At 39.0% G+C, this 57,671-nt stretch carries 49 protein-coding genes (1 of these 49 running past the window's edge); 24 read left to right on the top strand and 25 right to left on the bottom strand.

Annotation, left to right across the window (positions count from 1 at the left end; all coding sequences use genetic code 11):
- From ACTS4L_RS06310 to ACTS4L_RS06300, 3 genes are all read left to right on the top strand, one after another.
- Positions 1 to 1,190, top strand: partial view of a pyridoxal phosphate-dependent aminotransferase gene (locus ACTS4L_RS06310; protein WP_440617089.1) — the 3' portion only. It extends 49 nt beyond the left edge of the window; the window shows 1,190 of its 1,239 coding nt (coding positions 50-1,239); its start codon lies beyond the left edge, outside the window; the stop codon is at positions 1,188 to 1,190.
- 172 nt (positions 1,191 to 1,362) lie between these two features.
- Positions 1,363 to 1,602: an antitoxin gene (locus tag ACTS4L_RS06305; protein ID WP_440617087.1), complete on the top strand. Its 240-nt coding sequence runs from the start codon at positions 1,363 to 1,365 to the stop codon at positions 1,600 to 1,602.
- On the top strand, positions 1,602 to 2,021 hold the full coding sequence (locus ACTS4L_RS06300; protein WP_440617085.1) for a type II toxin-antitoxin system VapC family toxin: 420 nt from the start codon (positions 1,602 to 1,604) through the stop codon (positions 2,019 to 2,021). The genes ACTS4L_RS06305 and ACTS4L_RS06300 overlap by 1 nt, the downstream gene beginning before the upstream one ends.
- Before the next feature lie 125 nt (positions 2,022 to 2,146).
- On the opposite strand, the gene ettA is transcribed toward ACTS4L_RS06300, so the two are convergent.
- A complete protein-coding gene (ettA, locus tag ACTS4L_RS06295; RefSeq protein ID WP_440617083.1) occupies positions 2,147 to 3,823 on the bottom strand; it encodes an energy-dependent translational throttle protein EttA in 1,677 nt (558 codons plus the stop codon).
- A gap of 612 nt (positions 3,824 to 4,435) precedes the next feature.
- Between ettA and ACTS4L_RS06290 the strand changes: the two genes are divergently transcribed.
- Together ACTS4L_RS06290 and ACTS4L_RS06285 are read left to right on the top strand one after the other, a co-directional pair.
- Positions 4,436 to 5,071, top strand: coding sequence for a phosphotransferase-like protein (locus ACTS4L_RS06290; protein WP_440617082.1), 636 nt, complete (start codon positions 4,436 to 4,438; stop codon positions 5,069 to 5,071).
- 231 nt (positions 5,072 to 5,302) lie between these two features.
- Positions 5,303 to 5,686, top strand: a complete 384-nt coding sequence (locus ACTS4L_RS06285) for a hypothetical protein (RefSeq protein ID WP_440617081.1) — start codon at positions 5,303 to 5,305, stop codon at positions 5,684 to 5,686.
- A gap of 69 nt (positions 5,687 to 5,755) precedes the next feature.
- Here ACTS4L_RS06285 and ACTS4L_RS06280 read toward each other — a convergent pair whose 3' ends face one another.
- The 7 genes from ACTS4L_RS06280 to ACTS4L_RS06250 all read right to left on the bottom strand — a co-directional run bounded on the left by ACTS4L_RS06280 (position 5,756) and on the right by ACTS4L_RS06250 (position 14,657).
- Positions 5,756 to 6,004 (bottom strand): hypothetical protein, encoded by a 249-nt coding sequence (locus tag ACTS4L_RS06280; protein WP_440617079.1) that lies wholly within the window; start codon positions 6,002 to 6,004, stop codon positions 5,756 to 5,758.
- A gap of 103 nt (positions 6,005 to 6,107) precedes the next feature.
- A complete protein-coding gene (locus ACTS4L_RS06275; RefSeq protein ID WP_440617078.1) occupies positions 6,108 to 6,923 on the bottom strand; it encodes a response regulator transcription factor in 816 nt (271 codons plus the stop codon).
- The gene (locus ACTS4L_RS06270) at positions 6,913 to 8,184 is read right to left on the bottom strand and encodes an MFS transporter (protein ID WP_440617077.1); all 1,272 of its coding nucleotides are present in this window, start codon (positions 8,182 to 8,184) and stop codon (positions 6,913 to 6,915) included. The genes ACTS4L_RS06275 and ACTS4L_RS06270 overlap by 11 nt, the downstream gene beginning before the upstream one ends.
- A gap of 515 nt (positions 8,185 to 8,699) precedes the next feature.
- On the bottom strand, positions 8,700 to 9,869 hold the full coding sequence (locus ACTS4L_RS06265) for a M20 metallopeptidase family protein (RefSeq protein WP_440617076.1): 1,170 nt from the start codon (positions 9,867 to 9,869) through the stop codon (positions 8,700 to 8,702).
- Positions 9,862 to 11,076, bottom strand: coding sequence for a cation:proton antiporter (locus ACTS4L_RS06260; RefSeq protein ID WP_440617075.1), 1,215 nt, complete (start codon positions 11,074 to 11,076; stop codon positions 9,862 to 9,864). The genes ACTS4L_RS06265 and ACTS4L_RS06260 overlap by 8 nt, the downstream gene beginning before the upstream one ends.
- Before the next feature lie 156 nt (positions 11,077 to 11,232).
- A complete protein-coding gene (gene lolA / locus ACTS4L_RS06255) occupies positions 11,233 to 11,979 on the bottom strand; it encodes an outer membrane lipoprotein chaperone LolA (protein ID WP_440617074.1) in 747 nt (248 codons plus the stop codon).
- A gap of 5 nt (positions 11,980 to 11,984) precedes the next feature.
- Positions 11,985 to 14,657, bottom strand: a complete 2,673-nt coding sequence (locus ACTS4L_RS06250; protein ID WP_440617072.1) for a DNA translocase FtsK 4TM domain-containing protein — start codon at positions 14,655 to 14,657, stop codon at positions 11,985 to 11,987.
- 93 nt (positions 14,658 to 14,750) lie between these two features.
- On the opposite strand from ACTS4L_RS06250, the gene ACTS4L_RS06245 reads away from it, so the two are divergent.
- The 3 genes from ACTS4L_RS06245 to ACTS4L_RS06235 are packed head-to-tail and all read left to right on the top strand — an operon-like array spanning position 14,751 to position 17,981.
- Positions 14,751 to 15,944: a glycine C-acetyltransferase gene (locus ACTS4L_RS06245; protein ID WP_440617071.1), complete on the top strand. Its 1,194-nt coding sequence runs from the start codon at positions 14,751 to 14,753 to the stop codon at positions 15,942 to 15,944.
- A 23-nt stretch (positions 15,945 to 15,967) separates the two neighbouring features.
- Positions 15,968 to 17,017: an L-threonine 3-dehydrogenase gene (tdh, locus tag ACTS4L_RS06240; RefSeq protein WP_440617101.1), complete on the top strand. Its 1,050-nt coding sequence runs from the start codon at positions 15,968 to 15,970 to the stop codon at positions 17,015 to 17,017.
- Between the two features lie 19 nt (positions 17,018 to 17,036).
- Positions 17,037 to 17,981, top strand: a complete 945-nt coding sequence (locus ACTS4L_RS06235; protein WP_440617100.1) for a POT-type proton-dependent oligopeptide transporter — start codon at positions 17,037 to 17,039, stop codon at positions 17,979 to 17,981.
- A 128-nt stretch (positions 17,982 to 18,109) separates the two neighbouring features.
- Here ACTS4L_RS06235 and ACTS4L_RS06230 read toward each other — a convergent pair whose 3' ends face one another.
- The gene (locus tag ACTS4L_RS06230; RefSeq protein ID WP_440617070.1) at positions 18,110 to 18,997 is read right to left on the bottom strand and encodes a DMT family transporter; all 888 of its coding nucleotides are present in this window, start codon (positions 18,995 to 18,997) and stop codon (positions 18,110 to 18,112) included.
- A 172-nt stretch (positions 18,998 to 19,169) separates the two neighbouring features.
- A complete protein-coding gene (locus ACTS4L_RS06225) occupies positions 19,170 to 20,027 on the bottom strand; it encodes an SDR family NAD(P)-dependent oxidoreductase (protein WP_440651830.1) in 858 nt (285 codons plus the stop codon).
- Between the two features lie 65 nt (positions 20,028 to 20,092).
- Here ACTS4L_RS06225 and ACTS4L_RS06220 point away from each other — a divergent pair, with 65 nt between their 5' ends.
- Positions 20,093 to 21,916, top strand: coding sequence for an RNB domain-containing ribonuclease (locus ACTS4L_RS06220; protein ID WP_440617068.1), 1,824 nt, complete (start codon positions 20,093 to 20,095; stop codon positions 21,914 to 21,916).
- On the opposite strand, the gene ACTS4L_RS06215 is transcribed toward ACTS4L_RS06220, so the two are convergent.
- Together ACTS4L_RS06215 and ACTS4L_RS06210 are read right to left on the bottom strand one after the other, a co-directional pair.
- Positions 21,913 to 22,224 (bottom strand): helix-turn-helix domain-containing protein, encoded by a 312-nt coding sequence (locus ACTS4L_RS06215; protein WP_151193415.1) that lies wholly within the window; start codon positions 22,222 to 22,224, stop codon positions 21,913 to 21,915. The two genes, ACTS4L_RS06220 and ACTS4L_RS06215, sit on opposite strands and share 4 nt — an antisense overlap.
- Before the next feature lies 1 nt (position 22,225).
- Positions 22,226 to 22,543: a type II toxin-antitoxin system RelE/ParE family toxin gene (locus ACTS4L_RS06210; protein WP_440617067.1), complete on the bottom strand. Its 318-nt coding sequence runs from the start codon at positions 22,541 to 22,543 to the stop codon at positions 22,226 to 22,228.
- Between the two features lie 138 nt (positions 22,544 to 22,681).
- On the opposite strand from ACTS4L_RS06210, the gene hrpA reads away from it, so the two are divergent.
- From hrpA to coaD, 4 genes are all read left to right on the top strand, one after another.
- A complete protein-coding gene (hrpA, locus tag ACTS4L_RS06205; RefSeq protein WP_440617065.1) occupies positions 22,682 to 26,539 on the top strand; it encodes an ATP-dependent RNA helicase HrpA in 3,858 nt (1,285 codons plus the stop codon).
- Between the two features lie 116 nt (positions 26,540 to 26,655).
- Entirely contained in the window at positions 26,656 to 27,066 is a 411-nt protein-coding gene (locus tag ACTS4L_RS06200) for a HesB/IscA family protein (RefSeq protein WP_440617063.1), read from the top strand.
- Positions 27,066 to 27,617: a putative Fe-S cluster assembly protein SufT gene (gene sufT, locus ACTS4L_RS06195; protein WP_440617061.1), complete on the top strand. Its 552-nt coding sequence runs from the start codon at positions 27,066 to 27,068 to the stop codon at positions 27,615 to 27,617. The genes ACTS4L_RS06200 and sufT overlap by 1 nt, the downstream gene beginning before the upstream one ends.
- 21 nt (positions 27,618 to 27,638) lie before the next feature.
- Positions 27,639 to 28,127, top strand: a complete 489-nt coding sequence (gene coaD / locus ACTS4L_RS06190) for a pantetheine-phosphate adenylyltransferase (protein WP_440617060.1) — start codon at positions 27,639 to 27,641, stop codon at positions 28,125 to 28,127.
- A gap of 14 nt (positions 28,128 to 28,141) precedes the next feature.
- Here the strand turns inward: coaD and ACTS4L_RS06185 are convergent, their stop codons facing one another.
- Entirely contained in the window at positions 28,142 to 29,014 is an 873-nt protein-coding gene (locus ACTS4L_RS06185; RefSeq protein WP_440617059.1) for a LysR family transcriptional regulator, read from the bottom strand.
- Between the two features lie 94 nt (positions 29,015 to 29,108).
- Between ACTS4L_RS06185 and ACTS4L_RS06180 the strand changes: the two genes are divergently transcribed.
- The 4 genes from ACTS4L_RS06180 to ACTS4L_RS06165 all read left to right on the top strand — a co-directional run bounded on the left by ACTS4L_RS06180 (position 29,109) and on the right by ACTS4L_RS06165 (position 34,078).
- Positions 29,109 to 29,897, top strand: a complete 789-nt coding sequence (locus tag ACTS4L_RS06180) for a sulfite exporter TauE/SafE family protein (protein WP_440617058.1) — start codon at positions 29,109 to 29,111, stop codon at positions 29,895 to 29,897.
- 190 nt (positions 29,898 to 30,087) lie between these two features.
- The gene (locus ACTS4L_RS06175) at positions 30,088 to 31,533 is read left to right on the top strand and encodes a S41 family peptidase (RefSeq protein WP_440651828.1); all 1,446 of its coding nucleotides are present in this window, start codon (positions 30,088 to 30,090) and stop codon (positions 31,531 to 31,533) included.
- A gap of 119 nt (positions 31,534 to 31,652) precedes the next feature.
- Positions 31,653 to 32,909: an FAD-dependent monooxygenase gene (locus ACTS4L_RS06170; protein ID WP_440615324.1), complete on the top strand. Its 1,257-nt coding sequence runs from the start codon at positions 31,653 to 31,655 to the stop codon at positions 32,907 to 32,909.
- Positions 32,906 to 34,078 carry a UbiH/UbiF/VisC/COQ6 family ubiquinone biosynthesis hydroxylase gene (locus ACTS4L_RS06165; RefSeq protein ID WP_440615323.1) on the top strand — a complete coding sequence of 391 codons (1,173 nt, stop codon included), beginning with the start codon at positions 32,906 to 32,908 and terminating at the stop codon, positions 34,076 to 34,078. The genes ACTS4L_RS06170 and ACTS4L_RS06165 overlap by 4 nt, the downstream gene beginning before the upstream one ends.
- 117 nt (positions 34,079 to 34,195) lie before the next feature.
- Here the strand turns inward: ACTS4L_RS06165 and ACTS4L_RS06160 are convergent, their stop codons facing one another.
- The 4 genes from ACTS4L_RS06160 to ACTS4L_RS06145 form a co-directional block, all read right to left on the bottom strand.
- Positions 34,196 to 35,887 (bottom strand): DUF262 domain-containing protein, encoded by a 1,692-nt coding sequence (locus tag ACTS4L_RS06160; RefSeq protein WP_440615322.1) that lies wholly within the window; start codon positions 35,885 to 35,887, stop codon positions 34,196 to 34,198.
- A gap of 177 nt (positions 35,888 to 36,064) precedes the next feature.
- Positions 36,065 to 36,814: a 3-oxoacyl-ACP reductase FabG gene (fabG, locus tag ACTS4L_RS06155; protein WP_440615321.1), complete on the bottom strand. Its 750-nt coding sequence runs from the start codon at positions 36,812 to 36,814 to the stop codon at positions 36,065 to 36,067.
- 261 nt (positions 36,815 to 37,075) lie between these two features.
- A complete protein-coding gene (fabD, locus tag ACTS4L_RS06150) occupies positions 37,076 to 38,011 on the bottom strand; it encodes an ACP S-malonyltransferase (RefSeq protein WP_440615320.1) in 936 nt (311 codons plus the stop codon).
- A gap of 213 nt (positions 38,012 to 38,224) precedes the next feature.
- Positions 38,225 to 39,082: a universal stress protein gene (locus tag ACTS4L_RS06145; RefSeq protein ID WP_440615319.1), complete on the bottom strand. Its 858-nt coding sequence runs from the start codon at positions 39,080 to 39,082 to the stop codon at positions 38,225 to 38,227.
- Positions 39,083 to 39,452: 370 nt separating this feature from the next.
- Between ACTS4L_RS06145 and ACTS4L_RS06140 the strand changes: the two genes are divergently transcribed.
- The 7 genes from ACTS4L_RS06140 (at position 39,453) to ACTS4L_RS06110 (ending at position 46,979) form a co-directional block, all read left to right on the top strand.
- The gene (locus ACTS4L_RS06140) at positions 39,453 to 39,587 is read left to right on the top strand and encodes a hypothetical protein (protein WP_440615318.1); all 135 of its coding nucleotides are present in this window, start codon (positions 39,453 to 39,455) and stop codon (positions 39,585 to 39,587) included.
- A gap of 294 nt (positions 39,588 to 39,881) precedes the next feature.
- Positions 39,882 to 41,006 carry a 23S rRNA (adenine(2503)-C(2))-methyltransferase RlmN gene (gene rlmN / locus ACTS4L_RS06135; RefSeq protein WP_440615317.1) on the top strand — a complete coding sequence of 375 codons (1,125 nt, stop codon included), beginning with the start codon at positions 39,882 to 39,884 and terminating at the stop codon, positions 41,004 to 41,006.
- Positions 41,006 to 41,758, top strand: coding sequence for a tetratricopeptide repeat protein (locus ACTS4L_RS06130; protein WP_440615316.1), 753 nt, complete (start codon positions 41,006 to 41,008; stop codon positions 41,756 to 41,758). Before rlmN ends, ACTS4L_RS06130 begins: the two co-directional genes overlap by 1 nt.
- 9 nt (positions 41,759 to 41,767) lie before the next feature.
- Positions 41,768 to 43,519, top strand: coding sequence for an alpha/beta fold hydrolase (locus ACTS4L_RS06125; RefSeq protein ID WP_440615315.1), 1,752 nt, complete (start codon positions 41,768 to 41,770; stop codon positions 43,517 to 43,519).
- A 28-nt stretch (positions 43,520 to 43,547) separates the two neighbouring features.
- Positions 43,548 to 44,384: a 23S rRNA pseudouridine(2605) synthase RluB gene (gene rluB, locus ACTS4L_RS06120; protein ID WP_440615314.1), complete on the top strand. Its 837-nt coding sequence runs from the start codon at positions 43,548 to 43,550 to the stop codon at positions 44,382 to 44,384.
- 2 nt (positions 44,385 to 44,386) lie between these two features.
- A complete protein-coding gene (locus ACTS4L_RS06115) occupies positions 44,387 to 45,568 on the top strand; it encodes a class I SAM-dependent methyltransferase (protein ID WP_440615313.1) in 1,182 nt (393 codons plus the stop codon).
- Positions 45,569 to 45,587: 19 nt separating this feature from the next.
- Positions 45,588 to 46,979: a phosphomannomutase/phosphoglucomutase gene (locus ACTS4L_RS06110; RefSeq protein WP_440615312.1), complete on the top strand. Its 1,392-nt coding sequence runs from the start codon at positions 45,588 to 45,590 to the stop codon at positions 46,977 to 46,979.
- Here the strand turns inward: ACTS4L_RS06110 and ACTS4L_RS06105 are convergent.
- The 8 genes from ACTS4L_RS06105 to ACTS4L_RS06070 form a co-directional block, all read right to left on the bottom strand.
- Positions 46,976 to 47,443, bottom strand: coding sequence for a type II toxin-antitoxin system death-on-curing family toxin (locus ACTS4L_RS06105; protein ID WP_440615311.1), 468 nt, complete (start codon positions 47,441 to 47,443; stop codon positions 46,976 to 46,978). The genes ACTS4L_RS06110 and ACTS4L_RS06105 overlap by 4 nt on opposite strands.
- Before the next feature lie 3 nt (positions 47,444 to 47,446).
- On the bottom strand, positions 47,447 to 48,460 hold the full coding sequence (locus tag ACTS4L_RS06100; RefSeq protein ID WP_440651826.1) for a hypothetical protein: 1,014 nt from the start codon (positions 48,458 to 48,460) through the stop codon (positions 47,447 to 47,449).
- The gene (locus ACTS4L_RS06095; protein WP_440615309.1) at positions 48,441 to 49,778 is read right to left on the bottom strand and encodes a restriction endonuclease subunit S; all 1,338 of its coding nucleotides are present in this window, start codon (positions 49,776 to 49,778) and stop codon (positions 48,441 to 48,443) included. Before ACTS4L_RS06095 ends, ACTS4L_RS06100 begins: the two co-directional genes overlap by 20 nt.
- Positions 49,771 to 51,420, bottom strand: coding sequence for an HsdM family class I SAM-dependent methyltransferase (locus ACTS4L_RS06090; RefSeq protein WP_440615308.1), 1,650 nt, complete (start codon positions 51,418 to 51,420; stop codon positions 49,771 to 49,773). The genes ACTS4L_RS06095 and ACTS4L_RS06090 overlap by 8 nt, the downstream gene beginning before the upstream one ends.
- A complete protein-coding gene (locus ACTS4L_RS06085; RefSeq protein ID WP_440615307.1) occupies positions 51,392 to 54,481 on the bottom strand; it encodes a type I restriction endonuclease subunit R in 3,090 nt (1,029 codons plus the stop codon). The genes ACTS4L_RS06090 and ACTS4L_RS06085 overlap by 29 nt, the downstream gene beginning before the upstream one ends.
- Positions 54,482 to 54,620: 139 nt before the next feature.
- Positions 54,621 to 55,448: an ABC transporter permease gene (locus ACTS4L_RS06080; RefSeq protein WP_440615306.1), complete on the bottom strand. Its 828-nt coding sequence runs from the start codon at positions 55,446 to 55,448 to the stop codon at positions 54,621 to 54,623.
- A complete protein-coding gene (locus ACTS4L_RS06075; protein ID WP_440615305.1) occupies positions 55,448 to 56,365 on the bottom strand; it encodes an ABC transporter permease in 918 nt (305 codons plus the stop codon). Before ACTS4L_RS06075 ends, ACTS4L_RS06080 begins: the two co-directional genes overlap by 1 nt.
- Complete coding sequence (locus ACTS4L_RS06070; RefSeq protein ID WP_440651824.1) at positions 56,362 to 57,504, bottom strand: ABC transporter ATP-binding protein; 1,143 nt, start codon at positions 57,502 to 57,504, stop codon at positions 56,362 to 56,364. Before ACTS4L_RS06070 ends, ACTS4L_RS06075 begins: the two co-directional genes overlap by 4 nt.
- Positions 57,505 to 57,671 lie beyond the last annotated feature (167 nt).

Below are 57,671 nucleotides of genomic sequence, written 5' to 3'. Positions count from 1 at the left end.
TGTCTAAAGCGCAAGCGCATGGGTTTTATTATGGTAATCCTGAATGGTCAAATCTCGGGCAAGGTGCACCTGAAACAGGAGATATGCCTCAAAGTCCAGCACGCTTGAAAGATATCTCATTAGATCAAATCTCAGCTGAGTACAGCCCCGTCGCGGGAGATGTTGAGTTGAGAAAGGCAGTGGCTGAGCTATATAATCAACGTTATCGTTTTGACAAAAAATCGCAATATACCTATGAAAATGTCTCGATTTCCTCTGGGGGGCGCTCGGCACTGTGCCGAATTGCAGCAACAATGAGTAATATTAATTTAGGACATTTTTTACCGGATTATACCGCTTATGAAGAGCTGTTAAATGTCTTTGGCGGCTTTGTCTCTATGCCGATTTCTTATCGTACTGCCGAAGGTTTTAAACCGAATGTTGCTGAGATGGAAAAAGCAATGATTAATATGGGTTTGGGGGCAATGCTTTTATCTAATCCATGTAATCCAACAGGGCAAATTATTATTGGTGATGCATTAAAACAATTGATTAATTCAGCGAAAAATATCGGTTGCTCGATGATATTTGATGAGTTTTATTCTCACTATTTATATGAGCAAAACCAAAAAACATTAAGTGCTGCCGCGTATATCAAAGATGTCGATAAAGATAATATCTTGATTGTTGATGGGTTGACCAAAAACTGGCGTTATCCAGGGCTGCGTATCTCATGGACATTGGGACCAAAAGATGTCATTGAAGGCATTGCTTCAGCGGGGTCATTTTTAGATGGTGGCGCGGTGCACGCGATACAAAAGGCAGTTGTGCCATTATTAGATCTCAAACATGCTGATCAAGAAGCAGATTCAATTCAACAAGAGTTTGTCAAAAAACGTGATTACATGATGTCACGATTGAAAGAAATGGGCTTTGTGCTATCCAAAGTGCCAGAAGGGGGCTTTTATTGTTTTGCTTCTTTGGAAAACCTGCCAGAGAGTCTTGCTGATGGTATGAAGTTTTTTAAAGCCTTATTGCAGTATAAAGTGATTTGCGTGCCAGGTGAGTTCTTTGATGTGAATCCTGGTCAGCGTCGCAAAGTGGTTAATACACGTTTAAAGAAATATGTGCGCTTAAGCTTTGGACCAAGCTTTGAGGAGATCAAGTTGGGCTTGGATAGAATACAAGAGATGCTGAATGAAGCATTGTAGCTATTATTGCTTTGACTATGATTACATGTTGACTAAATTTTCACTATGCAATGGTTGGCTGAGCATTAGTAATGAATCAATAATAAGTTACGATAAACAATGTGATATATCTTGATATATGTCAATCTCTGCTCTATGCTTTAGATAGGTTAGTCATTAGAGGTATTTTGTGATGATTCATACAGCAAAATTATTTATGAATGGGCGCAGTCAGGCGGTAAGATTACCGAGTAGTTATCGTTTTGACTGCAAAGAGGTTTATATCAGACGGCATCCTGAAACGGGTGATATTATTATTTCTAAAAAGCCAGGTTCGTGGGCGGATTTTTTTGAGATGAAAGAGGGGAATATCCCTAAAGACTTTATGACTGATAGAGATGATGAAGTGCCATCACAGAGAGATTTATTCTGATGGTAAATACAAAGCTCTACATGCTTGATACCAATACGGCAAGTTATATTATTAAAGGTGATTACCCTGCACTTAAGGCGCAGCTTATTAATGTCCCTATGTCGAGTATTTGCATCTCAGCGATTACTGAAGCTGAATTGTTATTAGGCGTCGCTAAAAAGCCGCATGCAAAGCATTTGCCTATGATTGTTAATGAGTTTCTACTGCGCGTTGAGATATTGCCGTGGACATCACAAGCGGCAAAAATTTACGCAAAGTTACGCGCAACCTGTGAAAAAGAAGGCAAGACATTATCGTGCATGGATATGCTTATTGCAGCGCATGCTAAGGCTGAAAATGCGATTTTGGTCACAAAAGATAGTGCCTTTTATCACTTGTCAAAGCATCTTGAGCTAGAGGATTGGACAAACGATGAGTGAAAAAAATAGAGAAAGCATTAAGTTGAGTTTTAATTATTCCCCTCACCCGCGCAGCATAAGCTGCGCGACCTCTCCCGCAAGGGGAGAGGTAAGAAACAATGTAACTTATTTCTGAATCATTAAAGTTACGCTGTGATTTTCTTATATTTAATACGATGTGGGTCGACTGAGTCATCACCTAGTCGTTTTTTCTTATCTTCGATATAGGCTTCATAGTTGCCCTCAAACCATACGACATTACTTTCACCTTCAAAAGCTAAGATATGTGTTGCTACACGATCCAAGAACCAGCGATCATGCGAGATGATCATCACGGAACCTGGGAAGGCAAGAATGGCTTCCTCAAGTGCGCGCAATGTTTCAACATCAAGGTCATTCGTTGGTTCATCAAGCAATATGACATTACCACCTTTGCGTAATAATTTTGCTAAATGCACGCGATTGCGCTCACCACCGGAAAGCTGATGGATGAATTTCTGTTGATCAGAACCTTTAAAGTTAAAGCGCCCAACGTATTGACGTGATGGAATCGTGTACTTGCCAACAGCGATGACATCTAAACCATCAGAGATCTCTTCCCATACAGTCTTGTTATCATCTAAAGTATCACGTGATTGGTTGACGTAAGCAAGCTCAACCGTTTCACCGAACTCAACATTGCCCGCATCAGGCGTTTCAATGCCTGATACCATTTTAAAGAATGTCGATTTACCTGCGCCATTGGGGCCAATAATGCCAACGATAGAGCCAGCAGGAACCTCAAAACCAAGCTGATCAATCAATAAACGATCACCAAAGCCTTTGCTGATACCATCAATATTAATGACTTTATTCCCTAAACGAGGACCTGGTGGGATGTATAGATCTTGTGTGGCATTACGCTCTTGGAATTCTTGTGAGCTTAGCTCATCAAAGCGCGATAAACGTGCTTTTGATTTGGCTTGACGACCTTTGGCGTTTTGACGCACCCACTCAAGTTCTTGTTGTAATGCTTTTCTATGTGCGGTTTGCTTTTTCTCTTCTTGAGCTAGACGCGCTTCTTTTTGCTCTAACCAACTAGAGTAATTACCTTTAAAAGGAATGCCTTCACCGCGATCAAGCTCAAGAATCCATTCAGCTACATTGTCTAAGAAATAGCGATCATGGGTAATGGCAACAACGGTGCCTTTATACTCTTGTAAGAAACGCTCAAGCCACGCAACACTTTCAGCGTCTAAATGGTTTGTCGGTTCATCCAAAAGTAAAATATCAGGAGAAGATAACAGTAATTTGCACAATGCAACACGGCGTACTTCACCACCTGAAAGCTTAGATACATCAGCATCCCAAGCAGGTAAACGAAGCGCATCAGAAGCAATCTCAAGCTTGCGATCAATCTCCCACGCACCTGCTGCATCAATCTTGTTTTGTAGCTCACCTTGTTCAGCAAGCAGCTTGTTCATCTCATCATCGGACATCGGTTCGCAAAACTTCATGCTGATTTCATCAAAGTGCGTGAGCAGTGCTTTAAGATCGGCTAATGCTTCTTCAACATTGCCTTTAACATCTTTTGTTGGATCAAGTTGTGGTTCTTGTGGTAAATAACCAATTTTAACACCCTTGCGAGGTGCGGCTTCACCGACAATCTCAGTATCAAGACCTGCCATAATACGCAAAAGTGTTGATTTACCTGAGCCGTTAAGACCTAAGACACCAATCTTGGCACCATCAAAAAAAGATAGCGAAATATCCTTTAGAATATAGCGATTGGGTGGCACAACCTTACCAACGCGATGCATTGAATAAATATATTGTTCAGACATTTAAGAATCCTTAGTTTGTTTTGTAAGATGGATATAAGTACGTATGCAAATATTATCAGGTATTTTTTGGATTCTCAGATCAAGTCTGAGAATGACCACAAATCGTCATATTCGGGCTTGACCCGAATATCCATTATTACCAAAAAACTATTGTTTAGGTACTTAGGCATAAACGCAGGCGATTGTAGCAAAAAATAGAGAATCTTGGTATAGCACTTGCAAAATGATTTATACCGCCCGCAAACCATTTTACAGAATTTCTATCATTGAATTTCTCGTACTTCTGAATGATTGGGTTTTGCCAATAGTCCCAGCTATTACCTGCAAACCAATCATTCAGGAGCATCAAAAACTTCTTCGACATTAAACACCGCAAAATGATTCACGAGCGGTATACAAGCGGTATAGATAATAAATTTCTGAAATAACCTTGGGTTACTAGTGCCACATATTCAAGATACGCGAATATTTTAGAAATGGGGTAATGCGCCATAAAATATGGGATTTACAAGTAAACTCAAGTAGCCGGGTGTTTAAAAGTTGTAACACTAGCTATATATATGCTTCAATTTGTATAATCAACAATTAACAACAGAGTGAAAAGGATTCAAAATGGCGCGATTAATATTGCTTGTAGGTGCTTGTAGTGCGGGAAAAAGCTCTACAGCAAAAGCATTACAGAACTTAATGAATGAGCCCAATGTTCATCTAGGGATTGATACGTTTCATTTGGCCATTCCCAGTGCAAAACTAGAGTTGTCAAAGCCGGATAAAAATTACTTGTATCCCAAGCAATATCAGGAAAATGGGCAGGCGATGACAGAGATTGTGCACGGTGAGATCATTCAGCGCATAAATCTGGCGCGTTATGAATCAGTCTGTTGCTTTTTAGATCATGGTATAAGTGTTGTTGCAGATGAAATTTTTTGGCGCTTTGATGATTTTAAAGTATTTTTGGATAAGCTTAAAAACCATGAAGTGGTGATGGTTGGCTTACAGGTTTCTGATGAAGTTGGCGAGAAACGTGCACAAAAACGCATGGAGCAATCCCAAAATTACCAAGATGATTTTCGCCCAATCGGCATGAGTCGTGCCTCAAATCATATGACGCATAAATATACGCGTTATGACATAGATATCAGTACCGATAATAAAACACCGGATGAGTGTGCGCAATCGATTTATCATGAGCTACAAGCCATGACACACTTTGCGGCATTTAAGTCACTTTGTCAGCAGTATTTATAACCATGAAATTATTTGAGGTGTTGACACTAAAGTGATATGACGTGCTTATTAAAAGATCATAACCATTTCAAAATGCACATTGCCTTGGCAGTGTTAAGCCGATCATTGCAAAAAATCCCAGATATTAACACAAACCAACTAGCCAAAGATCAGGTTTTTAGGCTACACTTTGGAGGGAATTAAATTACAAAGATATTCCACTAATCAACATTTAAAAGGAGTTTACAGTTTATGAATAAAGTAATTAGACCAAAACGTGTGTATGCCGCTATTTGGATGCTCTATGGTGTGAGCATCTTGGGGCTTTTGGATTTACTGACGTCATCAACTTTGGTGATGGTACCAATGGAGCATGTCTGGCTTGATGTGGTTGCCTATATTGTACTGATTGCAGTTGCCTTTGTGATTAGCCTAGGGGTGAAAGCCGCGAAATGGATTTATATTATCCTTGCGGTCATTTGGTATGCTTTTTTAATCTTTTACTTGCCAGAGCACGCCAGTCACCCGCTTAACTTCTGGTTGGTGTTTATTGAAATCATTCTAATCATTGCTGCATTTTATATTTTGTATCAACCTAAAGCTGTGCGTTGGTTTAATAAAGCGCAGAAAATATAGCCAATATTAAGGTTCATAATGAATCAAAAACCTAGGCGATAACCGACTTGATACTTATTTATCGAGTTTTCATTCTTCTATTGCTTCCAGACGTAAATACCCTTTGCCAATCACCAATATTGATTCGCCAAAAAGAAGTTTTTGTTCGGCGTAATGCGCTTGATCACCATAGTGTTGAGTGCAGATTTCGTTAATTTCTGTTAAATTGACACAACGCGAATTTGAGTCCTCAAATAAAATATAACAACGGCTTTCCCTGTCTATTTGATAGCAACTTTGATTATTGTTACCTAAAGTACGGCTTGATGAATTAAACATGTCTCATCCTCCAATAGTTTGTATTTGACCATGAAGATGATAAATCTTTTTCAAGATGAAATTAATCTCTGAAAAGGGTGAAAATAAGCTTTGTACTGAATAATTAATGTCTAATATAGGGAAAAAAAAACTGTTCTAAGCCATCGTAACCATGTTCAACAACGTATTTATGTAGCGATCTTTTATCATGACATCCTGTTTTTTCTCGAATGTTCCTCAGGTAGGTAGATACGGTGTTTTGAGAGCGATTTAACATTTTGGCTATTTGACTGTCGGTGCAACCATTTGCATAAAGAAGCATAATCTCAAATTCGCGATCCTTTAGCTCATTGCTTGCGTTTTCCTGTAGCAATTCGCTCGCATAGTCTCGTTTTGGTTGTTGTATAGTGGGTGGTAAGTAATTTGGTATCTGGATTCTATTTTCAGGCAAGTCTGCTTCACGAATTAAATGCGCTGCTTTTTTATTGAAATAGCTGATGAATTTTAATAATTTTGCACGATGTAAATCATAAAATCGATATGCTTTGTCTGCGTTTTTTTTGTTTGAATGGAAAGAATACATGTGAAAGCAGTTTTGCGATTTATCTTCCACGACAAACTCTATTCTGGCATCAATGTCAAAATTTTCACGTGCATCTTCAGCAATTTCAGAAATATGCTCGTTTTTATTTCTGCGCCAATAATTAATACCTCCAGTAAATCTATGCACAGAATTTTCAGGTTTAAGATGATTGTTTAGATAATGCATAGCCCACTCGCGAGGAGTTCCTAAGTCACTAAATTCCCCATGAGTGTAATGTTTACAATAAGTTAAGAAATGTATACCGCTGTCTTCATAAAGGGGTTGAGCAATTTCAATCACCTCTGGCATCACTTTAAAAACGTGCATTGATTCAAAATCTTTTTGTTTATGTTCCATGTTTGTACTCCTGACTATTTTTCATGTAGGCTAACGTAATCACTGAGATCAATGCACATATAACAATGTAAAGGGCAGGTGCCATTTTGATATCAGTAAAGTCCGTTAGAAACGTGTTAATACTTGGTGTAAATGAGCCAAAAATTACAGCAATGCTGTGACCAATTCCGACGGAAGTCACACGGCTGTTTTCTGGTGCCTGTCTGACAATAATAGCAACAAAAGTGCTAACCGAGATTGCCGTAAAAATGGCAAATATAACGTAAGCTATGATCACGATCATAGTGTTGCTGCTAAACAGCGACTGATACAAGGGGATGGCGACTATTATTAATACAATGTAACTGTACTTTAGCAGTTTACTACGGTTAATTTTGTCGGAAAAAAAACCGACAGTTGGTAGCAAGGCGACAAATAAAATCACTATTAGCATATGGATGATAGATATTTGTATGTTTGATAAATTGTTATTTGCTCCGATTACGGCGTGTATGTAAAAAACAAAATTAAAAAATAGACATGACGGGGCAAACATGTACAAAAATATTTTGCCAATACTTGCAATATTTTGTGTATTCTCTCGTAGAATGTCTGTTAGTGAAAAAATACTTTGTTGACTTGGGATCGTTTCACTTAAATTCCTTCTAATCCAGCCAACAATAAATACAAATACTACTGATAAGCCGAACATTAGACGCCATCCCCATTGATGCAGTTGAGATTCAGTTAGCATCGCTTTAAGTGCAATTAAAATGATAATTCCAGCCAAATATCCAATAATAGCAATTCCATCTGCAAAACTACCATAAAATCCCTTTTTATCGTCAGGTGCTAATTCATAAAGAGTTACAATGACCGTTGGAAATTCACCACCAAATGCAATTCCTTGTAATATTCTTAATATGATAACAAGAATGCAAATTAAACTACCAGCATAAGCATAACTTGGCATTATTGCCATGCCAACAGCACATATAGCCATAAGGCTAATAGTTCCAAGTAAAACAGACTTTCTCCCATATCTATCGGCAACGATTCCCCAGAAAATTGCTCCAAAAGGCCGAGCAATGTAAGCCATAGAAAATACTAAGAATGTAGCAAGTAAAGAGTGTTTAAAATTCTCTGGGAAAAAAATTTTAGCAAAAACAGGCGCCAAAAGACCATAAAGGCAAAAGTCATAAGTCTCAAGGATGTTGCCGCATAAAACCGGTAGAACCTTTCTAAATTGATCATTCATAACATTCACACCATAGGTTGCCATAAATACCGATAAATCCTATTGTTACTACTAAGTTTCGCTTTACAAGACACCAACAAAATAGCATCAACATGTATTTGTTTAATCGGGTATTTAAACTGAACAACAATGCCTAAACTATAGCATATTAGGCAAGAGATAACTTGCGCATAAATGTATCAAATTGTTTTAGTATGTATACAGTGCAAATCGTTGTTAGACCAATGGCACTACCTTTAGCAGGACCACTAACCATCCATGGCAGCTTCGCACTGGATCCTCACGCCATTTTGCCTTACGGATGACAAGTCATAGGATGTCATTGCGAGCATGGATGCGTGGCAATCCATTTTGTCAGGGATGGTAGATCTAAGTTCGTTGCAAAGCCTATATTTACAGGCTACTTCTTAAGGTAGTGCCATTAGTTGTTAGGCTTTAAGGCTGCTTAGCTAATCTAAGCTATTGATTTTTGGAGAATTTTCGAGGCTTTGGGGAATTAGGTAGCTGTATAGCTGTGCTTATCGTTGTGCGCAAGTTAACTAACGATAGTCTAAGCACAGTGTTAAATAGTATTTGACACCATAAACCATGGCATTAACCGATAGATCAAAGGTTGGTTCATGCACCATTGAGGTAAAGCCTGAAGCTTCATTGCGGACGCCTAAAAAGGCATAGCATGCTGGAATTTCTTTGGCAAAATAGGAGAAGTCTTCTGATGCCATCCATGGAATGTGAGATAATAAGGTATTTTCCTTGCCCACAACTTGTTGCGCGGCAGAAATGGATTTCTGTGCACATTCTGCGTCATTTTGCGTTTCAGGATACCCCGGTAGGTAATCGATTTTAACAGAACCGGCATAAGTATTGGCAATGCCATTAGCAATTTCATATAAGCGCTTTTTAACGAGCTCTCGTACGGATTGACTTAGATAGCGAATACAGCCCTTGAGTTTAGCGTTATCAGCAATCACATTATAAGCGCTACCAATATTAAGTGCAGTAATCGAAACAACCGCGGGATCAAAGCTCGATAGATTTCTTGAGGCAATCGTTTGCACGGCATTGACAAATTGCGTTGCCATAATCATCGGATCATTGGTTGTGCATGGTGTGCTGGCATGCCCGCCTTTGCCGATAAAGGTAATATCAAATAGATCAACACCTGCTAAGGCGACTGGTTGGCAAATTTGCATTTGTCCTTCATTAATTGATGGTAATACATGAATACCATAAATAGCACTAATACCCGCTAATGCGCCATCTTTGATCATCGCCGGTGCGCCACCTGGTAACACTTCTTCAGAAGGCTGAAATAAAAAGCGGATGTTAACATTCAGCTGATCTTTAATTTGAATCAACGTGTGCGCAGTAGTTAATACCATTGCACAATGGGCATCATGCCCGCACATATGTGCCTTGCCATCAATGGTTGACTTATAATCACATGTATTTTGCTCGTGTATCGGTAATGCATCCATATCAGCACGCAATGCAATCATTGGATAGTCAGGGTTGGCAATCAAATCAGCGATAAGTCCTGTTTTGCCAATATTACGCTTAATGTTCAAGCCAAGCATTTGTAGTTTATTAGCAATAAAGTCTGCAGTATTTACAACATCAAAGCCAAGTTCAGGATGGCGGTGAATATGCTCACGCACTTCGCGTAAATAGTTTTGATCAATCGTTAAGTCATCAATGATATTAGGCATCGTGAATCTCCTTTTTTGACAAATGTTTGAGTGTGTTTGCCGTAACTAATGAGGCTGTTAAGCAGCTGATTAAAATCAGTAAAATGGTACTGTTTAAAATAGCGTTACTTAGAATGCCATTTTTATAACCAACGAGGATGATGGCTAAGGTTGCGGCAGCGTGAGCGCTACTTAAGCCAAAGATTAAACGCCCATCAAGTGGCGATAGTTTAAGTGCATATTGGGTGAATTTTGCGGCAAGCCATTTACTGACAAGAGCGACGATAATCAAAGTAATCGCAATCGTTAAGATATGATGCATATCAACAAGTACCTCTAGGTTAACAATCATGCCAACGCTAATCAGGAAAACTGGAATAAACAAGGTATCACCAATAAAATGGATTTCTGCTTTGAGTTTTTTCTTTTTGGCAACAAAACGATTTAAGGATAGACCTGCAAAAAACGCACCGATAATCGCATCAACACCAATGATTTCAGCAAGTAATGCCAACAGAAAAACAACGAATAATACAAAGGTGTAATGCAAGCTTTTTTTGCGCGCAAAAAGATAGAAAAAGCCTTTGGCAATATAAGGGATAACAATGAAAGCGATCAGGCTAAAAAGGATAAAACCAATCACAAGTGTGATAAGCATCACAATGCTACTACCTTCTTGATGAAGCCCCGTAACTAACGCTAGAATAAGTAGCACCACCGTATCGGTAATAATCGTCCCGCCCACGGCAATGGCAACTGCTTGGCGTCTGGCGTAGCCTTTTTTACTGACCATCGGATAAGCAATCAAGGTATGGGTTGAAAACATAATCGCCACTAAAATTGCTGCACTGGCTTGAAGATCAAATCCGTAATAAAACACGGGGAAGCCTATGGCAAAAGGGATAATAAACGTCAATACGCCAAAGAGCAGGCTTTTATGTTGATGTAGTTTAAACTCTTTCATCTCAAGCTCAAGCCCTGCAAGAAACATAATATAAAGCAGTCCAGTCGTTGCAAAAATGGTTACCGCAAGGTTTTGATCTAAGATATTTAAGGCATGAGGACCTACGATAATGCCCGTGATAATCAGTCCGATAATGCTCGGTATTTTGCTGTAATGGCAGATCACCTTAGCCGCAAGAATGAGTGCTAAAACAACGGTAAAAATACTCACAGGATTATCTAGCGGTAGGGTAAATAGGTGTTTAAGCGTCTCAAGCGTATGCATGAATAATCCTTGTTTATTATGTTTTGAAGATTTCAACCATATGCAGTTTATTTATTTGTAAAGGTTTGACAGGGTCTTTGCTTATGCTTAAAGGGCGTATGCAATACGCCCCTACATAGCTTGTTATTATGGATAAAGATATTGTCAAAATCATTTTTAACCTAACACATCAACATCTTTAGGTGGTGTGAAGTCGTAGGTTTTAGCGGGGATCTTTGCAGTGGAAATATCATAAAACTCAATATGCGTGGACTGCCCAACTTCTGTTTGGATAAGCATTGATTTTGGTGTGTTGCCCGCGAACGTAATATCGATATATTTAATCAAAGACTGATCATTCACTTTAGGTGTTAAGCGATAAGTATGCTCGCCATTTTGGGTTATGCTAAAGAGTTTTTGCAATACTTTACTGTCACCGGTCAATAACAGTAAATAGGGCGCTTGAGAGATGTTTTTAGGCACCTCACTAATGGTCACTTGCTCTAGATCTTCGTCATAGTTCCAAAGTTTCTGGCCATTAGATAACAGCATTTGCTTTTGTGGCGACTCAACCTGCCATTTAAAAAAGCTAGGTTTACTCACCCATAATTCACCCATGCTCGTTTCTTTAATGCCTTGCTGTGGATTAATTAAACTTTGATGAAATTTGGCATGCATGTTTTTAAGATTGGTTAATAACGTAAACAATGTACTATCAGCGTCATTATTTTTGATACTTTCGATATTTTGAGTATTCTTAGTATTTTTAGAGCTCTGAAGGGTGGCAGCTTTAGTTGCTATTGGTGTGCTGCTTTCACCCTGTGCAAACGCAGGCTTTAGTAGTGCGCTAGAGAGTAGTCCAATGGCGGTGAAACCTAAAAGACTATATTTAATCAACGGCTGTATTTTTTGTATATTGTTCATTGTTGTCACCTTTTTACCAGTACTTCGCGCATACCATTGCTTTGCATTTCACTCACAAGACCAGCTGCTTCCATTTCCTCAATTAAACGTGCTGAGCGGTTATAGCCAATGCGCAGACGACGTTGAATGTTTGAAATCGATGCGCGTTGTGTTTCAAGTACGATTTTTACGGCTTCATCATAGAGTGGATCGGTGCTATCTGTTCCACCCTCGCCATCACTGCCTTCTTCATCTTCGCTTGCAGTGATGCTATCGATATACTCAGGTTCGCCCATTTCTTTCCATGCGGCAACCACGCGATGCACTTCATCATCATCGACAAAGGCGCCATGTACGCGCGCTGGCACACCTGAACCAGGCGGCAGATAAAGCATATCACCATGACCTAAAAGCTGTTCAGCACCTTGCTGATCTAAAATAGTGCGTGAGTCAATCTTCGATGACACTTGAAACGCAATGCGTGTTGGAATGTTGGCTTTAATCAATCCTGTGACGACATCAACTGATGGACGCTGTGTTGCAAGGATTAAGTGGATGCCTGCGGCACGTGCTTTTTGCGCTAAGCGCGCAATGAGCTCTTCGACTTTTTTACCAACGACCATCATCATATCGGCAAACTCATCGGCAATGACAACGATGTAAGGCAGCTTCTCTAGCAAAGGCGCATCTTCATCGTGTCCAGGGCGCAGTTTAAGCCATAGGGGGTCTTTCATTGGCTCGCCTGCTTTTTCAGCTTCAAGGATTTTCTCATTTAATCCAGAAATATTTCGCACACCCGCGGCTGCCATAAGCTCATAACGTCGATCCATTTCTTTAACACACCAACGTAAGGCGTTAGCCGCCTCGTTCATGTCGGTAACAACCGGTGTTAATAGATGTGGTATGCCTTCATAGATCGATAACTCAAGCATTTTGGGGTCAATCATAATAAGGCGTAGATCATCCGGTGCTGATTTATACAGCATACTGATGATCATGGCATTAACACCAACTGATTTACCAGAACCCGTCGTTCCTGCAACCAATAAATGTGGCATTTTAGCAAGATTAGCTGTTTCAGGTGTCCCTGCAATGTCAACACCAAGCCCCATGGTCAGAGGTGAGCTTGATTCGATAAACTTTTTATGTGCCAAAACTTCTTTTAAACGCACCATTTCACGCTTTTGATTCGGTAGCTCAAGACCCACATAGGGTTTGCCTGGAATCACTTCAACAACACGCACACGAGCCGCTGACAGAGAACGCGCCAAATCCTGAGCTAAACCACTTAATTTACTGACTTTAACCCCTGGCGCAAGCTCAACTTCAAAGCGCGTGATCACAGGGCCTGGATAACTGCCAACAACTTTAACTTGCACGCCAAAATCAGCCAGTTTCTCTTCCACCAATAACGCCATTTTTTGTAAGAACTCTTTAGAGATGAGCTCTTTTTTTGCTTCTGGGTCATCAAGTAAATCTAATGATGGTAGACCGGTAATTTTATCGGTTTTATTTTTAGGTTTTTTAGGTTTTGATGACTTACTTATAGGGGCAGGTAAAGGGATGTCATCGATCTCAGTTAACACCTCATCGTCGAGCGCTTTTGTCAGTGATTTTGGTGTAAATTCATCATCAAAAGGCTCAAAGGAGATATCGCGATCATCTATGCGTTGATTGATGCCTGGATCATTGTAGTTTAAGTGATCAAGTGTATCATGCTCAGCAATAAAATTATCTTGCTGTTGTTGATGTGCTTGCTCTTTTTCAGCATTTTTTGCTCGTAATTTTTGCTCTTTTAACTGTGCCTTTTCATCTTTTCTCTGCTCTTTGAGCGCTTCTTTTTGTGCTTTGCGTTCAGCGCGTTGTAGTGCCTTTTGCTCTTTTTCTTCGTCAGAGCTTGTGAAAAAGGCTTTTATCGTCATTACAATAAAACGAATAAGTGCGGCAAGTGAGCGAATCCAAAAACCACCTGAGAACAAGGTTAATCCTAAAGCAAAAGCAACGATAAGCACCAAAATGCTACCGGCAGTGCTAAGGTATAAAATGGCATATTTAGCGACTTCTTGTCCTAGAATGCCGCCAGCGCCTTCAGGCATGTAGACACTAAAAACAGACAATGCAATTTGTGCAAGTCCACTGCCTGCAAAGATGAGTAAAATAGCACCGGCAAAGCGCATAAGCATCAGCAGAATACTACTTTCAGCAAATGTTTTACGCTCCAGGAAAAGCTGCCAGATGCCATAGACTAATAAAAAAGGGATTAAAAAACCAAAGACGCCACAGATGCTTAAGATGATGTTGGCAGTATAAGCACCGACAATACCTGCGTAGTTATAGACCCTATCTTGTGATTGAGCAATCGTCCAGCCTGGATCATTACTGTTATATGAAAAAAGCGATAACAATAAAAACAAGGCAATCGCACCCATCAATACAAGCCAAGTAATCCGTAAGCGATCAACCAATAGTGGATGAAGCTCCCTTTTAACGGTTGCTTGATTGGCAGATTGTTTTGCTGTTTTAGTTGTTTTGTCGGCTCTAGTTCTCCTAGAACCCGCTTTTTGTGATGTGTTTTTCTTACTTTTACGCAGCAGCGCCACTCTTGATTCCTCATATTCATTGAGATTAAACATTCTTATCATACCAAGGGCAAAACCAAGCAGGCAACTCGTTTTGCCAGAATGTTCATAGATTAACATTGTTCGCCCTTATCTGCTTGTCGCTTGTGTCTTTTCTCAGGTAGAATGGCGCAAGTTCATTTGCTATTAAAAACTAACATAAGGAAACTTAAGATGAATAACGCATTTTATGACCATTTACGCCAAGGGATTAATGAAATCAAAGAAGCAGGCACTTACAAAGGTGAGCGTATTATCAACTCACCGCAATCCTCAGATATTACCCTTAAAAATGGCGCACATGTTATTAATTTCTGTGCGAATAATTATCTGGGACTTGCCGATAATAAGGATTTAGTGGAAACGGCTAAAAAAGCATTGGATCAATATGGCTATGGTGCGGCGTCTGTACGCTTTATTTGTGGTACACAAACACCGCATAGAGAGCTTGAAGATCTGATCAGTCAGTATCTAAAAATGGAAGAAACCATTGTTTTCCCATCATGCTTTGACGCCAATGGGGGGGTGTTTGAATCTATCTTGACTGCTGAGGATGCAGTGATTAGTGATGCATTGAATCACGCCAGTATTATCGATGGTGTGCGCTTATGTAAAGCGATGCGTTTTCGCTATAAAAATAATGATATGAGGGATCTTGAAGCACAATTGCAAGCAGCCGATGAGAAAGGTGCGCGTTTTAAGCTCATCGTTACAGACGGTGTTTTCTCAATGGATGGCATTATTGCCAACTTACAAGGCGTGTGTGATCTAGCGGATAAGTACAATGCCATCGTGATGGTTGATGATTCACATGCCACAGGATTTATTGGTGAAAAAGGGCGTGGTACACCAAGTTATTGTGGTGTTGAAGGGCGTGTTGATATCATCACTAGCACTTTGGGTAAAGCGCTCGGTGGTGCCTCAGGTGGTTTTGTATCAGCGCGTGCGCCAATTGCTGAGATGTTAAAACAAAAAGCACGTCCTTATTTATTTTCAAATGCCTTAGCACCGATGATTGCAGCAACGTCAATGGCAGCGATTAAATTGGCGATGAGCTCAGATGAGAGACGTGATGTATTGCAGCGCAACCAAAAGCACTTCAGACAAAAAATGACGGCAGCAGGTTTTGATCTGATTCCTGGTGAGCATCCGATTATTCCGGTGATGTTATATGAAGAGAAAAAAGCCGCTGAAATGGCAGAGAAATTACTACAAAAAGGCATTTATGTTATTGCTTTTTCCTATCCAGTGGTACCAAAAGGCTTAGCACGTATCCGTACACAGATGTCAGCAGCACATACGATTGAGCAAATTGATAGAACCGTTCAGGCATTTACTGAGGTTGGTAAGGAAATGGGGATTATTTAAGAATGCAAGAAATGAAAAAAACCATGAAGGCATTATCTAAGCTCAAAGCTGAGCCTGGTATTTGGATGACTGAGCTACCTATTCCTGAGGTTGGGCATAATGATGTTTTGATCAAAGTCAAAAAAACAGCAATTTGTGGCACAGACTTGCATATTTATCTATGGGATGAATGGTCGCAAAAAACGATTCCGGTACCGATGGCGGTTGGACATGAATTTGTTGGTGAGATTGTGGCTTTAGGTTGTGAGGTGAAAGGATTTAAAATTGGTGATCGCGTTTCAGGTGAAGGGCATATTACCTGTGGATTTTGTCGCAATTGCCGTGCAGGCAAGCGTCATCTATGTCGCAATACTGTCGGTGTTGGTGTTAATCGCCAAGGTGCATTTGCTGAGTATTTAGCGATTCCTGCGGAGAATACGTTTAAAGTACCTGATTATGTCAGCGATGATATTGCCAGTATGTTTGATCCTTTTGGTAATGCCGTGCATACTGCGCTGTCTTTTGATCTTATCGGTGAAGATGTACTGATTACTGGTGCCGGTCCCATTGGTATTATGGCAGTGGCGATTGCGCGTCACGTCGGTGCTAAGCATATTGTGATTACTGATATTAATGATTATCGCCTAGAACTTGCAAGACAAATGGGCGCAAGTGTTGCCTTAAATGTCAAAGACTACAAAACAGCCGCTGAACAAGCTAATGCGTTACAAGAGACAATGAATAAGCTTGATATGACCGAAGGCTTTGATGTTGGTCTTGAGATGTCAGGTCATCAAGCCGCGATTAATGCGATGATTCAGACAATGAATAATGGTGGGAATATTGCGCTTTTAGGTATTGGTGGAGCTGAAGTCACCGTGCCATGGAATGAAATTGTTTTTAAAGGCTTGCACTTAAAAGGGATATACGGTCGTGAGATCTATGAAACTTGGTACAAGATGGCAAGCATGGTTGGCTCGGGGCTAAATGTGAATCCTGTGATTACCCACCAGTTTCACGTTGATGATTTTTTAGAAGGGTTTGAACTGATGAAATCAGGGCAGTGTGGTAAAGTCATTTTAAACTGGGCATAATGCTAACAATTTATCTCTTATATTTCTTGCCTTTTGCTTAAGTGAAACCTATGGCTTTGCCGCGCCCTTTTACTCAAGCCTAATCGTATCGATATTGGTATTGATTAATTTGATCATCGGTTTTTTTATTTTGGCAAAGCATATTAAAGAAGTGAGAATTAATTTAGCCATTGTTGCTAAAACCATTGTAATCTTGGCAGTGTATTTTGTGGTGGTCTTTCTGGTGTTGAAGAATCCAATCATTGCCAATGTTGCCATTACAGTTGCAGGATTGGGATGTTTTATTGTTATGCTTGTCTCAGCGCAAAAAAAATACTGGCGCAATGTCATCGTTGCTTTTATCTTTTTTGCCTTGTCCATTTTATATTGGGCATTATTTTTTCAGATCTTCATTTCAGTGCTACTATTTATCTCAAAAGGTGTCAGCAATGACTTTTTTGGTTGGCGTATTTTAGATTCACAGTTTTTAAGCTTTCAATCAGCAGGCGTGTTGATCTTTGGCTTTTTTATGGGGAAACTGTGGTTGTCATTAGAGCGCAAAGGCAAAGCAGTGCAGGATATTGATAAATTTAATATTGGTTTTATCTTACTAGCTGTTGTTTTCTTAGTTATTTGGATTGGCATTGAGTTAACGCCTAAAGGTCAGGGCGTGCCGGCAATATACATGATCATCGCCTTTTTAATTATGGCAATCAGTGAGTTATCCTTATCAGCGATTGGTTTGTCACTCATCACGAAGTTGGCACCGCCTAATTATGTCTCTTTATACATGGGAATCTGGTTGGTAACACTGGGCATTGGCGGCAAGCTGGCTGGTGTTATTGCGCAGTGGGCGCCTGTGACTGGTGATATCCATCGTATAAAAGCAGGAATGTCAGCAGGTTTAGAGTTGTTTATCGTCTTAACTGTTGTTGGTGCTGTGTTGTGTTTATTGTTAAGACGATTTGTAATTGCTAAGCGATGAATCAAGAATAAATTGTGCTTTAATTTCCCCCTCACCCGTGCAGCTTAAGCTTAAGCCGCACGAGCGATCCCGCAAGGGGAGAGGTACTAGCTAGTGCAATTTATTTATACATCGTTGCTAAGCGATAATTAGCCTTTTCTGGCGCCAAAAACAATAGAAAGTAATATTAGCAAGGTGCCGATACCCTGCACCAGTGTGATATGTTCACCTAAGAAAACAAAGGATAATGCCAGTGTTGAGATCGGCATTGCCGCAGTGACAAGACCTGCGGTACTGGCACTGACTTGATCACAACCCAAAAACCAGAAAAGGTAAAAAAGTGCCGAGGCAATGGATACTAAGAATAATACAAAATAAGCATTGATGCTCAAGCTAAGTAACTCATGCCAGTTAGCGAAAAATAATAGCGGAATCATTGCAATTGCATTGATTAAGTTCATCAAAAATGCCGATTTAACCGCAGGTAATTGAGTGTTTTTAAATTTGCTAATGACGTAATAAAGTGCCTCAGGAATCATTGCTAAGAAAATGATCACATCTCCAATAATTGATAAGGCTGAAAAGTCGTGATTTGACAGACTTGAGCCATTAATCGCAATTAACCCTATGGTAGCAAAGAGGATGCATAATGCTTTAAAGCGCGTAATGCGTTGGCGAAAAATAATAAAAGATAGAACAATGATCATCGCTGGCAATGTGCTGGTGATAAGTCCTGCCATACTGGCACTGGTGAATTGAATACCTGAGAGCATCAAGAGATTAAATAACATGCCTGCACATAAGGCTTGTGCAATCAGCACCAACCAGTCTTTTTTGCTAAGCGATGCAATACTATTACTTTGTGCATTGTTGGTTTTTTTGATAAAGGGAATACACGCCAAAAGGACAATACTGCCAACAATAAATCGTATTTCAAGCAAGGCAATAATCGATAAGTTTGACACTAAAAACTTAGAGCCCGTGATGTTGATTCCTGTTACCATTTGCGCAATGATTAATGATAAAATACTCCACATAAATTCTCTCCCAATAATCATTGTAAGTGGTATTGTACATTTTAATGGTTTGAGTTGGTTCTATTACAAGCCCTTTACCTCCTCATTTTAAAATGGGGAAACCAGTTGATAATTGGCAAAGTGCTTTAGAAAATAAGTATAAACCTCAAAAAGAGTGTAATGCTAGTGGTTATTATGATCTGGTGACATTTAATGGTGCCCAACTTTGACAGGTTGGCATCACCTCTAGTGTGTTGATATTGATATGTTGAGACAATGATGTCGTGAAATAAACAATCTCAGCAATATCATGCGCAAGCAATGGTTCAGTTTGATCATAAACTTGATTGGCCTTTTGCGTATCGCCTTTGAAGCGCACCACGGAAAACTCAGTTTGCGCAAGTCCCGGTTCAATATCAGTGACACGAATATTTTTGCCCTGAAGATCAGAGCGTAACGCACGCGAGAACTGCTGAACAAAAGCTTTGCTTGCGCAATAAACGTGCCCGCCTGGGTACGGCCAATTGGCAGCGATTGAACCGATATTAACGATATGCCCATGATTGTTAGCAAGCATCAATGGCAATATGCGTTTGGTGACATATAACAGACCATTGATATTGGTGTTAATCATGGTTTCAAAATCAAGCTCATCAGCATCTTGAAAAGAGGATAAGCCGAGTGCCAACCCTGCATTATTGATTAAAATGCCAATGTTTTTTATATGCTCAGGTAGTGTGCCAATGACTTGATCGATGGCATTTTTATCCGTGACATTCAGCTCAGCAATATGAATGGGGTATTCTTGGTTGAGGGTTTTAGCCAATGCTTGCAAATGACCAAAGCGGCGCGCGGTTAAAATGACTGGATAACCATTGGCATTGTATTTACGTGCCATTTCAGCACCGAAGCCTGAGCTCGCACCAGTGATGAAAACGACAGGTTTAATATTGTGAATAGATGATTTAGTAGATTTGTCATGCATGATATGTTGATCTTTGTTTGTCGATGAGTAGAGACAAAGTGTACGAAAAAAAAGTGCAACAATCATCCCTGAAGATCAGCTTTTTTGATACCATAGCAAGCATGAATCATTAGCTTTGTTTAGTCGTATTAATGCAGCTTGATAGTTTAGTAATTTTTAAAAGTCGCCCAGCGCGAGTCATTGGGTTTGTTGATAAGAAAGTTGAAATTCAATTAGAAGATGAAAAAACCATTAAATTGCCTGAGAAAAATTTGTTGTTATTGCACGATGGTGGCTTTAAGAAATTTGAGGTATTAAATACTGATTTAGGTGAAGGTGAGCTCATTGATGCTTGGAGTTTGTTGCAAGGCACTAAAACCAACTATGGTGAGTTAAGTGAGCTTATATATGGTGAGTATAATTGCTCTACAGTTTATGGTGCTTGGCAGATTGTGCAAAAAGGACTTCATTTCTTCGCACATGAAGATGAAATTGGTGTTAATACGCCTGAGGCGGTAGATGGCATTATCAAACAAGCACAAGAAAAAGCACAAAAAGCACAAGCATTAGAAAACTTTATCATGCGCTTAAAGCAAAAAACATATGCCAAAGAAGATGAACCTTTTGTTAAAGAGCTTGCCTCATATGCTTTGGGACAGTCTGCCGGATGTCGCTTTTTTAAATTGATTGACAAGGAAGAGACACCCGTTAATGCCCATGCATTGCTGCTTGATATTGGCTATTGGGATGAGTTTGTTAATCCTTATCCCATGCGTTTAGGTGCCGCTTTACAAGCGCCTGTTTTTGATTTGCCTGAAATGCAATATCAGTCACGTGTTGATTTAACCCATTTAGCAAGTTATGCCATCGATGATGAAGACAGTCATGATCCAGATGATGCGATAAGTTTTGATGAAGCAACGCAAAAACTATGGGTGCATGTTGCTGATCCGGCAAGTTTAGTGGGTGTTGATGGTGAGATTGATAAAGAAGCACGCGCTCGAGGGAGCAATCTTTACTTACCTGAAGGCGTTATTCCGATGCTACCGCATCAGATTACCGAAGACTTGGCACTTGGTCTTCACCCGACATCTCCGGCTTTATCCATTGGCTTTAAATTGATTGATGGTGAGATTAAAGATATCGAGATTGTATTATCAACTATCAAAGTAACAAGATTAAGCTACCAAGAAGCCGAGCATAAATTAACTGAGGCGCCATTTAGTGATTTTGTGCGTTTTTCTAATGAATTTAGTAGCTATCGTCAAGACCATGGCGCAGTTGAGCTGCAGTTTCCAGAGGTGAAGCTTAAATTGCGTGATAAGAAAGTCGATATCATTCCTTTGGCAACATTACAAAGTCGCAATATCGTGCGCGATGCGATGCTTATGGCAGGCGTGGCAGTTGCCACCTTTGCTGATCAGCATGAGATCCCGTTACCGTTCTCAACGCAGCCTGAGCACGATTTAACCAAAGAAGAGCAAACACCTCAATTGACGTCACAAATGTTTGCCGTTAGAAGGCGCTTACAAAAAGGACAATACAAAAGTAGTGCTGATAGACATGCTGGCATGGGACTTAATGCCTATGTACAAGCAACTAGCCCATTAAGGCGCTATTTGGATATGGTGGTACACCAGCAATTAAGACGGTTTTTGAAGTCTGAAACTCTGTTTAGTGGTGAAGAGATTCTCATGCGCATTGGTGAAAGTGAATCAGGCATTAAAGCCGCGCGTCAAGCAGAAAGCTTAAGTAACAATCACTGGAAATGTGTCTATTTGATGCAAAACCCTAACTGGCAAGGTGAGGCGGTGGTGATCGAGAAACAGCAAGGCAATCGCGTCACGGTGTTTATCCCTAGTTTGTCATTGATCAAGAAGCTAACATTGGCAGAGTCTGCAGAATTAGATGCAACGATTACAGTGACGTTAAGTGATGTTAAGCTTGCATCACAGGATATTTATTTTCGGGTTTAAAATATTTTTAGGGTAAGTTCTTTTTTGCCAATAATACGACAAATCCTATAGATGGTTTCCAAGCTATAGGATGCTTTTGCCTTTAAAATTCGATTGGCTTGAGATTTGCTAGTTCCTAGTTTTTCTGCTAAGCCTTCAAGGGTCAAACCTTGTGAATTTTTGTATTCCATAACATCACTAGCAAGCTCTTGACGGGCAATAATTGCTTGGCTTTCAATGGTTGTATCTATTTCAATTGCTGAAATTTCTTCTTTTGAAAGGAGTTCTTTTTTTAGGGTTTCTGAATCAATAAAATCATATTTACTCATTTTAGCCTCCAATTAAATCTTTAAGAATGCGTTTTGCCTTCTCGATATCTTTTGTCTGTGTTTTCTTGTTACCAGCCCATATGCAACGATAAGTTTTGCCATCAAAATAAAAGTAGTAGATTCTGGTACCCGTTGGAGTCCTCAACTCTTTTAAATGCTTGTTACCTTGAATATCTTTTTTATAAGGTAAGCTTAGCGCATGTCCAAACATTCGTAGCAGGTCTATTACTTTGTAGGCTTTTATCAGCTCACTTTTGCTAAGTGCTTTAAGGTATTTAATTACCTCAACTTCAAGTTCAACCTTGTATTTATAATTCATTGACTATTTACCAAAAATAAACCACAAGAATTGTGACTTATAATAGTTCCAAAATTGGTACTTTTCAATGTTTTTATGAATGTGTAAATATGCTATGATCGCTATCGTGTAAAAAATTAAAATAATATGCCGTAGAATATGAGATTCAATGATTCATTAACAAGCGTTATTAATGACGTACAAACGCAAGATCGCGCACGATTAATGATGCGTTTCACCGAGCTTGCCAAAGCGCATACTACGGATAATGATAAATGGCAAAAGCTTATAATGGATGCAGATCAATCCAAAGAAAAAGTTGCATTACGTCGTACCAACATGCCAAAAATCAACTATCCTGATTTACCGGTCAGCCAGCGTGTTGATGAGATTAAAAAAGCCATTAGTGATAACCAAGTGTTGATTATTGCCGGTGAAACAGGGTCAGGTAAATCAACGCAATTACCCAAAATTTGCCTTGATTTGGGTTTAGGTGCTAAAGGTCTTGTTGGTCACACGCAACCAAGGCGTCTGGCAGCGCGCTCAATTGCTAATCGCTTAAGTGAAGAAACCAATATGCCACTAGGACAAGGCATAGGTTTTAAAATTCGTTTTAGTGACCAAACCAATGATAATACCTTTATCAAAGTGATGACTGATGGCATTTTATTAGCGGAGATTCAAAAAGATAAATATCTCTCACAATATGAAGTCATTATTATTGATGAGGCGCATGAACGCAGTTTAAATATTGATTTTCTATTAGGGCATATTCATCAGATTTTAAAAAAACGTCCCGATTTAAAGCTTATTATTACTTCAGCGACGATTGATCAGGCGCGTTTTGCCGAGCATTTTAATGCGCCAATTATCGAAGTTTCAGGACGCACTTATCCCGTTGAGATTCGTTATCAAGATCCACTAGAATTTGATGATGAATTAACGCAAGCGGATCAAATTTTGCGTGCTGTGAATAGTTTATATCATGAAAAACCAGGTGATATTTTGGTATTTTTGGCAACCGAGCGTGATATTCATGAAACGGCAGAGGTGTTAAGGAAAGCGCAATTAAGGTACACCGAGATTTTGCCATTATTTGCGCGATTATCCAATGCCGATCAAGATAAGATATTTAATCCGCGTGGTGTTGGCAGACGCATTATTTTATCAACCAATGTCGCCGAGACTTCATTAACGGTGCCTGGTATTCGCTATGTGATTGATAGCGGCGATGTGCGTATTAGTCGTTATAGTTATCGCACTAAAGTGCAGCATTTGCCGATTGAGCCAGTTTCACAGGCCAGTGCTAATCAGCGAGCGGGGCGCTGCGGACGCGTGGCTGATGGGATTTGTATTCGCCTTTATTCGGAAGAAGACTTTCTATCACGTACAGAATTTACCGACCCTGAGATTTTACGCACGAACTTAGCGTCAGTCATTTTACAAATGGAAACCTTAAAGCTTGGCAATATCGAGAAGTTTCCGTTTTTAGAGAAACCTGATTCGCGCATGGTTAAAGATGGCTATCGTCTATTGCATGAGATAGGTGCATTGACTGAGCACAGCAAAAAACATCATCTGCAAATCACGCCAATTGGGCGACAAATTGCCAAGTTTCCATTAGATCCGCGTTTGGCGCGAATGCTCGTCAGTGGTGCTAAACTGGGTGTTTTGCGTGAGATATTGATTATTGTCAGTTTTTTAAGCATTCAAGATCCGCGCGAGCGACCAATGCAATTTCAACAAAAATCAGATGAAATGCATAAACAAGATCATCATCAGGATTCCGATTTCTTGGGAGTGGTTAATCTATGGCAACGCTTTCATAATGAAACTAAAAGTTTATCTCATCGCTTAACACGTGAGTATTGCAAAAAGAACTTCTTATCTCCTTTGCGGATGCGTGAATGGCGTGAGGTTTATTTTCAACTGTTGAATCTGGCGAAGACTTTTAAGTGGACAATCTCAGAAAGCGAATCAAGCTATGCACATGTTCATCAAGCGTTATTATCTGGATTGCTAGGTTATATTGGCTTTAATTATGAGCTTAAGGAATACTTAGGTGCTCGCGGCATGAAGTTTTATATATTTCCTGGATCATCGCAATTCAAACGCACGCCGAAATGGTTGTGTGCCGCTGAAATTACCGAAACGACGAAACTCTATGCGCGAATGATCGCTAAAATTGATCCTGCTTGGTTAGAGTCTATTGCTGAGCATTTAACCAAAAAGCATTATAGCGAGCCGCATTGGAGCCAAAAACGCAAAGCGGTGATGGCAAGCTTGCGTATTACGCTATATGGTTTGGATATTGTGGTTAATCGCAAGGTGCAATATGGTGACGTTGATCCACAAGTCTCACGTGAATTATTTATTCGTCATGCTTTGGTGTACGGTGAGTTTGCGACAAATGCGCAATTTTTTCAAAAGAACTTGAGCCTTCTAGAAGAAGTTGAAGACTTGGAACATAAGGCACGTAAACGCGACATTGTCGTTGATGAAGAGACGTTATTTAGTTATTACGATAAATTGATTCCAGCGGATATTAACAATGGTGTAGTATTTGAAAAATGGTATCAATCCTTATCAAAGCTTGGGCGTGAGCAGTTGATCTTTGATAAAAAAAGCTTAATGCAGCATGACGCCGAAGCAGTGACAGACAACGCCTATCCTGATTTCTTTGACTTTGGTGGGTTTCAGTTACCTTTGAGTTATCATTTTGATCCAACGGCAAAAGATGATGGGGTAACGATGACCGTGCCATTAGTGCTGTTAGATCAAATCGATGCTAATCAATGTGACTGGCTTGTGCCAGGGTTGCTCGAGGAAAAAATTATTGCTTTGATGCGCGCACTACCTAAGAATATTCGTAAAGCCTGTGTGCCAGTACCGCATTATGCACAAGCCGTCATTGAAGCGATTGATATTGATTTGAGCGCAAATTTCTATGATATTCTGGTGCGTCAATTGGTACGTATTACCGGTATTTCATTTGACTCAAGTGTTTGGCAGGATGCGGCAATTGAGGCGCATTTACATATGAACTACCGTGTGGTTGACCCACAAAATAAAATATTGGCTGAAGGGCGTGATTTAAGTAACATTCGTGAAACGTTGCGTGGTGTAGAGCGCCCACAGGTGGCAGTTGCTAGAAAGCACAATACTACACTTTATCAAACGTGGGAGTTTGGTGATATCGCATTAACGCGTGATGTGACTGAACACGGCATTAAGTTGAGCGTTTATCCTTGTATTGAGACACGTGATGATGGTGTGGTACTAACGCAAAAATCAACCCTGCTGGAAGCCGAAATCGCAACAAGGCTTGCAACCCGTAAGCTATTGATGCTTGCTTGTTCACATATCAATCGCACGTTGGTTGAACGCATCGCGCATAAAAAGAACTTACATTTATTATTTAGTTTGATCAAAGAGACGAAATGGCAAGATGAGCTAATTGCCAAAGCTTATGATATTGCCTTTGCAATTGAAGAGAAACCTGTCGTGCGTTCGCGCGGGCAGTTTAATGCGATGTATGATTTAGGAAGAGGTCAGTTAGTATCGACGATTGAAAATCTATGTAGTGATATGGAGATCTTGATGTTGAGTTATCAAAGCTTACATAAATTACTTAATCGCAAGAAGCTGCCTTTTGATTTATTAGCACTTTACCAAGAGGTACGTACTATTGTTGATGGTCTGGTCTATAAAGGCTTTATTATTAAAACGCCTTATCATTGGTTAAAACGAATCCCATTATATCTACAAGCGCTAAGCAATCGATTGGATAAGGCGCCAAGAGCGACAAAGCAAGACCGCCAATATCAAATTGAGCAAGAGGAATTAACACATTTGCTTAAACAAAAAATGCAGCAAAAAGGTGTGATTAATGCCGTTGAAATTGATGAAATCCGTTGGTTGATGTATGAGCTATGGATCTCATGGTATAGTCAAGATATTAAAACCATTGAAACGGTGTCAACAACGCGATTGAAAAAAAGGATTCAAGCGTTATGACGATAGCAATTTAATAAAGCTATTAATGTGATATTGATCTAACCAAGAATTATCGCTTGATAAATTGCAGATGCTTAAAACCTTAGAAAAAGTTGTTGTTAAATGATACCATAGCGGTGCTATTTACAAGTGAAGATGAAGATAGATTAACGATGATAGAGAAATTTGACCCGAAAGCTGAGCAGCCAGTGACTTTCACTCAAGCGGCTTTAGCGCATTTTAGGAACCATTTGGCAAAAACCCAATCGCTTGCCATCAAGATTGGTATTACTACAACAGGCTGTTCAGGCTTAGCATATGTTGTTGAGCCGGTTAAGGAAATCCCTGAAGGCTTTATTAAGATCGATGAAGAAGGTGTTTTGTTTTTTGTAGATCCTAAGGCGTTGCAATATGTCAATGGTCTTGAAATAGATCACGTCAAAAGAGAATTAGGTTTATCACAACTGGTTTATAATAATCCCAATGAGTCAGCGCGTTGTGGTTGTGGTGAGAGTTTCACCGTGCAACAAGAAGGGTTAAAAGAGTAATGAAAATGTCTGATGTTGCTATTTTACGTCGTGAAGTTGAAGTGACGACAGTTCCCTATGGTGAGAAAATGACTTTGCTACCAGGGCAAGAAGTGCTTGTAACGCAAGCAATGGGTGCAAGCTTCACGTTAAATGTGATGGGTAATCTGGTTTATCTTGATGGCAAAGATGCCGATGCGATTAATCGTGAAGTAGTGCTTTTACCAAGTGATAAGGCCAATATTCAAGCGGGTGATGAAGTGAATCTTGATCTTCTATGGGATCAGCTACGCACTGTTTATGATCCTGAGATCCCTGTAAACATTGTTGATTTAGGTCTGATCTATGATATTTCAACCACGCGTTTGGACAGTGGCAATTATCACATTGGTGTGCAAATGACATTAACTGCTCCAGGATGCGGTATGGGGCCTGTGTTGGTGCAGGATGTTGAAGATAAGCTTAAACAATTTGCCAATGTTGAAAAGGCTGATGTGGTATTGGTGTTTGATCCGCCATGGAATTCTGAAATGATGACGGAAGAAGCAAAGCTTGAGCTTGGACTTTTTTAGGTTTAGTAAAGGACGTAAGCCATGATAAAGGTAGTATATCCTGGGACATTTGATCCTATTAGTTTAGGGCATATAGATTTAATTAAACGCGCGAGATCTTTATTTGATGAAGTGATTGTTGCTATTTCCACCGGTAATGGCAAATCAACACTTTTTACTGAACAAGAGCGCTTTAAAATTACCTCTGAAGTTTTGTCTGACATGCCTAATGTGCGCGTTGTGCGCTTGCAAGGATTGATTGCTGACTTTATTGATGAAGTGGGTGCTAATGCCGTCATTCGCGGATTGCGCGCGGTCTCTGATTTTGATTATGAGTTTCAAATGGCAAATATTAATCGCCATTTAAATAAAAAATTTGAAACGATCTTTTTAACACCTGATGAAAAATATACGTGTTTATCATCAACGATGCTTCGTCAAGTTTCCAAAATTGATCCTCATCGTGTGGCTGACTATGTACACCCAGTGGTGTTAGACGCATTGTCGGAAAAAAGAAGTCGCCATAACTAAATTGGGAGCTTGGTTTAAGAAACCTTTTGACATATTTCAAGAAAGGCTTTAGCTGCGCGCGATAACTCGACCTTTTTGTGGTAGATACAAGCACTATTAATATAGATAGGTGTATCGATAAGTGGTAATTTTTTAAGTTTATCTGACATCATGTCCTCAGTAATAATTGACCAGCCAAAGCCTGATTCAACCAGTCTTTTAATGATTTCCAACATATTAATGTTACTAAGCTCTGGTGAGTGGATTTTATGTTTATCCAATAGGATATGCAAAACCGTATGATGTCTATTCTCAGGTGCTGGAGAGAGCACAGGAATTTCATTTAAGCGCTCTACAATATCGCCATTTTGTTGCCAAAATGGATGATTTTTGGCAATAACAGCAATAACACGGCTTTGTTGCAGGAGATGGCAATCAATATTTTCAGGCATATTTTCTTTCATGGTGATTAAACCAATTTCGGCTTTAAGCGCGCTGACCTTTTCAATGATTGGTAATGAGTAGGTGGAGTCGAGTTTTATATTTACTTTGGGGTATTTAGATGTAAATATTTTAAGTATTTTGGGCAAAAAATGGAGCCCCATATGATAATTGCAGCTAATGGTTAAATCACCGATAACATCGTCTTGGAAAAGTTGCATTTTATGCTCAAGGCTACTCCAGACTTGGATTAAATGATGAGCGTCAGGGATAAGGGCTTTGCCTGCGGTAGTGAGCTGAACCAAAGATCCAGTGCGATGAAATAGTTGATTATTCAACTGTGATTCCAATTGTGAGATGCGCTTAGTAATCGTTGGTTGTGTTAAAAATAACTTATCAGCCGCTGCAGTAAATGATTGGGTTTCAGCAACGGCTAAAAAGGCGCGGATATTCTTCATTGATTCCATATTTGAATGATTTCCATTTATTTAATTCATTTTATCTATAGTGTAGCGCTTGTTAGAATAACGACATAATAAATTTTTGCTAAAGGTTGGTTTGATGATTGTATTAATGATTTATTTAGTGGCAGGCATTGTCACGGGTATTTTATCTGCATGGGTAGGCGCAGGTGGTGGCGCTATCATCATTCCACTGATGTTAGTCGTCTGTAAATATCAAGGAATGTCAAATGTGATCGCTATTCATTTAGCAGTTTCGACATCATTGGCATTTATTATGATCAATGCACTTTATAATGCTTACAAACATTATAAACATGGGCATTTAGTGCTGACAATTCTCAAAAATGCGCTGCCAATGATCTTTATTGGTGCAATTTTAGGTACTATCATTAGTGAGTTTATGCCAGCAAGAGGCATTGAAGTTTTATTTGCAGTAGTGCTATTAGTAAGCCTCATTAAGACATTCCGTTTGAAGAAAGCACAAGTAAGTGAAGATATTGTGATGCCATCTAAAGGTTCATGTATTTTTCTGGGTGGCACAACGGGGTTACTATCTAGTATTGTTGGTATTGGTGGTTCAAGCATTGTTAATCCGTATATGAAACATTATCACTATCCAATGAAGAATTGTGCAGCAATGGCGGCAGCAACTGCTTTTCCAACGGGTTTAATCGCTACGATTACCATGCTAGTATCCAGCTACCATGTTATGGGCATCCCTGCGTATAGCCTAGGGTATTTATACGTACCTGCCTTTTGTGGATTATTGGTTGGTTCAGTTATCGGCACGCCTATTGGTATTCGCATCGTTAAAAAATGTCCTGAAGTCATATCCTTATGGTTATTCAGGCTTATTTTAATCTATGTGATTATTGATATGTTGTGATATTCAAGGATCAAGTGTCTTAAAGCCTTCACAAACTACTTTACAGTGAGGCACTGCAAAATGATTCACGAGTTAATGACACCAATATTGAATCTTTATTTGAAAATATGTAAATACTTTCTACACTTAAGCTCAACAGGACACAGCGTAAATGGATGTCTTCTTATCAGCTAAAGTAGAGGTACAGGCTATGAAAAAAATAAATTTGACACTCTATATATCATTGTTTGGTTTTCTTTGTATGCCAGTATTTTCTCAAGGGGATCAAGTCAATCAAGTCAATCAAGTCAATCAAGTCAATCAAGTCAATCAAGTCAATCAAGTCAATCAAATCGGACAAAGTCGAGAAACACAAAAACATATTGATAAGTTATCACGTAGCATTGGTTTGGTAAAACAAGCTTATGTTGATGAATTAACTGATGAGGAGATTCTTGAAGGGGCGATTGATGGCATGTTGCAGTCGTTGGATCCGCACTCACGATTTTTGGATGATGATGATTTTGAAGATTTGCAAATGTCAGTGCATGGCGAGTTTGCTGGTCTTGGCATGCATGTGAGCGCTGAAAATGAACGCATCAAGGTCATCTCACCGATTGATGACACACCAGCACAGCGCGCAGGCGTCAAAGCGGGTGATTATATTATTAAAATCAATGATACCAGCGTTGCCGGTTTAACCTTGGATGAAGCCGTGAAAAAAATGCGTGGACAACCAGGAACTGAAGTCTCCATCACCTTGTTGCGACCTAAAGCCCCCAAGCCAATTAAATTGTCATTAATACGTGAAAATATCAAGCTAGACTCAGTTAAGTCTGAGATTGTGGCAGAAGACTATGGTTATTTAAGAATTAGTCAGTTTCAAGGTAACACTGCCGAGGAGTTGAAAAAAAATATTGATAAACTGGTTAAGGAAAATGCGCATTTAAAAGGTTATGTGTTGGATTTACGTAATAACCCTGGTGGCCTCTTGGATGCCGCAGTAGCTGTTAGTGATACTTTTTTACAAGTGACACCTGCAAATCCCAAAAAAATTGTTTTTACCAAATCTCGCAATCCATTGGAGTCGATTACAAGTTATGCTGTGAGTAATGATTATATCCATGGCTTACCGATGGTGGTATTGGTGAATATGGGCTCTGCCTCAGCATCTGAAATTGTCGCCGGAGCGCTGCAGGATCACCAAAGAGCAGTCATTGTCGGGGTTAAAACATTTGGAAAAGGCTCTGTGCAAACGGTTATCCCTATTTCAGAAACCAATGCCGTTAAGTTAACAACGGCACGATACTACACACCTAATGGGATTGCGATTCAATCAAGAGGGGTGATTCCTGATGTGATTATTGAGGAAGAAGAAATTGATTTATTGGCAGATAATAGCAAAGATGATAAAGGTGATAGCAATGCGCTAGAGTTAGTTTTTGATGAAAGTAGTTTCGAGCATGCCATTGTTTCAAATAATGATATTCAAAAGGATAAAGCAACAAAAGAAGCACTGGCAAACTATAAGAAGGACTATAAAAACGCACAAAGTTTACTGCATAAAGATAAGCAGCTAGCGCAAGCTATTAGTATATTGAAAGTTTTAAATGCAATGAATAAAATGCCGTCAAATAGTGCATTAGCGAATGCATAAAAGAAAGAATCTACAGAATAATGTCTATCAGCCATTCTAAAGTCTAACAACTATCGTTAAACTATCTTCAGGGTAAATTATCTGCGCTTGTGAGAGCACAGATACAATGACTATTGAAAATGATTAAAGATAATAAAAAGAACAATCTGGATGAGAGTCATCATGATATCGTGATCATTGGTGGTGGTGCTGTCGGCATGTTGATGGCATTGAGCTTAGCAAAGTTAGGTAAGCAAATCACACTCATTGAAAAGCTAGCCAGTGCTGAGCTAAGTAAAAGTGATAACAGATCGGTGGCCTTGTCGTATAGCTCAGTTTGTGTTTTAGAAACCTTAGGTATTTGGCAGAATATAAAAGCCGATGTTGAATATATCAAGCAGGTTCATGTATCCGATAAGGGGCAATATGCGCAGACTAACCTTTATGCTAAAGATGAAGGCTTAGCGTTTTTGGGCATTGTTGTTAAGATGAGGCATTTATTGTCAGCTTTGTATCAAGCGCTTATGCGTCAAAGCCATATAACACTTTACCAAGACTGTCAGGTACTTGATTTATTAGAGCAAGATGATCGTTTTAGTTTAGTGATTGAAAAAGGTGTCAACACCTCAAAGATAACGGCAGATTTAATTATTGCCGCGGATGGTGCACAGTCCAAACTGCGTGAAAAAGCCGGCATTTTGGCGCGCAAACATGACTATCAGCAAAGTGCATTAGTATTTGATCTTGATCTGCAAAGAGCTCATAACAATATCGCTTATGAACGTTTTATTAATAATGGTGTCTTGGCACTCTTACCTGTCAATGATCGACAAATGGCGTGTGTATGGAGCGTTGATCATGATAGAGTTGATTACTGGATGGCACAGTCAAAGCAAACTGTTTTAAAAGAAATTCAACGCCTTGTTGGTTATCGCTTAGGGCGTTTTGTCGATGTGAGCGAGCTTAAAAGTTTTCCTTTGTCTCTTATTCGCGCACAAACGCTTTATCGCAAAAATGTATTGTTATTTGGTAATGCCTCACATTTCTTGCATCCGATTTCAGGGCAGGGGTTAAATCTTAGCGTTCGTGATATTGGTATAATGTATGATTTGCTTGCCAGTGATGACGCAACACTCACAGCTCAAAATATTGCTGATACATTAGCTAAATATCAAGAGGTCAGAGTGTTTGATCATAAACGCACAGCGTTGTTGACACATTCTATGATTAATGTGTTTAGGCAAGATGCACTACCGGTTAAATTTGCCAGAGGGTTTGCGCTTCATTGCTTAGAGCGAGATCAGCATTTGAAGAAAGCCTTTAGTAAGTTAATGATGGGCAAATATAATCATGGTTCAACCTTAATGCACTCAAAGCATGGAAAGAGTATCTTATGAAATATGATGTAATGGTTGTCGGTGGTGGCATGGCTGGTTTGTCTTTAAGTTTAGGCTTGGTGCAAAACGGCTTTAAAGTCGCTGTGGTTGAAGTAGGACACATTGTAAAGTCATTTGATGAGGCAGCAGTACCAAAGCGCGTCAGTGCAATTAATGCGGCATCCCAAGATTTATTAAATGAGCTTGGTGTCTGGCATAGCATCGCTAATAGGCGTATCAATAACTATGTTGCTATGGATGTTTGGGATCAAAACTCAAGTGCGCAGTTAAATCTCAAAGCCGAAGAGTGTTCGCTACAGAGTCTAGGTGCAATTGTTGAGAATGATTTAATCGTTGCGCAATTATATCAAGCGCTCATGAAGTCAGATGTTGCTATTTTTGAGCATTCAAAAATTACAACGCTGACTTCTCATGTGTCGCATACTGCAATAACACTTGATAATGGCAAAGCGCTTGAGGCTGCACTGATCGTTGGCGCTGATGGCGCGAATTCGTTTATTCGTCAGCAATATGACTTTGATTGTACCGTTAAACCCTATCAGCAACATGCCATTGTTGCCAATGTTAAGACGACAAAGCCGCATCAAAATATCGCTTATCAGCGCTTTTTGAAAAAAGGTGTGTTAGCACTTTTGCCGCTTTGTGACCCTTATTTATGTTCTATTGTTTTTTCAGTCGCCAGTGATGAGCTTACAAAGTTTAACGAAATGGATGATAAGACCTTTAATGAATATCTTAGCATTACTGCTGAAGGCAAATTAGGTGAGCTGCAATTGCAAAGTCAGCGTATGAGCTTTGAATTGATCGAACGCCATGTCGATAGTTACTATAAGCACGGCGTGGTGCTGATTGCTGATGCCGCACATACGATTCATCCGTTAGCGGGACAGGGCATTAACTTAGGCTTTGCTGATGTCCGCGCGTTGGTTGAGATATTAACTGAAGCAAGCCATCTGCGACGCAATATTGCGGATATCAGTACGTTGGCAAAATATGCGCGTAAGCGTCAATTTGATAATCAGTTGATGATTCATGCAATGCAAGGATTAAAACAGCTTTTTTGTAATGACCACCCGTTGATTAAACCGTTAAGAGCTTTGGGTATGAATGCGGTAAATAACAGTAAGATATTAAAACGGTTTTTTATTGAGAATGCAACAGGGCTTTAATGAAGTGTGATTTTCTCAAGCTCACCCACTTCGACTGCTGTTTAGTGCATCGCTTCGACTTATGCTCAGGATACGGTGAGTACTTGTGGGTGAATATTTAGTCTTAGTCAAGAATCTTTATTGCAAGTCAATACACCAAGTTTTAGAAGCTTGTTGAGCTAACCAACTTTGATAAGCATTTAAATTGGTTATATTCCAGTCAATATACTCCGAAACTTTATTAGCCAATTGAAAGGTAGAGTTTTTATAATGGTCTTTTTTTATATTAAACTCGCTACGACCTAACTCATCTTTATTAAGTAAAACCATATTCCCAAGTCTATCTTGTATGTCACCAACATTATCACCAAAATGTTCATTCCAGTATTGATCAGGGTTATAAGGGCATATATGCTCTAAAACCGTATTAGCATAGTTTATATTGTTACTTAGATATGCCTCTATTTCAGAAAGTAAGAATTTTATTTTTTTGGAGGATCGTCTGCTTGGCATTTTTTTATACTCAAAGCCACGAATAAACTCCTCATCTGATGGATATAACTTTTTAAACTCTAAGCTATTTTTAACATGACTAGCTCTTTTGTATTCTTTTGAAGATATTTTTATGGCAATTTGATTATATTGCTTCTCTTGTTCATTTGGTGATAAATTGCATGTAACATTATAGCGAATAGATAGAATGTAAATATATTTTGCTAACTTAATAAATTCACTATGATCAAAATTATGATAACCAGCCATAAGAATAGTAAAAGGCTGCTTAATCCCAAATAGTGAGAAACCCTCTAGATACTTTCTTAATTCTTTAATATCTTGTGATGAAATTTCATTATTCCACCATTCTTCATATGGTTTAAGTAATGAGGAATATATCGGAGCATATTTAGTTAATGAGGCTAAATATTTATAGGCATTCTCAGGTGTGTTGGCTATTTTTCTAACTGCAGAAAATAAATTATTTTTTGTAACAAGTTTATTCTGCATGTTATGATGATATCGCACAAAATCACTAAAATAACTCTCGCCAAGTTCATGAACTATGCCTGACCATTGTTCATCAAGTTCATTAAGCTCGGTATTATCAACATCATCATTACGTGTAATAACTGAAAAAATGTAGTTTTTAAGCAGGTCAGGAGTTGATAATTGAACGCCTCTGGCATTCAGAGTCTCAAAGACTTTATAAGCATTTAGCTCATCTTTAACAGCAATTTTTGTAAAAATCATTCCTGATGTTAATTCTTCAATGAACTGGGCTATCTCTTCTCCTGAGTTGCCAGTTTTTTTATCAAGGAAAAAATTAAACGCATTGAGCAAAAGCTTATTTGTATGTGTTTGCCCTCTACGGTTTTGTGCACTTAAATCATTACTTATCGAGCGATAAAACTGCCCATTATTTCGATTTAAGTAAAGCTTATTACTAATTCTTAAAGAAACAGGATTCTTATAACCTATAAATTGATTTCTTAATACCTCTAAGCGCTCATTATTTGCATCAACATCTATGCCACTTTCCGTTAGGTTTTTAATTTGACGCATTGCTGCTAAAACGAGTAATGAAATAGTGACGAGTCGTTGCTGACCATCAATAATTTCATATTCGTGATCACCTTTTTTTTGTAAAACAATATACCCCATATAATGGTATTTTTCTTGCTGCAAAGATTCTATATCAGACCATAAATCTTCCCATTGTTGCGGCCCCCAGGCATAATCCCTTTGAAATCTTGGCACAATATAGCTTGTTCCATTACCAATTAACTCTTGAAAGCTTTGGTTTGTTGGTTCCATAATCATAAAATTACTCATACATATTACCTCAGCAAATACACATTTTTTACACAATGATAAGTTGCGCTTTCATTATGTAATAATTCAAAAATAAGTTGAGCTTCAATTACTCCCCTCACCCGTGTGGCTTAAGCTGCACGAGCGATCCCGCAAAGGCAGAGGTACTAGCTGACGCAACTTATTCTTGATTCATTACTATGCCATATACATACCGCCATTGACGTGTATTGTTTGGCCTGTAATATAACGCGCACCTTCCGATGCTAAGAAAGTAACCGCATGCGCGATATCTTGAGGTTGTCCCAAGGTCTGTGCGGGGACTTGTGTGATAATGGCTTGTTTTTGCTCATCAGTAAGTTTATCGGTCATATCTGTTTGGATAAAGCCAGGTGCGACCACATTAACGGTGATATTGCGTGAAGCAATTTCTTGCGCCAATGACTTGGAAAAACCAATAACACCGGCTTTACTTGCGCAGTAGTTTGCTTGCCCTGGATTGCCTGATGTGCCAACCACTGAGCCAATTGTAATGATGCGACCCCAGCGCTTTTTCATCATATGACGAATTGCTGCCTTGGAAATATTAAAAACAGAGTCTAAGTTGGTGTGAATAACACTTAGCCAGTCCTCTTCGCTTAAACGCATCATGAGATTATCTTTAGTGATGCCGGCATTATTAACGATAATATCTGGATAGCCTGTGTTATCTTTCATCCAAGCGAAAGCTGCCTCAATACTCTGTGCTTCAGTCACATTCAGTTTAATGCCGTGACCTTTGCCATAGGTTTGTAATGTTTGAGTGATTTTCTCAGCCCCTGCATCAGAGGTTGCTGTGCCAATCACAGTCGCGCCTTTTTCAGCGAAATCTTTAGCGATAGCAGCACCAATTCCACGGCTTGCGCCGGTTACAAAAACTACTTTGTTTTCAAAATTGTCAAAACTCATTTTTTATCCTTTTATTTTGTATTGATATATTCAAATATTTTTTTAACATTACTTACCGCTCTCTGAGCAAGTGCCTTTATATAGAGGCCTAGACTGAGCTTAAGCCGACGTCAGTATATCGCCCCCTGAGCGTAAGTTGAGGGGGCTGAGCAAGTGTCTTTAACAGGACGCTTAGCCGACGTTAATATATCGCTCCCTGAGCGTAAGTCGAAGGGGGTTTTGGCCAAGTATCTTTAATATATTCATAGCCGTCATTTATTATTATGCTTTAACTTGCTCAAGTAGTTTATCCATTGCTTCAATCGTTGCGCTATCTTGATAATTAAGTTCTTTAACAATGCGCTTGTTTAATCCTGTTAATACCTTATTAGCGCCGCATTCAATAACATTATTGATGTCAAGCTCAGCCATTTTTTCAATGGTTTGCGTCCATTTAACAGGCGAGTACAGCTGTTTAACCAATGCTGTTTTAATGTCATTGATATCATGATGAGATTGAACGTCATAGTTATGAATAACGGCAATGGTTGGTATTTTGATTGCAATGTTATCTAAAGCCTTTGCAAATTTTTCAGCTGCCTCTTTCATTAATGAGCAGTGTGAAGGCACGCTAACAGGAAGCAGTTGTGCGCGTCTTGCCCCCATCTCTTTAGCTATTTCATTGGCTTTTTCAACAGCTTTTAACTCACCGGAGATCACAACTTGTCCATGTGAGTTAAAGTTAGCAGGTTCAACAATGCCAGCTGATCTTGCTGCATCACAGCACTTAATAACCTCTTCATTGCTTAATGCCAAAATAGCACTCATAGAGCATGCTTTATCAGTAATCGCTGATTGCATCAGTTGCCCACGTACACGCACCAAACGTAGTGCATCAGCGAAATCAATGCTACCTGCAGCGCAAAGTGCGGAGTACTCACCAAGACTGTGTCCTGCAAGTATTTCAGGGGTAATATTACTGTGATTGTTAAGCACACGCCAAATGGCAATGCTTGCAGCTAATAACGCCGGTTGTGTATATTCTGTTTGGTTAAGTTTGACTTCATTCTCTTGAGTGATTTGCCAAAGGTCAAAACCTAAAGCATCATTGGCTTCAGCAAAGGTTTCTTTAACTTCATTAAAACGGTTGTAATAATCACCTAACATCCCAAGCTTTTGTGAACCTTGACCTGGGAAAACGATTGCTGTTTTTGTCATATAAATCTTCCTAATTCGCTAATACTGCATATACCCATTACAAACTTATTTTTCTGTAAGTAACATCAAATAGTTTATGTGAGCATTGGGTTATCAAAGATGACACTATCCTAGTGAATTTTGCGCCAATCTTCAAAAGGTTTGTGATTGATTAGGCTAAATTATCTAAGCGATTGAGCAATTCAGGAGAATCAGAAAGTAAGGTGTGGAAGATTATGCTTTAAGCTTAGTAACAAGTACATCTTGTTTAGCATGATGAAGGACGGCATTTGCAGTCGATCCTAGGAAGAAGCGACCAAAGGCGCCACGCTGATGGCTACCAATGACGATAAGACCATAGCCGTGTGAGTTAGCCGTTTCAGTGATTTCATCTGCGGCACTACCTGCTTGGAGATAACGTTGACCTTTGAATTGATACTCGTTTGACCAATCATTAAGTTTTTGTTGCATATCTTCAGCAAGTTGTGATTGCACTTCTGGTACGATGCCATAAATGCCGGTAACAACGGTTGGATCACCTTGAACACAAATTGTTGAAACCGACGAGTCAAAAGCATGCGCGATTTCTTTAGTGAGAGTTGCAACTTGAGCACTGTCATCCTCAAGATCGGTAGCCAGTAGAACCTTGCCATAATTCATGACTTGATTTGGGTTATTCTCACGAATACGTACGGTTAAAACATCGCACTTGGCTTTATGCAACACACTGTTGGCTGTAGAACCTAGCAGCAGGTTTAAGCCATGACGTGCATGTGAGCCAATGATGATTAAATCACAATCATGTTCTTCAGCATAATGTGTGATTTCATAGTTTGGATTGCCTTGAGCAATATGAAATTCGGCATTAATGCCATCAAATTGCGGCTTGATTTCTTGTAACTTTTGCTTGGCATTCTCTTGCAAACTCTTTTGAAAATCCATTGCCGCAGGCACAAACTCAGCGGCATTATCAATAACGGTCATAACATCAAGCTTGAGTTTTAGCTTATGGGCAATCGCTTTAGCTGATGCAATAACGTGTTCAGTGTCTTCATAAATATTAACGGCAACAAGTGCTTTTTTGTATGTCATGGTGAGCTCCCTTATAAATGTTAACCATGGGTAAATGTTCCATGGACTTAGTTTATACCCATCACAAACCATTTTACAGAATTTTTTGCTTTGTATTTTGCGTGCTTTTGGCAAGTTGAATTTTGATAGTAACCCTAACTATTACCTGCAATCCAACTTGCCAAAATCTTCATAAACTACTTTGCAACCAAACACCGCAAAATGATTTACGATGGGTATGACAATACTTTTTGCTAACCGCTAGCACGTTTATTGTGATTCATTTTTGTTGCTATTCAATTTATTGATGGGGCTATAAGTTTTTATAATTGTTGTTTACAAATAGTACAGGTTAGAATGCCATAATAACAGTGAACAATGAGAATGAATTATGAAAACAGTAATGCTTTTAGTGGTTACAATGGTCTGTATTGCTGGCGTATTAGCGTTGGCTTCTTTGAAAACTGAGACCCTTTTGCAACAAAAGTATATCGAGCGCGTTGTTTTTCAGAGTGATTTTGTGTGAACCGTCAATACTATTGTCAATTGCAAAAGAACATAAAAGAACACATAAAAATATTGAACGCAAAATAATCATCTGTATAATGCCCTATGCGATTTTATCATTGATTAGATCAATCAATAAGTAGCTATGAGAATATTGTTAGGTATTTTTTGGATTCTCGGATCAAGTCCAAGAATGACCATGAATCGTCATATTCGGGTTTGACCTGAATGCCTACGATGACTAAAAAGTATTGTTTAGGTGCTTATTAAAAAAATAAAAAAATAAAAAAATAAAACGACATAGAGTATATAGATGCAAGACACGGCAATTGACAAAGTAGCAGCAAAAACAAATCTAATGAATTTCTGTCAAAAAGACTTACAAGCATATTTTGCAAGTATTGATGAGAAGCCATTTCGTGCCAAGCAGGTGTTTAAATGGATTCACCAAAAGGGAGTGACGTCTTTTGATGATATGAGTGATTTAAGTAAAGCTTTGCGTCAGAAGCTGATGGGTGTGGCTGAAGTAGTAACCCCAAAAGTTGTATTAGATAAACCCTCAAATGATGGCACGCATAAGTGGCTTATTGATGTTGGTGGCAATCTTGTGGAAACCGTTTATATCCCAGAAGGCGCGCGCGGAACATTATGTGTTTCATCACAAGTGGGTTGTACGCTAAACTGCAGTTTCTGCTCAACTGGCAAGCAAGGTTTTAATCGCAATTTGACTGTGGCTGAGATCATTGGTCAAGTATGGACGGCAGTGCGTGCACTATCCAAGCAACAAGGCGAGCATGACAGGCAAGTAACCAATGTGGTGATGATGGGCATGGGGGAGCCATTGATGAACTTTGATGCTGTGGTTAGCGCAATGGATATTATGATGGATGATCTAGCCTATGGGTTATCAAAGCGTCGTGTGACATTAAGCACATCGGGTGTTGTGCCGCGTATTTATGATTTACTTGAGCAATCAGATGTATCATTAGCGGTGTCATTGCATGCCCCTAATGATGAGCTTCGCAATGTGTTGGTGCCAATTAATAAGAAATACAATATTGATGAGTTAATGGCAGCATGTAAGCTTTATGCGCAACGTGGACCACATAAGGAAATCACCTTTGAATATACGCTAATGGAGCATGTTAATGATGAACTTGAACATGCAAAAGAGCTAGTAACACTATTGAAGTCGAAACAGGTTCCGGCTAAGATCAATCTTATACCATTTAACCCATACCCTGGTACACCATATAAAAAGCCCAGTAACAATCGAACGCATCGCTTCCAGCAGTATTTGATGGAAGCAGGCTTCGTGGCAACGATTAGGAAAACCAGAGGTGATGATATTGACGCAGCATGCGGTCAACTTGCAGGTAAAGTGCAGGACAAAACCAAGCGTCAGGCTCGATATCAACGTAGCTTAAGTGAGGCATAATGCTAAAAATAAGGAATACATTGGTCAAGGCAGGACTGTTTATCTCCATTGCAATGATTGCAGGATGTGCAAGTAACTCTAAGCAATTACCAGATATTCCCGAAGCACCCACGGTTGATTATGCAAAAGCAGCCAAAATTAATGCTGAGTTGGCGGTGGTTTACGCGCAGCGTGAGATGCTTGATCGCGCGAAGGAGAAGCTCTTAAAAGCCAAGTCACAAGATGCTAATGTGCCAACAATCTATTATGCCGAAGGCTTATATTATCAAAATCTAGGCATGCCAGAGCTTGCTGCGCGTGCTTATGAAAAAGCATTACGCATGGCACCAGATGATTTCCAAGCCTATAATTTTTATGCGCAATTTTTATGTATGGATAAACATCAATATCAACAAGCTAATCATTTATTTCAGCGCTCGATTGTATTGCCAAAAAATATCAACTTGGCTGAGACTTTTACCCTTTATGGTCGTTGTCTGCTAGAGCAAGGTGACAGCAAACAAGCCAAACGCTATTTTGAGAAAGCAATAGACCAAGGGGCAGGTAGTACCTTGTCTTATTGGGAGCTTGCGCAACTTGAATATCATGAAAAAGACTATAAAGATGCACTTAGTATGGTTAATCGTTATATTGAACTAGCGGGTAAGACACAAGAAAATATCAAGCTTAAGATGGATATATTACAAGCCTTAGGTAATTACAATGAAGCGGCAACTTTGCGCTTGCAGCTGAGTTCTAAATTGTACGAGTAAGGTATCTAGATGATTCTATCGATGACTAAGCGTTTGTTTAGAACCAATCGCAGGCTGTGTGTTTATCATAATGAGATTGATCACAAACGTAAAACTTTACTTTTTTTGCATGGTATTACCGGAAGCGCGATTAACTGGCAGGCGCAATTTAGGAAGTTTTCAGCTGAGTATAATATTGTGGCTTATGACTTATATGGTCATGGACAAAGCGGGCATCCTAAAAAAGTCATTGAATGTTCAATGGTGCAGAGTGTGCTTGATGCGCAAAGCGTGATTGAATATTTCAAGCTTGAAAATATAACGATTATTGCTTACGGCTATAGTGCATTGATTAGTTTGCTATTATGTGAGAAATATCCGAAGTTGATTCAAAAACAATTATTGATTAATCCAATACCTTATGAGCAATTAACTGATGTGCCGTGGTATTTACAATGGCCATTTTCATGGGGCTATCGTTTTTTTCGTTTAAACGAAGCGCAAGTTAAGTCACAAGGCAATAATAGCGCTAGCTTGCCACGGTTATGGGTGATTAGAGCATATTACCAAGCATTGTTAAGCTTGCCTGCTTTGGATATACACCCAAGTAAATTACGCATTAAAACCATGGTGTTGCGCTCAGTAAAATATCTGCCAGCCAAGCGTGAGAGAGTTGATAACTTCTACAAGGTATTTTATCGCGCACGTGTTAAACCGCTTGAAAGTATTTCACCTTTTCCAATGCGCCAATCGAAAACACGCGTTAACCATTTCTTGGGGCAGACGATTGATGAGTTAAATATTCATGCCTTTCGCAATCTGGTTTTTGAAGGAGCAGGTGTTAGAGGAATTGCCTATAGTGGTGCGATTACTGCACTTGAATCATTGGGTGTGCTGAAAAATATTCATCGTTTTGCAGGCACTTCAGCCGGTGCAATTTATGCTATTTTGTTAGCCGTTGGTTTTAATGCTAAAGATGTTGAAGAAATTGTAAGCCAACTGGATTATCGATTATTTATGGATGCTAGTCGCAATTTTATCAGTAATTCAACACGTTTAATTACTGATTTTGGCTGGTATAAGGGGGATTTCTTTATCAATCATATGGCTGAGCTTATTGAGCGTAAACTCGGTGATGGCTTTATTGATTTTGCAACCCTTAAACAATTAACAAGTAATGATTTATATATTATTGGCACTAACCTTACCAAGGAATGTGCTGAAATTTATAGCGCTGAGACAACGCCAACGATGCAAGTGGTCGAAGCGCTTAGAATCTCGACATGTATTCCTATGCTATTTCGCGCAGTTAAGCGCAAAGATGGCAAAGAAGAAAACATTCTGGTTGATGGAGGTCTGATTTGGAACTGCCCGTTAGAGCTATTTGATGATAAAAAGTATATGCACAATACGCTTAATGCCTTATATGGTCGCAGCACAAATGATGAAGTGTTTAATACCGAGACTTTAGGCTTTCGTTTGGATCCTAAAGAAGACCCATTAAAGCAAATGAGCAAAGGTTCACAAGGTTTTCATAAGATAGGGCATATCTTTGAATTTACGCGTGAGTTTATGAAGTTTTATTCATTAGCTTCGTTAAAACGTCATTTAGAGCCAAGCAATTGGAATCGTGTCGTTTTCGTAGATACTTTGGGTATTATGGGCACGGATTTTGAGATCAGCCAAGAAGAAATTTATCAATTAATAGAGCAAGGAAAAACAGGTGTATATCAACACTTCGCTTGGCGAATGAGTGAAAATGGGGTAAAGTTCCCGCAGTAATTGAATTTATTCTACGAAGTACATAAAAATGCGTAATCAAAATAAGCAAAATAATCGAAATCCTAAATCAAATAATAATCATAAAGACAAGCTGCAAAAACTCTTAGCATTAGCGGGTCTTGGTTCAAGGCGTAAGATGGAAGAGAAAATTCTCGCAGGACGCGTGAGTGTGAATGGTAAGGTGGCACAAATCGGCGATCGTGCATCATTTGATGATAAGATCATGGTTGATGGTAAACCATTGCGTAATCAAGCAGTTGTTTTATCGCGTCCTCGAGTCATTATCTATAATAAGCCCGATGGTGAGATCTGCACAAAGAGTGACCCCGAAGGGCGCAAAACAGTATTTGATGCGTTGCCAAGATTGAAAATCGGTCGTTGGATTATGGTGGGGCGCTTAGATATTAACACCACAGGCTTATTATTGTTTACCACTGATGGCGAGCTTGCCAATCGTTTAATGCATCCATCATATGAAGTTGAGCGTGAATATGCCGTGCGTCTTTTTGGTGATATTGAAGACAGTGTCATTGAGCAGCTTAAAATGGGGATTATGCTTGACGATGGTGAGGCTAAGTTCAGTAGTGTACGTTTTGTTGGCGGTGAAGGTATGAATAAATGGTATCACGTGACGTTATCAGAGGGTCGAAACCGTGAAGTAAGACGGATGTTTGAAGCCGTTGGTGTGCAAGTAAGCCGCCTAACGCGTGTACGCTATGGCAATACCACCTTACCAAGGTATTTAAGTGCAGGTAAATCAGAAGAGCTAAGCCCACAGGATGTTAATGCTTTACGTCAAAGTGTTAAGATGAAACGTTTTTATTTCCCTAAGAGCCTATTGGATAAATTAGATCGTAAGCGTTAATCATGGATCAAGTGACCCTGCCGGAATTAAATTCAGATGAGCGTTTGCGTGCGGCAGAAATGTATGCTCATATTGCCAAGGTCATTGCTAACAATAAAGCACCCATTAGTTTTAAGCGCTTTATGCAAGAAGCACTATATGCGCCAAACTTAGGGTATTATACGGCGAATAAACCAAAGCTTGGTGAGTCAGGTGATTTTATGACAGCACCGATGAGCTCAAGCCTTTTTGGGCAAACCTTTGCCTTACAATTTGCAGATATCTTGCCAAAGTTGGGTGAGAAACCTGTCATTATTGAGTTTGGTGCAGGCACGGGAAAGTTTGCTTTGGATTGTTTACAAAAGCTTAAGTCTTTAAATGCTTTGCCTCATGCCTATTATATTATTGAAGTCAGTCCAGATTTGAAGCTTGAACAACAGCGTTTATTAAAGTCATTAGGCGAATACTACAACCATATTCATTGGTTGGATAAATTGCCCACAGAAAAGCTTAATGCGATTGTCTTTGCCAATGAGGTGATTGATGCCATGCCGGTTGAGTTGATCTGTATTAAGGAGAAAGTACCAAAACGGATGATGGTCGATTACCAACAAGATCAATTTATTTGGTGTGATGAAGAGATTACTGATCGATTATTAACAACAGCGGTTAACCGTTTACCATTAGAAAATTTGCTATCTATCAATGATTATCAAACAGAAATTAATCTATGGATCGAGCCGTGGCTAACATCAATTCATGGTGTGTTAAATCGAGGTGTGGTTTTTATCTGTGATTATGGTTATCAGCGTGATTTATATTATAGTAGTACGCGTAGTGAAGGCACATTACAATGTTATTTCAAGCATCATGTGCATGATAATCCATTGATTTATACTGGTGTGCAAGATATCACCGCCCATGTTGATTTTACCGCTGTTGCTGAATGTGCTGAAAGCCTTGGCTTTGTGCTTGATGGTTTTGCCACACAAGGCAGCTTTTTAAGCCAGTCAGGGATTATGCGTGCTTATGAAAAGCAGCAAACAGAGTTAAATGAAAAAGAAACGTTACGATTAAATCAAGAGTTGAAATTACTGACACTGAGCACTGAGTTAGCTGAGAATTTTAAGGTTATGACATTGTCAGTTGGTTATGATGACGTGATTGAGGCATTTGATGATATTGATATGAGTTATTTATTATAAACGTTAAAGGAGTTATAAATTGTTTAAAGAAAATGCACTAACATCTGGGCATATTTTTAGAGCGTATGATATTCGTGGGACATATCCGGAAGATCTAAATGAGCATGTTGTTTTTAACATCGGTGTGGCATTTGCGCAACAAGCACGTGCCCAAGGTGAGCAAAAGGTTTTTATCGCGCGTGATGGTCGTTTATCGGGTCCCACTTTATTAAAGTCACTCGCTGAAGGTTTACAAGCCGGAGGATGCGATGTGATTGATGTCGGAGCAGTGCCGACACCTGTGCTTTATTTTGCTGCGAAAACCCAAGGCAATGGCACAGGGATTATGTTGACAGGTAGTCACAATCCCGCGAATTACAACGGTCTTAAAATGATGATTGGCGGACACACCTTAGCACAGGATGATATTCAAGTGTTGAAACAAATCATTATAAAGGGTGAAGCAAAAGACGATAGAGTGGGTGCTTATCAATCACTTACGATTGATGATACATATATTGACTATATTGCCAAACAAGAAAAGCTCGCTAAACCGTTAAAAATTGTGATTGATGCGGGTAATGGCATTACAGGTCAGATCGCACCTAAGTTATTTAGAAAACTAGGATGTGAAGTCATTGAACTATTTTGTGAGGTTGATGGTACATTCCCAAATCATCATCCGGATCCAAGTAAACCTGCTAATTTAAAAGACCTTATTGCTGCGGTTAAAGCACATAATGCCGATGTTGGTTTGGCATTTGACGGCGATGGTGATCGCTTAGGTGTCATTACTCCAAAAGGTGAGAATATCTTCCCAGATCGACAGCTGATGCTTTATGCCGAAGATGTATTAAAAACGCATCCGCAAGCAACGATTTTATTTGATGTTAAATGCACTAAAAATTTGGCAAGCTTTGTTGAGCATCTTGGCGGCAAACCAATTATGTCGCAAACAGGACACGCATTGATTAAAAAGAAGATCAAAGAAACCGGTGCTGAGCTTGCCGGTGAGATGAGTGGGCATACGTTTTTCAATGATCGTTGGCTTGGCTTTGATGATGGGTTATACACAGGGGTTAGATTATTAGATATTCTGGCAAATAGTGATGAGTCTCTAGATCAGATTTTTGCACGTATTCCACAGAGTATTAATACCCCTGAGATCAATATTGAAGTCACAGAAGAGCAAAAATTTGCTGTGGTCGATAGCTTAATAAAACAAGCACCAGCGAAATTTGATAATGAAAAAGTCATTACCATTGATGGTGTGCGTGTTGAGTTTAAAGACGGCTGGGGATTGGTTCGCGCATCAAACACTACACCATGTTTAGTATTACGTTTTGAAGCCGATAGCGAAGAAGCGCTAGCGCGCATTAAAGATGACTTTAGTCAGTGGGTTGAGGGTGTTATTGCAGATTGTATGGTTTAAGATTTGAACTTATTTGATTCTGCAGTTTGAACTGCCTCAAAGATTGCGAGCTTAATAGTCTCTGAATAGTCTTCTTCATAGACAAGAGAGTAGATGATTTGGTGTAACAGCGTCTTCTCTATAATACTGTCGGCGACCCAAACAGCGATATTTTCCATTTCTTGAATAAATCTTTGAACGATAAAGTCAAATCCGTTTAGCTCTAAAAAATATGCACCTAAGGCAAGTGACGAGCGTTTATTGCCGTCGTTAAATGCATGGTGTTTATTGATAGAGAAAACAAGATGCGTTAGCTTATCTTCAAGCTTTGGATAGTACCAATCATTCTGAATGTGTGTTAACGGACTTTCTAATTGCCCAATATCTTTGGTGCCTTCTAAACCACCTGAGTTTTTGATAATCCAGTCATGAGTGTGTATGGCATGCTCTATATCAAAATAAAAAAACCGCTTGATCTCATTCATCTATTAGCGATCCTTAAGTCGTTTAAATACAGCAAGTGTTTCAGGGTCACTAAGTTGATCTTCTAAGGACTTACTTTTGTCGCCGAGGAATCGTTCAAAGTCAGATTCTGGTACTGATCGAATATACGTTTCAAGCTTATTGTGAAGTGCCTCTCGGAAACATAAGTCTCTACTGGCCATTTTGGTTCGCGCATCGAGAATTAGCGGTGTAAATAAAGGATGTTGCTCAAAGCTAATAAATATATTCTCTGCTTCCTTTTGGGTAAGCTTCCTGCCTTTTTCGATGCTTTGTTTTTCCAACTCATGGCTGATGCCTGATTCAAAACTTGCAATTAATGTAAGGACTTCTGAGTAAAGTGTTTCACGAATTTTATCCTTGGTGGCAAGGTTAAGCACCTTTTTATACTCTGTTGCATTTTCTTGAAAGATACTTTGATAAATTAGATTGGTAAATCGTGCATATTTCCAATGATTACCTTCGACATATTTGCTAAGCGCGCTAGTGAATTGTTTGCGATAGTTCTCTTCTTGAAAGCTTGAGGGTAAGTAGTTTTCATCGCGTTGATTAATATATTTGGTATGACCCCCAGAGCGCTCAGCAATAACATCAAGCACAATATCAAGCAGGCGTGAACGCATAATACGGGCAGGCTCACTTTCGGTTAATAGCATACCTAAATTTAAAACTGCCCTAAAGGTAAATATGCCAAGTATACTCGTTTTGGTACCCTCATTTGTGAGGGTACCATGCGCTCGTATTTTAAAATCTTTTAATGTACTTCCTTTAAGTAGTGTATAGCCATTGTTTTTTAGCTCATCGCCATATGTCGTTATATAGCGCTCTACAGTAGCATCACCAACTTCAAAAAGTGCCATTACCTGTTGTTTGGTAAATACTCTTTCATTTTGAAAATCAACACCACCAAGTTGCAGGTGCTCCTCAGCTTTAATCAGTGCATATCGATTATTTAAGATATTTTGGCGATCATGTGCTGATTCAGTTAGATTTTTGGCCATAGGATCCCTCTGTTGTGTGTTGGTTATGCCCATTTGTGACGGTAACTTGCCCGTTCATTAGCATAGGTAAGAGCCAGTCGCGTAGTACTTCTAGTTGTGAATTTTCTTGGAGTAATGTTTGTTTCTGCTTTTCAATTGGGGTAATAAATTCGTAGAATTGTCGTGCTAATTCTTTGGGAGGGGATGGCTCATAATGTTTGGTCATGAATTTGTCAAGTAATAAATTTTTAATACCACTTGTTTTGCCTTCCCATTTAAATAGCACCCCGTTATCGTAAAGATTTGCCCATAAATATGCGAACCAATAAAACATATCATTACTATAGAGTGAAATTATTCTGCAAAAATTTGAACAAATTATAGGATGAGAGAAACGCTTTAATACATCATTGGTTATGTGTGCTATCCTACCGGTTGATTGAGTTGGGCTACCACCTGATATTTCGATAATAAATTCAAACTCTTCTAGTAATTTATGTTTGTTTTTCTGAGTTATAAATCGTTTAGGTGCATTTATATTTCCATTGCTATTAATGCCACCAAGGTCAGTTCCTCTTATACAATTAACTTGGAGGTTATGATTATCGTTTGGCGCCTCTTTTCCCCAGTCTCCTGTTTTATTGGATTTAACCCAGTGGACTAGGGGGTCAACCTGCCAACCTTTTGGTATTTCCCGCTTAAGTGTTGCATTATATACCATCTTGCCACCTGAGGACTTATATGGTTTGCCTTCTTTATTAGGGAAGTCAAACTGCACAAACCAGTAGTTATATAGCGTTTTTGCCATAGCTTCTAGCTCAGCATTAATACGGTTATTGAGTTCGATTTTATTATCAATAGAAGAAAGAACTGAGGCGATTTTTTTTTGAACATCTGGGCTTGGGATTGGTAAAATTTGTAATTTCAAGACCCCTTCGTTTACTCGTTTTCTACCAGAAGTGCCTTCCATACAACTTATAGCTTTTTTCCTAAAAGCGGGGCTTCTAGCTAGGTAATATAAATAATCAGAGTTATTTTCTTTTTTTGCTCTAAGTACAATAAATTCAGATGAACCAAAAGCTACTTCATTATCATTTAAGATATCAACTTTAGCAGTTTTTCCATTTTCCAAACAAGGAGTAATTTTTGCCAGTAGAGTGTCACCATTTCTAAATTTTGGACCTCCATTGTAATGAGCAATTTCAAAGCTAATTATCTTTTTTTCAAACACTCTTAAACGATCCATTGGAATTTTTTTTGCCAAAGAACCTTTTGGTAGAGACTCTCTTGGGTTAAAATCTGCAATTTGTTGAATCTCTAAATTTTGCCAATTACTCATACTTCAATCCTGCCAACTGCTTTTTAATCTCAATTTCCAACGCTCGAGACTCATCAAATAAGCGATCAAGATTGTCTGTAAATTGCTGCATTTTTTGGGTAAATTCTTCAGCAGTGATATCAATATAATCAATTTTGACATCAAAATACTGTCCAGCACTCAGTGAATAGTTCTTTGCTTCAATGCCGCTATAGCTAACAGTAACAGAGAAGTCATCAATTGCTTTCTTGGCATTGAAAGTATCGACGATATACGCTTCTTCGGTACTACTTAGGACGGTTTTTTGATTTTTACCATCTTTGACTTTTTGACCTAGATTTGACGCATCGATTAAGACCACGGCATCTTTATTGCTAGCATCAATAAATAAAATCGAGACATTGGTGCCGGTATTAGCAAAAATATTTGAGGGCATTGAGATCACACCGGCTAACATTTGGTGATCAACAAGATGTTTACGAATTGCTTTATCAATACCTGATTGAGCGGTAATAAAGCCTGTTGGCACCACTACAGCAGCTTTGCCATCAGGTTTAAGTGAGGTGATAATGTGCTGTAAAAAGAGCTGATAAATCTCCATTTTGTCCTTGGCTTTGGCTTTGGTTTTTGGGATCCCTGCGAAAAAGCGTGCTTTATGCTCATCTTTCACCAAATCGTCACGAAAGTTACTAAAGTCCATCTTAAAGGGTGGGTTTGAAACAATGTAGTCAAATTGTTTTAGTGTGTTACCTTCCTTGTGATAAGGATGCAAAATAGTATTGCCTTGGATGACATTGGGAATGGAGTGAACGAGATTGTTTAAAATAAGGTTTAAGCGTAATAGGTTAGATGATTTTTGTGAAATATCTTGGGTGTAAATACTGCAACGGTCTTCACCAATAGCGTGGGCAACATTCATCAACAGAGTACCCGAGCCAGCTGATGGATCATAGCAACTGACATTTCTAACTTGCCCTTGAGCAGATTTAGGGATCAAAATATTCGCCATAATATGTGCTACAGCGTGAGGTGTATAATACTCGGCGTATTTTCCTCCTGAGTTGCTATTATAATCCTTAATTAGATATTCAAAGATTGTGGCAAAGAAATCAAATCCTTGTATGAAAATATGCTCAAAGCTAAACTCAACCAACTTACTAATGACTGCACGACAAAAATGATTGCGTTTATTTTCATCGGCAATATAGTGGCTTAAGCGATCAAATAAGACAACTTTAGCGCCTTCGTCTGTTTTGACAGCAAAGATTTCATTATTATTACTGGCAATATCAATGAGTGTGTCATCAAATAACTGAGCAAATTCATCCGTATTTTGTTGACTGAACAAATATCCAATAAAATGATGTGGTTTTAAATGGGCTGTATCTGCAGGCATTTGTAGTTGAAGCATTTCAAATTCATCTTCAGGCATAGAGCTTAAAGCATCCTCCCAATTGCTAGCATTGGCAATTTCAGGCTTAAGCTTTTTTGCCTCATAGGCAAATTTGTCATTTAGGAACTTATACAAGAAGGATTGTGTGATAATCTTAAATTCATTCCCGTCGTTACCTAGGCCATAGTTGGCGCAGATACTTTTTAAATTATCAATGAGTGTGGTTGTTTTTTCTTTAAAATTAATTTCTAGCACGTGTTGCTCCGGCATTGGCTTCTTTGAGATATTCAGAGACCACAAGTGAGTTGATATACTTTGAAACTTCACTGTTAAGTGGTATTTGTTGTTGATCTTTAAAGCGATTAATAACGCATGGCATTATTCCGCGTTTAAAATATTCTTCGTTATTAAGTATTTGATAATTATTGAGCACCTGTTCATCGGCATCTTGCTTGACACCTTGCAGTGCTGAGCAAATTTTACGTTCTGTTGCGGAAATGTCGTTACTATTGAGTTGGCGTTCTTTGAGTCGCTTATGAATTCTCACATACTTTTGATCACCATGATAGGTATCGCGCAACCGCTCATTGTCATGATTTAATGTTCTAATATGCTCATGTATTTTATTTAAGGAGGTGATGTTTTGAGACATCTCATCTTGTGTAATCTCATTAAATTTTTTGTTTTTAAACATCTGCTCAAGTGCTTCTTTTAATGTAATAAACTCAGGATCTTTCTGGTCAAAATTATTAACGAGTGCTTCACGTGTTTTACGTAATGTGTCTTTGAGTTGATCTGCTAATATAAGCTCTTCCTCACCAACTTTAGTGAACTGGAAGATAATATCCTCAAATGCGATATTAAGTAAATTTATGCTGTCATTACCATCCTCAAGATTTACTTTAAGATTCAAAATATCTAAACGGCGAGAGGCTTCACGATAGAGTAGATTAAGTTTGTCAAAATCCAATGTCTGAAGGAACTGGCTTTCACCTTGCAATCGAATGAGATTATAGAGGCTCTTAGCATCGCCTAGTGCTTTTTTTAGTGAAAGAATCCTTTCTCTATCGATAATCTGATTGATTTGATCTGTGAAAAGTTCAGCATTATCAATGTTATAACCAAAAAGTATATCCTTGATATGTTCGATTTCTTGTCTAATTTCTTCTTCGGATTTAAATAACTTGGAGTAGGATTCAATCTCACTACCAAGTTCGGCTTGTAGTTCATCAAAGTAGGCTTTATTAGTAGCATCAAATTCTTTGCGAATATCTGCAAAATCAACCACATAACCGTAACGTAGGTTTTTGTAGGTGCGATTAACTCGTGTTAATGATTGTAGTAAATTATGCTTGTAAATGATGCGACCCAAGTAGAGCTTTTTTAGCCTTGGTGCATCGAATCCTGTGAGTAACATTCGGTAGACAAAAAGGATGTCAATTTCACCTACTTTAAATGATTTAATCCAATTGTCACGATCTTGTTCAGTGCCAACGTCATGCAGGATTAGGGCTGCACTTTTGATGCCTGATGTTTTGCCTATTGCATTTTTGAGTTCAGGTGATTGATCTGAAGTGGCATTGCTTGATGCATATTTCTGTTGAAAAAATCTAAACATTTGTTTGGCTTGCTCTGAGCTGTCACAAATCACCATGCCGGCGATGGTCGGTTCTCCTAGGGTGTTACGGCTTTTTTCAAAATCACTAATAATAAAATCAAGCATTGGCTCAACAAAGCTAGGGTGAGCATAAGCTTTTTCTCGATCAATGTCATTTGACTTCAGTTCAGCTTCTGCTAGTGCTTGTTGTAGCTGTAATTTATATTCTGTTGATATTTCTTCACGAATTAATCGTAGGGTGTAGCCATCGGCAATGGAAGCATTATAGTAGTATTTATGGATATAGTTACCAAATAAGTCTCGAGAGTTATAGTCATCACCTAATAGAGGTGTGCCAGTTAACCCAATGTGAATTGCTGTTTCATCAGATTGTTTTAAATTAGCTAAAAAACTGCCCTTTGGATTATAACTACGATGTACTTCATCAAGGAAGTATATGCGTTGAATGGCTAAATCATAGTCATTAGTTGAAACAACATTAGGGTCATCGTGAAATTTTTGAATATTAACTACTGTGATTTCAGAGATGCCCGCATCATTATGAATAACTTGGTTCATTTTCATATGACGGGCAAAAGCTTCGCGGGAGTTAATGATTTGTACTTTCAGTCCACGATTGACAAATTCAGCTTGAGATTGTTTTAATAAATCTAGCCGATCAACAATAAAGTAGAATTTAGGAATAATGTTTTTTCTTTGGAAATAATCAGTTAGAAAGCGAATATTATAATATGTTAAAGCTGTTTTTCCACTGCCTTGAGTGTGCCAGATAATGCCTTTTTTGATGCCTTTATCCAATGTTTCTTCAATTGCTTTAGTGGCAAATAATTGAGGATAGCGCATAATGTGATTTTGGATATTGGTGGATTTTGAGACATAGGTTAGCCCGTAGCGCAAAATAAATGCCAAACGTGCCCTACTTAATAACGATGTGCATATACGATTGGTCGCTCTATTAGGATCTTTGTTTGTTATAAACTCAGGGTTATTGCGAATAACTTCAATATTGTTATCTTTCAGAACAATGATTTCATCAGCTTCAGAAAGTGGTTTTAATAATTTGTTTAGATTAAATATTTCCTCTTCACGAAAATAATTAAAAACGGGTTTCTCATATGAACTACTTGCATAAAAAGCGCCTTCTAAGGGTTCAAGGTCACTTTCACCATATTCCATGTTGTTAGAAAAAATCATAAATTGTGTAATATTAACAAAGCGTCTAAAGCGAGGGTTTTGGAAACGCTCGTTAATGCGATTACGTTCAGCTAGGATACCCTCACGATTATTGGGTATCTTAACTTCAATGAAAATGAGCGGCATACCATTAATCAGCAACGTGATATCAGGACGAAATACCTGATCTTCATTTTGATAACGTAGCTCTGTTACAACGTGAAAAGCATTATTGTCAAAGTTGTCAAAGTCAATAAACTTAATGCTTGAATTATCAGTGATTCTTTCAAAGAAAGCTTTACCAAGATCCTCGTTGTCCAATAAAAGCTCAAGGTCTTTCAATATTCGTGCAATATCATCACTTTGCAGATGCGGATTGATCTTAGCCATTGCATGCGTAAAAATTTCAGGGAAAATATTGGTATTACCATTCCAAACTTGACCTTTTAATGATAAGTACTGATAACCTAGCTTCATTAAATGCAAAATGGTTGGAATTTTTACTCTAGAGTCTTCGTTGTAATAAGGTTTAGCTAACACGTCCCTTTGATCCGCCTTGTGGTTTCATTGTCATGAAACATACCTCAAAAGCCTAAGCGATGCAAGTACAATAAAGTATTCATGAGAAGGCTATAATAATCGAGTTTATATTATGTATGGCGCGGTTTAGATTAAATGTTTATTTTAGTTTTTGCTTTTTACGTTTTCGCTCCATTTTGAATGCAATGTATGCACCCACTACAACGCACGTTGAGATAATCGCAATCATCAATGTGGCTAATGCGTTAATCTCAGGAGTGGGTCCGTTTTTAACGGTTGAATAAATATACATGGGTAGGGTAGGGTCGCTGCTGCCGGCGACAAATTCAGTAATCACCAAATCATCAATTGATAGCGTAAATGCCAGTAGAAATGAAGCAATAAGTGATGGAATGATCTGTGGTAAAGTAATCTGAAAGAAAATCTTAGCTGGTTTAGCACCCAAATCCATCGCTGCTTCTTCAATAGAGCGATCAGCGCTCGCAATACGCGCTTGCATAACAATCGTGACATAGGCAGTACAAAAGGTAATGTGTGCTATGATAATTGTCGTCATACCGCGACCATGTGGCCAACCGATGAGGTTCTGTAAAGAAGTAAACATCAGCAAAAGTGAGACCCCAAGAACAATATCAGGTAACACCAGTGGTGTAATAACCATACCATACAGGAAGTTTTTGCTTCTGAAATAATTAAAACGTGTCATGATATAAGCAACCATTGTACCTAGTACCGTTGCGCATAATGAGGCAATAAGGGCAACTTGTAAGCTGATTAAAGCGGCACTAATAATATCACTATCCTGAAAAAGCTCCCTATACCAATCTAGAGTAAATCCACCCCATAAGTTAATGATTTGAGAATTACTAAATGAAAAAAGGATAAGAATCACTAAGGGAATATATAGAAATATCAAGCCGATAATAAGCATTACTTTACTGTATGAAAAAAAAGAGGAAATACGCATTATAGACTCCCTGATGCTTTTGCCTGACGTTGCTGGATTTTTTGCATCCAAATCACAGGGATAACCAAAATAATCAACAGAATAACTGACATCGCTGCCGACATCCCCCAGTTATTGGCAGTAAAGAATTGCTCCCAAATAACACTACCGATCATGACACTATTTAGTCCACCCATGATTTGTGGTACGACGACTTCGCCAACTGCAGGGATGAATACCAATAAGCTTCCTGCAATAAGTCCTGGCATCGACAGTGGTAAGGTGACTTTAAAAAATGTCTTTATCGGTGTGGCACCAAGATCAGCAGCCGCATCATTTAAAATAGGGTCAAGTTTAATGAGTGTGGCATATAGGGGTAATACCAAAAAGGGCAGGTAGCAATAGACCATGCCTAAATACATTGAGAAGTTATTATATAGCAATGCCATGCTTGGTAAGCCTAATTTCATCAAAAAAACATTGAGTTGATGATTGCCTAATAATGTCACCCATGCATAGGTACGTAGTAAAAATGACGTCCAATAGGGAATGATAATCATGATAAGGAAAATCAGCTGAACATTTTTGCGTTTGATGCGTGATAGTGCTAGTGCCATCGGATAGCCGATTAAAATACATAGGATCGTTGTAAAAAAAGCAACACTGACTGAGTCAAATAGGGCAATAAATACTAAGTTAGAACTTAGCGTTTGCATGTAATTGCTTAGGTGTAAAATAATATGCAAAGTATGATCAGTGTACTGCAAAATAGCGGTGAAGGGGGGGGTGCCATTGGCAGGTAATGTGAAGCTTATGGTTAAAACAAACAAAAAAGGAATAAGCAAAAACACCATAAACCATAGCATCGGCACCAAAATAACAAAGCGATTTTGCCATTTATGCACAAAATGAGGATCAATATTATGAAGCCATTTCATGAGTACAACACCATTATGCTCTCAGGTTCCCATGTCAGATAAACCGTATCCTCCCAAGTCGGGTGATCGGCATTACGCTCAACGTTAAAGTCTGTTGCAGTGATACGTTTGCCTGTTGCACTTTCAACGTGATACGTGGATAAACCACCCATATAAGCAATGTCTTTGACTTTGCCAACGATCGTATTTACCGGACGGTTTGGATTATAACCCTCTGGTGGCGTTTTCGATATCGATATTTTTTCCGGTCTCAGTCCAACCCAGATTTGTTGAGCTTCAACACCATCAATGCGACGATCGAGTTTGAATGAGCACTTTGTCTCATCGGAGTCAATCACACTTGAGTCATCATTGATTTCACTAATCGCACCCTCAAAAATTGCACTTTTACCTATGAAGTTAGCGACAAAGCGAGTTTTAGGGAATTCATAGACTTCTTGTGGAGGGCTGACTTGCTCAAGCCACCCTTCAGACATAATACCAATGCGTGACGCCATCGTCATTGCTTCTTCTTGATCATGTGTGACCATGATAAACGTGCTACCGGTTTGCTCTTGAATATCCACTAATTCAAACTTCATTTGATCGCGTAAGTTTTTATCTAATGCTGATAATGGTTCATCTAACAAAATAAGCTTAGGCCGCTTTGCTAAACAGCGTGCTAATGCTGCACGTTGACGCTGACCACCAGATAGTTGATGGGGTTTACGTTTGGCTAAATGCTCCATCTTGATAATCTTAAGGGCAGATGCCGTGCGCTTAACTATCTCATCTTTGGGCAGTTTGTCTTGTTTTAAACCAAACATAATATTCTGTTCAATGGTCATGTGTGGAAATAAGGCATAAGATTGAAACATCATATTAATCGGGCGATTATAGGGTGGAATATGGGTCATATCCACACCATCAATGAGTATTTTACCATCAGTGGGTTGTTCAAACCCAGCCAGCAGTCTCAGCAAAGTACTTTTACCACTACCTGAGCTACCAAGCAGTGCAAAAAATTCTTTTGGGTAAATATCTAAAGAAATACCATCAACAGCAGTATGACCATCATCAAAACGTTTCACTAAGTTACGAATGCTAATGAGTGGTTTTTTGTTATTAGTTATTCTCTCCATCGGGCATAAATCCCCCATCTGTTAGCCATGTTAAAAAATCAGGCTATAGGATAAAGGGGTTTTTATGAAATAGAAAGCAAGAAATTCTGTAAAATGATTTGTGGTGGGTATACCCAACTTGGTAAGCAAAAATTCTGAAACGTATACGATATAAGGCTTTTCGCCATACATAAAGGTGCGTTAAG

It is taken from the genome of Cysteiniphilum sp. 19S12-1 (assembly GCF_052030685.1).
In the GTDB taxonomy this organism is placed as follows: Bacteria; Pseudomonadota; Gammaproteobacteria; order Francisellales; family Francisellaceae; genus Caedibacter.
The sequence above is the reverse complement of the archived record's forward strand: the minus strand, read 5'-3'. Positions and strand labels throughout refer to the sequence as shown.

Excerpts from the sequence above, each read along its gene's own strand:
- rluB (WP_440615314.1), top strand. The coding sequence starts at position 43,548 with ATGCGTAATCAAAATAAGCAAAATAATCGAAATCCTAAATCAAATAAT.
- ACTS4L_RS06090 (WP_440615308.1), bottom strand. The coding sequence starts at position 51,420 with ATGCCGGAGCAACACGTGCTAGAAATTAATTTTAAAGAAAAAACAACC.
- ACTS4L_RS06230 (WP_440617070.1), bottom strand. The coding sequence starts at position 18,997 with ATGTGGAGTATTTTATCATTAATCATTGCGCAAATGGTAACAGGAATC.
- ACTS4L_RS06260 (WP_440617075.1), bottom strand. The coding sequence starts at position 11,076 with ATGCATACGCTTGAGACGCTTAAACACCTATTTACCCTACCGCTAGAT.
- ACTS4L_RS06105 (WP_440615311.1), bottom strand. The coding sequence starts at position 47,443 with ATGAATGAGATCAAGCGGTTTTTTTATTTTGATATAGAGCATGCCATA.
- ACTS4L_RS06080 (WP_440615306.1), bottom strand. The coding sequence starts at position 55,448 with ATGCGTATTTCCTCTTTTTTTTCATACAGTAAAGTAATGCTTATTATC.
- ettA (WP_440617083.1), bottom strand. The coding sequence starts at position 3,823 with ATGTCTGAACAATATATTTATTCAATGCATCGCGTTGGTAAGGTTGTG.
- ACTS4L_RS06070 (WP_440651824.1), bottom strand. The coding sequence starts at position 57,504 with ATGGGGGATTTATGCCCGATGGAGAGAATAACTAATAACAAAAAACCA.
- ACTS4L_RS06300 (WP_440617085.1), top strand. The coding sequence starts at position 1,602 with ATGGTAAATACAAAGCTCTACATGCTTGATACCAATACGGCAAGTTAT.
- ACTS4L_RS06165 (WP_440615323.1), top strand. The coding sequence starts at position 32,906 with ATGAAATATGATGTAATGGTTGTCGGTGGTGGCATGGCTGGTTTGTCT.
- tdh (WP_440617101.1), top strand. The coding sequence starts at position 15,968 with ATGAAGGCATTATCTAAGCTCAAAGCTGAGCCTGGTATTTGGATGACT.
- ACTS4L_RS06290 (WP_440617082.1), top strand. The coding sequence starts at position 4,436 with ATGGCGCGATTAATATTGCTTGTAGGTGCTTGTAGTGCGGGAAAAAGC.
- ACTS4L_RS06160 (WP_440615322.1), bottom strand. The coding sequence starts at position 35,887 with ATGAGTAATTTTATGATTATGGAACCAACAAACCAAAGCTTTCAAGAG.
- ACTS4L_RS06185 (WP_440617059.1), bottom strand. The coding sequence starts at position 29,014 with ATGGAATCAATGAAGAATATCCGCGCCTTTTTAGCCGTTGCTGAAACC.
- fabD (WP_440615320.1), bottom strand. The coding sequence starts at position 38,011 with ATGACAAAAACAGCAATCGTTTTCCCAGGTCAAGGTTCACAAAAGCTT.
- ACTS4L_RS06225 (WP_440651830.1), bottom strand. The coding sequence starts at position 20,027 with ATGATTGTTGCACTTTTTTTTCGTACACTTTGTCTCTACTCATCGACA.
- ACTS4L_RS06145 (WP_440615319.1), bottom strand. The coding sequence starts at position 39,082 with ATGACATACAAAAAAGCACTTGTTGCCGTTAATATTTATGAAGACACT.
- ACTS4L_RS06265 (WP_440617076.1), bottom strand. The coding sequence starts at position 9,869 with ATGCCTAATATCATTGATGACTTAACGATTGATCAAAACTATTTACGC.
- ACTS4L_RS06220 (WP_440617068.1), top strand. The coding sequence starts at position 20,093 with ATGCAGCTTGATAGTTTAGTAATTTTTAAAAGTCGCCCAGCGCGAGTC.
- lolA (WP_440617074.1), bottom strand. The coding sequence starts at position 11,979 with ATGAACAATATACAAAAAATACAGCCGTTGATTAAATATAGTCTTTTA.
- ACTS4L_RS06130 (WP_440615316.1), top strand. The coding sequence starts at position 41,006 with ATGCTAAAAATAAGGAATACATTGGTCAAGGCAGGACTGTTTATCTCC.
- fabG (WP_440615321.1), bottom strand. The coding sequence starts at position 36,814 with ATGAGTTTTGACAATTTTGAAAACAAAGTAGTTTTTGTAACCGGCGCA.
- ACTS4L_RS06270 (WP_440617077.1), bottom strand. The coding sequence starts at position 8,184 with ATGGCAACCTATGGTGTGAATGTTATGAATGATCAATTTAGAAAGGTT.
- ACTS4L_RS06245 (WP_440617071.1), top strand. The coding sequence starts at position 14,751 with ATGAATAACGCATTTTATGACCATTTACGCCAAGGGATTAATGAAATC.
- ACTS4L_RS06180 (WP_440617058.1), top strand. The coding sequence starts at position 29,109 with ATGATTGTATTAATGATTTATTTAGTGGCAGGCATTGTCACGGGTATT.
- ACTS4L_RS06210 (WP_440617067.1), bottom strand. The coding sequence starts at position 22,543 with ATGAATTATAAATACAAGGTTGAACTTGAAGTTGAGGTAATTAAATAC.
- ACTS4L_RS06140 (WP_440615318.1), top strand. The coding sequence starts at position 39,453 with ATGAAAACAGTAATGCTTTTAGTGGTTACAATGGTCTGTATTGCTGGC.
- hrpA (WP_440617065.1), top strand. The coding sequence starts at position 22,682 with ATGAGATTCAATGATTCATTAACAAGCGTTATTAATGACGTACAAACG.
- ACTS4L_RS06285 (WP_440617081.1), top strand. The coding sequence starts at position 5,303 with ATGAATAAAGTAATTAGACCAAAACGTGTGTATGCCGCTATTTGGATG.
- ACTS4L_RS06100 (WP_440651826.1), bottom strand. The coding sequence starts at position 48,460 with ATGGCCAAAAATCTAACTGAATCAGCACATGATCGCCAAAATATCTTA.
- rlmN (WP_440615317.1), top strand. The coding sequence starts at position 39,882 with ATGCAAGACACGGCAATTGACAAAGTAGCAGCAAAAACAAATCTAATG.
- coaD (WP_440617060.1), top strand. The coding sequence starts at position 27,639 with ATGATAAAGGTAGTATATCCTGGGACATTTGATCCTATTAGTTTAGGG.
- ACTS4L_RS06305 (WP_440617087.1), top strand. The coding sequence starts at position 1,363 with ATGATTCATACAGCAAAATTATTTATGAATGGGCGCAGTCAGGCGGTA.
- ACTS4L_RS06215 (WP_151193415.1), bottom strand. The coding sequence starts at position 22,224 with ATGAGTAAATATGATTTTATTGATTCAGAAACCCTAAAAAAAGAACTC.
- ACTS4L_RS06275 (WP_440617078.1), bottom strand. The coding sequence starts at position 6,923 with ATGGAACATAAACAAAAAGATTTTGAATCAATGCACGTTTTTAAAGTG.
- ACTS4L_RS06075 (WP_440615305.1), bottom strand. The coding sequence starts at position 56,365 with ATGAAATGGCTTCATAATATTGATCCTCATTTTGTGCATAAATGGCAA.
- ACTS4L_RS06280 (WP_440617079.1), bottom strand. The coding sequence starts at position 6,004 with ATGTTTAATTCATCAAGCCGTACTTTAGGTAACAATAATCAAAGTTGC.
- ACTS4L_RS06175 (WP_440651828.1), top strand. The coding sequence starts at position 30,088 with ATGAAAAAAATAAATTTGACACTCTATATATCATTGTTTGGTTTTCTT.
- ACTS4L_RS06170 (WP_440615324.1), top strand. The coding sequence starts at position 31,653 with ATGATTAAAGATAATAAAAAGAACAATCTGGATGAGAGTCATCATGAT.
- sufT (WP_440617061.1), top strand. The coding sequence starts at position 27,066 with ATGAAAATGTCTGATGTTGCTATTTTACGTCGTGAAGTTGAAGTGACG.
- ACTS4L_RS06125 (WP_440615315.1), top strand. The coding sequence starts at position 41,768 with ATGATTCTATCGATGACTAAGCGTTTGTTTAGAACCAATCGCAGGCTG.
- ACTS4L_RS06250 (WP_440617072.1), bottom strand. The coding sequence starts at position 14,657 with ATGTTAATCTATGAACATTCTGGCAAAACGAGTTGCCTGCTTGGTTTT.
- ACTS4L_RS06095 (WP_440615309.1), bottom strand. The coding sequence starts at position 49,778 with ATGAGTAATTGGCAAAATTTAGAGATTCAACAAATTGCAGATTTTAAC.
- ACTS4L_RS06115 (WP_440615313.1), top strand. The coding sequence starts at position 44,387 with ATGGATCAAGTGACCCTGCCGGAATTAAATTCAGATGAGCGTTTGCGT.